Genomic DNA, 45,373 nt, shown 5'->3' with positions numbered 1-45,373 from the left:
GTGGTAAATCCGCCAGAAAGGAAACGAAAGCGTACTGTATTCCCAATTCTTCAACCACCAATACCTGCAACAATGTACCTTAATGGAAAGACAGGGAAAATACTGCACCGTAGTAGACGGATCTCCAGTAAATAATGTCTGCATAGGCCATAGTTATTAAAGTAACCATCTGCAAACATAGTAAAAATCAAACAGACTCTTACAAAAAGAAGAGATAATATGAATGATTGGTTTTTCGCCAATCAACGGATAAACTCTGCCGATTTTCCTGCATATACAAATAATATTTTGATACGTAAGCTATTAGCAATGAGGCGAAATTCGCTCTGGAATGAGATTCGGGAATTTAGCTTTGGCTAAGCCGACATATTTTTTCAGAAGATATGTTATCCCCATAGGAGTGAATTTCTCATGTCTGGAATTGAAAAAAGAGGATGGGACTGCTTATCTTTGATGGCAAGTCCATTTTCTTCCACATAGCACTTTATAAGATTTATGATACTGTTCTCCAATGGAACTTGCCGTATTTTATCACCCTTGCCATGTAGAATTATACAATACGGCTTGTCCATTCTGATGGAGTCGGGTGTAAGGTCTATAAGTTCCTGTACACGAGCACCGGAATTGTAAAGCAGTGACAGCATGGTCAAGTCTCTTCTTCCCCGAATGGTTGATACATCTATTTCAGAGAGTATCGCTTTGATTCCTTCTATAGTAAGATAGTTTGGCGGTTTAGAATCACATCTTTTCTTTTTAATTGAGCAAATGGATTTCCATTGGTCAATATGAGTAGGATCGACATAAATCATGTATGTAAAGAATGAACGGAGTACAAATAATCTGATGTTCCTTGTGGATATACTATTATGACGTTCATTTTCCAGCCAAGTTAAAAAGTTGCAAATCAAATCCCGGTTAAAGATGTCAAACTGGATGGCGTCAGCCGTAATGCCGATTTTTTGTTGAAGGAAATCGAGCATTTGGGAGAACGTATCCGCATAACTTTTAATAGTGTGCTTACTTGCGCCTCGTTCCTTGACAAGATATTTCTGGAAGTATCTTTCAACGGATTTGCCAAAATCAGGATAGTCATTCATCTTCAAATTCTGCCGCTTTAATTAAAATATCAGTAATAGGTTCACTTGCCATATGGCTATACGATATATATTGAGGGTACATTTCCGCTGTAAAGCGGAGATACTGTTCCGTTGAAAAGAGGCTCTTATGTCCCATAAACTCGGAAATCACAGGGATGCAGTTATACAAGTCATAACCTTCGCCAATTAGTTTCATCATAACGTAGAGGTGTGTCAAAACTCTGGCACAACCTTTTTTTATGCACAAAGCCCAGACTTTCACAAGCCCGGGCTTTGTTATTACCCAAAGTTTTTGTATCTTTAGGCATAAAGTTTTTCGTTATGGCAAAGTTACATTTTCGTCCTTACATTCCCAACCAAACAGTTCTTTTTCCCGGAAGAATTGATGAAAACATAGCAGCGAACGATCCGGTTCGCATAGTTAATACTGTTGTTGATAATCTCAATCTTGACAATTTCAAGAAGCTTTATAAAGCAACCGGTCGTTGTCCTTATCATCCTAAAATGATGCTTAAGGTGATTATCTACGCCTACATGAACAATATTTATTCGTGCCGCAAAATAGAGAAGCTTCTCCTACGTGATCATTATATCTGGCTTTCCGGTAATGAACATCCGGATTTTATTACCATCAACCGTTTTCGAAACCGTGTAAAAGAGGAAATAAATACCGTATTCACGCAGTTGGTTCTTGTCCTTGTCGACAAAGGTTTCATCAGCCTTGACGTAGAGTATATCGACGGTACCAAGATTGAGTCCAAAGCCAACAAATATACTTTTGTCTGGCGCAAAACAGTCGAAAAGAACCGTACAAAGCTGATGGATAAGATCCGCATTCTCCTGAAGCAGGTGGATGAAGTCATAGCCCAAGAGAACTCCATGAAAGATACACCTGTAGAGTTCACTCCCGCCATGCTCTCAGATATAGTGAATGAACTTAAAGAGGTGCTGGAACACCAGCCTGTAACAAAGGACAAGGAACAAAAGAAGGTCATCCGGGAAAAGAAGAAACAGGTCCGGGAACTTGAGGAGTACCGTGACAAGTTGATAGAATACGACAACCATCTTGATACTCTTGGAGAACGCAACTCCTACTCCAAGACCGATCCTGATGCCACCTTCATGCGCATGAAAGAAGACGCCATGAGAAACGGACAGACCAAACCCGGATATAATCTGCAAATAGGTACCGAGAACCAATTCCTCATAGACTTCCGACTGTTTCCCAACCCAACCGATACGCTGACCCTCATACCTTTCTTCCACTCCTTTGAGCAACGCTATAACCGCTTACCAACTGTCGGTGTGGCAGACTCCGGTTACGGCTCGGAAGAAAATTATCGGTTCATGCAAGATAATGGGATAGAAGCCTTTGTCAAGTACAACTACTTCCATAAAGAACAGCGTCCCCGTTATACCCCCAATCCATTCCATGCGGAGAGTCTCCATTACAATGCGGGGGAGGATTATTACGTTTGTCCTATGGGGCAGCACATGAACCGTATAGGAACTAGACGTGACAAAACAGCAAGCGGATACATCACCGAAAGTGCCCGGTATAAAGCACAAAGATGTGAAGGGTGTCCTTTGTGTGGCAGTTGCTTTAAAGCTCGGGGGAACCGTATGATAGAAGTCAACCACCGGTTAAACCAATACAAACGGCAGGCACGGGAAAGGTTACTCTCGGAAGAAGGCATCAGGCATAGGGGAAGGCGATGTATAGAACCGGAAGCAGTTTTTGGACAAATGAAACACAACATGGCATACAAAAGGTTCCGGCATGTGGGAGAAGACAAGGTTACAATGGACTTTGCCTTCTTTGCTATAGCTTTTAATATCAAAAAGATGTGTGCAAAACTACTAAAAGCAAGAAAGAGAAGGAGTGCACACACTATATTTATCTTTATCAGACCACGTGTGACTCAAAATACGACGAATATTAAGCCTTATTACCTAATTACTGAAAAAATAGTCGCATAGACAAAAAAGAGGAACGACTATTTTATATTAAAAAAAGAAGGGGATGTGCCTTAGTTTTGACAGCCCCATCTTTTTATAATTTTATACCTCTGCTTTTTCTTGGTTCTTCAACCGTCTGTCGTAAACCTCTTCTTAATTTTTCCCATTGTTCTCTGAACCATTCGCTTATTGGTTGTCTGTTTATGGTTAGAACAAGTTTATTGCTGTCAGTTGGATTTTTTTCAACTCTGAAAATATCGTTTTTGACGTCAAACTTCCGTCTGTGTTCTTCGGAATAGATTTTTCCGCTGCATCTGATAGCTTCTTTTTTGTACAAAAGAGAGTCTATCATCCCCTTGGTAAAACCTATGACATGACACAATTTTTCCATTCTCAACATTTCTTTAAACAATGGAAACCAGTTGAATGCTTTTTCAAGAATGGTGTTCAATCGTGATATTTCCTTGTCTTTGGCTTCAAGCTCTTGATTATGTATTCCTTGTATGTTACGAATTTGATTACCGTGCTGTTCCTGCATTTGTTGCATCTGAATTTTTAAGTTATCAATGCTTTTGTCACGCTTGGAAATTTCATGCCGTAAACCTTCGTTGGCTTGTTCCAAATCTTTTAATTTACCACTTCCGAAAAGAGAACCTACACCGCTGGTTATGGCAGTGGCTACATCGGTAGCTGCACTTTTGAGTTTGTCCGTGCGTATCTCTGCTTTTACCTGCTTGAGTTCTTGCTCGGCAAGGCTTACCTGTTGCTCCTTGTGTCGCTTGATTTCCTCTATACGTTGCAGCTCGGCTTTCTGCTTCTCTATGATGAAATCGTTTCGCTCCAAATGCTCCTTACCCGTGACAGCTTTTGCCTGTCCACGTTCCATCAGGAGAATATCGGAAGCAAGGGTCTGCATGGTTGCCATATCCTCGTCATTGAGCTTTCGGCTCTTTCCGGTTTCATGGTTCATCCAGTCGAAAACGACATGGGCATGATAGTTTGGTTTGAACCATCTGTTCCCGACTTGGAAGCTCTCTTTGTCTTCCGTTTTCGGCTGACCGTTCAGCCAATGCCCTTCGTCTTTGTGCAGGAAAATTTGTAGTGGAGTGATGCCCCAGCGTCTTTGACACTCTTCACCGAATTTGCGTACATCAGCAAGTGTGGTATCCGGTCTGATGAGCAATACTCCTTCACGGATGGGTGAACATCCCGCCACCTTGATAATCTTTCCATTCTTTCCCTTGCGTTCCCTTTCCTTTTCCTGCATGGCACGTCCGGTCTTTTCCTTGACCATTTGCTTGATATTGTTATAATGAGTTTGCAGTTCGGGAGTGCCGAAGTCGGGGTTTATCCACTGTTCGTTATCGGTGGAAAGTTCGGGAACGACATAGATTCTGGACTCCCCGATATTACGCATATACTCGGCAGTCCTTCGGTTGTGCGCCTCGCTCGATGCGATTCTGCAAGGCTTGATATGTATGCTTGATTTTGTTGCCATAGCTTCTTTTCTTTGTTTGCAATTGATTATTCTGCTTGCTTTCGCAGAGGGGTTCTTAGGGGTAACCCATAAGCGGAGATTGCAAAGAGAGGGTCACTCTTTGTTCGGGGTTCTCAGGGGTGAAACGCCCTGAGTGGGTCATTAGGGCAAAGCCCTAATCCCCTCGGGAGAGCCCACAACTACGAAAGCGGAGCGTGTAGTTATAGTGGGCTATAACCGAAAGCCGTTTTTCTTTTTCGGTGACTGGCTGCTCACTTCTTTGACGGATTGGAGCTTCCCTTTTTTCTCAGCCTGTTTCTGTAAGTATTCGTTCAAGTCCTTGCATCCGCTGTAAGTCTGTGAAGCGTCACGGATGTATCGGTCTCTGCCGTATTCCTTGCGGATTTGTTGGAGGGCTTCCATGCCTGCATGGTCGTTATCAAAAAAACAGTGGATGCGTTCGTAGCTGCCCAACGGATAGAGAGCTTTATTCACATTCGATACGGAATTTAATACGATATAGTCCTGTCCGTCCAACTCCGGATAATTTGGGCAGCTCTCCTGTCTCAATGTCAGAAAGGAGAGGTAGTCCATAAATCCCTCGAACACATAACAGGTATTCCTCGCTTTCCCAGACTGTCTGATGTGGGAGATTTCCTTTGGAGCGATGCAGCCCTTGAAATAGCGGTTGCGAACCTCAAACCCACCCGAAGCATTGGGAAAGGCGATGGCAAAGTACCGCTTGCCGTTGTGGGTGAAACGGGCTTCACTACATTCTCTTTTCGCCAGTTCTGTATTTATTCCTCTACCTTGTAAGTAGGCAAGCAGGGCAGGAGATGACAGCGGAACAATCTCCAACTGTTGGAAGCTCGGCTCAGAAGAGCTTTGCTTGCCAAAAGAAAAAGATACCGGGCGCACGTGCGGTGTCTGCTCTGCTATCCGTTTCAAGATGTAAGGCACATGGTCGGTAGCGTACAGATGTGCAGCCAGTGCAATGATGTTTCCGCCCTTTCCCAAACCGAAGTCATACCATTGTTCACGTTCGGTATTCACTTTGAACGATGCTTCACTCTCTTCCCGAAACGGAGATTTGTACCAAAGGTTGATACCTTGTTGTTTTACTGGTGAATAACCCAAGCTGTGCAGGTAGTCGGCTATTCGTATGCTTTTAGCTTCTTCTATTGTCATTTTCTTGCGGATTTGTTGGTGAATGAAAAAATGATGATTTGATGAATTTGGAATTTAACACACTGTTAAACAGCGTTATATCGGCTCATCTTTTTCTCATCAGATTGCTTGCCAAAAGAGAAATGATGTTTTCTTTTTTCATCAGCAATCGTTGTTGATGAGTGTTTGATGAATACATATCTATCTGTAAGGCAATATATTACTTCCCTTATTCATCATTTCATCAAAATAATTAGATAGCGGTCAGTTGTTCTTTCGTTACCGTATAAAACCGACCAGTTTTCCTTTTCGGCTCATAGTGGCACTCACGATGGGGTGCGAACTCATAAGCGGTGTAGGATAGCGAATTGTGTGCGGAAGTAAGTTTCCATACTTCCTGCACAACTTTCCTCACTTGATACTTTTCAACCTTGACCTGTGAATAGAGTAGCAAGGTTACAAGGTCGTTCAGGCAGAATGATACGCTTTCCACGTTCATGTTCGACATGATGTCAAGCAACAACTCGGTCATTTCTATTTCCAGTCGGTTGCGGTTGCTTCGGATTATTTTCTGCAAGGCTGCGGTATGTGTCAGTCTTGGGTTGAACCACATACGGCTTTCCTGTGTTGTGGATAGTTCCCTTTGGGTCAGGAAATAAAGAAATGCGGGTATTTCCGCTTTTAGCTTTTGCAGAAAGTTGGTATCATCACTCTGCAACGGCATTATCTTCCGCACCCAGTAGCGTGTTTCTCCTACGTCTATGAGTATGGGCAGATATTCGTTGTTGGAACATAGCACGAACTTGGCGAAGAAAGCAATCTCCGTTCGGTCTTTGCCTTTGGCTTCCACCTTGTAGGTGAAAGTGGTGCTCAGGTTTTTCAACCGTTCGCTGTCTTCCCTGCGGTTGAGCAAAACTTCGTCCACAACGATTAGCAGCTTTCCTGCCCAGTCGGAATTGAATTGGCTGCGGAAATCTTCGTTGGTGTTGAAAGTCACGTTGTTCTCAAACACGGCTTTCAGGAAGTTCAAGAACGTGCTTTTGCCTGTGTTGCGTTCTTCTGAAACAAGTAGGACAATAGGCAGCTTCTGTGTCGGCTGTAGATACAGCAGTTGCATATAGTCCATACCCAGCTCGTATTGTTCCCCGAAGATGTGCCGCATCAAGGATTGGATGTGGGAGAAGTCCCCCTGCTGCGGTTTATGCTCTATAGGCTCGTAAAGGTTCAGAAATCCCTCAATCTCCTTTTGATAGTTCAAATGGTTGGGAACAGTGCAAAAGCCGTCATACTTGGGGACGGTGGCAAGATAATTCTTTCCATAGTCCTGCCGTAATGTGCTGTTGTTCCATACGACACGTTTCTTTTCATAACCGCCATTAGCGCATGGCTGATTGACCACCTTGTACAAAGTTGTTCCTACGCGCATATATTCTTCCTCCTTCATAGGCTTAGATTAAAGGGTTGTGTTCACCTAAAATTCTCTGAATGTCGGATTGTCGGTATCTGACCTTGTTTCCAACCTTTACAGGCTTCAGATAGTTTTTCTTAGACCAGTGCCAGAGTGTGGTATCACAAACACCGCACATCTTTTTCACTTCCTCTTTGGTTAGATACTTCTCCTTTCTTGCTTCCGCAATGGCGGTAGAAAGTTCATGCTTCGCACGGCTGATTAACTGGTTGGAGAATAATAGCAAATCTTCTCCTGTTACTTCCAACTTGATGTTGCCGTTCCCGTTTTGGATAATTGCCAATAAATCTGTCATAGGCTTCTTGAAACTGCCGGTTGTAAGACTTCCCGTTTCGGCAGTATTATAAACGAAAAGCCACTACCCCGATTAGGATAGTGGCGCAAATATATAATGAAAAACAATCGTAAAACAATGATATTCAATTCGTTAAATTCGTAAAAACGAAAAGCGAATTAAACGAGTTTCAATTGGATAGATAGGCTTTCAATTCCTCGATGGCTTCATGGTCTTCACCAATGTCTTTTACCAGTTTCTTGCTGTTTCCAAGTGGTGAAATGAGATTTTTGTATGCTTTCTGGATGCCTCTTTCGTGGACGATTTCTTGTTCCTTGAACTGCTCGTGCAGTGCGTTTCTGAAAGTCTTGATGGGACACTTCCGCATGAAGCGGTATTCCACCAGTGCGATAAACAGCCGTGCTATATCTGTTTCCGTAGCATGGGTTTTCAATCGTGTGCCAATTCTTTCAATCAGTATGTCATGCCTTTCTATCAGAAGTTCTGGCAACGTGCGTGTGTCGGCTTTGCGTCCTGCGGTCTTTGGCTGTTCTTCCTGCAACATATCTGTTTCTTCCTCGTCCATGTCTTCATCTTCTTCTATTGCCCATTCCACAAGAGAGTTTTCCTCAATGGCTTTCTGTTGCTTCCTGAATACTTGCCAGTCCTCTTTGGTTCTCATGCCATTGGCGATGCTTTTTCTGATAATGAATTTGACCATGCCGGAAACAAGCCATTTGTATAAGGTGGGAATATCCTTTCTTTTGGTCAGTTCCTCACCCTGTTCCACCATGCACTCATAGCTTCGTCCGTAATAGAGCCATGCAAGCATGGCAGGAACAATGCTTCTCTTGTTCGGGGTATGAAACTCATTCACTATTTTCTCGGCAAGGTCTGATTGTAAAAGAACATTTTCCAGTTCCTCGAAATCAGGGTTTCTATCATCGCCTATTCTCTTGCGTGCTGCTTCTTTATATTTCGGAACAAGCCTTACAGCCGTATTGAAAATATTGAAGAACCCTTTGAACTTCTTGTCGTTCATTTCTTCTACGAAATCGGCATATTCATCCGGATGGCTGTCGAGCCATTCCTTTATCAGTCTTTTGAAATTGTCATATTCCTGTTGTCCCATACAAGTATCAGTCTAATAGTTTTACAAGGTCTTTCTTCATTTCTTCGTCAATATCCCTGTATCGTCTGAAAGCCTTGCTTCCCTCCTTGTGTCCCGACAGTGCGGAAACAAGGTTCGGGTCTTTCACTTTTTTATAGATATTGCCGATAAAAGTACGTCTTGCCAAGTGGCTGCTTGCCACTTCATAAATCGGTCGTTTGATTTCGTTGTGCGTCAATGGATCTAAGATTGTTACGATGCGGTCAACTCCAGCCAACTTGAATATCTTTTTTATGGCGTCATTGTACTTTTGTTCGGATATGAACGGCAATAGTTTCCCCTCATATTCTTTGTAGCGTTCAAGGATTTCTTTCGCTTTGTCGTTAAGTGGAACACGTACCGTAACCGGATTCCCCTCTTTGGTTTTCTTGGGAATATACTCTATGGCTTCATTGACCACATTTAGTTTGGTCATTCGGTACAAGTCGCTCACTCTGCATCCTATCAGTGTCTGAAATATGAATATATCTCTCTGTATTGCCAGTTGTGGGGTAGCTGAAAGGTCGGCATTGAAAATTCTATCTCTCTCTTCAAGTGTTATATAATAAGGTGTACCGTATGTACATTCTTCTATTGGGAATTTGTCGAAAGGTCTGTTTGTGGTACGCTTGTTATCGAAGCACCACAGGAAGAATGTACGTATTCTTGAAAAACAGTCTATCAGCGTGTTCTTGCTTCTGGGCTGTGGTGTCCTCTTTTCGGGAATGGCTTCATAAATGCTCGGGTAAAGTTCATAATACTGGTATTCGTTCTGAAAGAAATCCCACATATCCCGAAGCGTGTCAGGTGTTACCAAATCCACGTCAAAGATAAAGCCCTTTTGTCCTCTCTTTGTAGCCCTTACATATAGTTCATAACGCAGTAAGGCTCTTTTGACAACCCGGAAATTTTTCTTTCGTACCTCCGACAAAGGGTGCTTGTTTAGAAATTCATCGAATAGTTCTCCAATGGTAGGCTTGATAACCACTTCCTCCGGCAAAAAATATTTTTCAGGATGGTAAAATTTATCAAGTGTTGTTTTTAGCCATTCTTTGTCTATTGCTTCCTTTTCTTGTTGATATACCTTCTCGATATAGGTTTTCAACTGGCGTATCTCTTCATTTATATGGGTACGCATTTCTTCATTGCAGACAGCTTTCGTTTTTACACATTCGTCTTTATCATCCCATAGATTGGGATTGATGGCTAACTGAGTAGGAGCAACGGAGTCTAACTGCCTTCCGTTTCTAAAACGGACATAGATTGTAGCCATGGATTCTGTATCATATCGTTTGGCTGCTTTTTTAATGATAAAGGTTACTTTCATAGACTTTCAGGTTGAATTTTACTCTGCTGCAAATATAGATATTTTCCCCACATTTTCCCCACATCTGCTAAATATTTTGCAATTCGATTAACTTGGATTGAAATTTAATAGGATTGTAACATATTGAAATACAGTGTAATTGCGGTGTTTTTCCGCATTTTTCTTTTTACTCACATTTTCCCCACTTTAATTATTTCAAATGCGGGTCTGGGTACCACGAAAAGCTAAGAATTGAGCAATCAATTACTTAGCTTTTTTGTTATAGGGTATTTCTTTCTAATGTGCACTACCAGAAGGTTTTCGATATTTTCTATAGACTGTGTTATTTGCAGCAAAAATACTAAAAAGGTGCAATTCACTTTTACGATGAATTGCACCTTTTCTTATCTCTCAGTATCATTTATCCCTTGCCTACCTTTATCCAGGTTGCTTTCTTCCATAGCCATTCTAATGGACCCTGGCGATGTGAACGAAGCCACCAGTTACAAAAAAAGTATTGTAAAAAGAATACGCTTACACCAATAAGGATACACGCTGTAATGCCTGTATGCAGATAAAGTCCTAATCCCCAGTTGTAAAACAAGAATCCTCCGATTAAAGATTGTGACAGGTAGTTGGTCAAGCTCATGCGTCCATAAGGTGCAAATTTATGAAGAACATTCTTAAGGGTTGTCAGGTAATAAACCAGTATGATACCTGCAAACATGATTCCTGTAAATGCAATATTTGACAGTGACTTGCATAGAAGGACAGAAGGTACAAGTAGTGCTTCGCGACTTATAAAGTCGGGGAGTATATTTATCAAACCATAAATGGGGAAAAAGGCGGTAACGGCTATGATGAATACTTTAATCCAGATTTTTATATTCTTTTCTGAATAGAGAAACGCGTTGCTACGCCCAATTATCATACCTACCATAAACAGACCGGCGGTTTGAGTAACTCTTCCGTGTAATAGCATCCAACCCATGTTGGCAACATTACCCGTCCATATGGCAGTTTTGCACATTTCGAGGAAAGAACCTTCTTTCTGAGCTGTATTGACTAACTCCCAGTATGGAGCATCAAGATCAGCATTAATAACATAGTCGGGGTTGATAAGTGCATAAATTATTTGTCCCAATTCAATAGGTTGAAGTAGAAGAATGACTGCTATGATCGTGACTGTTCGGGTAGAGAGTCGGCAGACTGCGATCAGTACATAACCAAGCAAGGCGTAGAGTACCAATATTTCACCCGGAAATAAAGCCGAATTAATACAAGCTATAAAAAGAAGTAATACTAACCGCCAGGCAAACCGCCCACGAAAATCTTTCCCTTTAAGTTTTTGTGAATTGTCTTGAATAAAAAAACTAAATCCAAAAAGCAATGCAAAGATGCAGTATGCCTTACCGGAAAAGGTGAAAAATACACTATCCCAAATTACCCTATCCGTAAATATCAGAAAGTTACAGGTCTCTTCCGGAAAGCTATTGAGGCTAAACCGTTCGATAAAATGGATAAGTGTAATTCCCATTACAGCGAACCCACGTAGCACATCAGCTATTTCTATACGATTATTATGGGGTAATGTGTTAGATAAATGCATACTTTTTAGAATTTAAAATGTTAACGTACTTTTTCAGATGCAAATTTAACGCAGCCCTTTTATAGTTTTGGAAAAATACTGTTCAATAAAGAACAAAATATGACTTTTATGTGCTTTGTATGATTGATGATGCTGTTTGTCTTTTATAGTTAGCTTGTTGATAACTTCCTGAATATTAATGTAAATAATGAAATAAAATGCTATGTTGGTCTTATTAAATAGAAACAACTTGTACTGAATACATTTCTAATGAAAGGTATACATGCTATTGTTTTGTTTAATTTGTGAGGGGTTAGTCCAAATTTAATTTTGTAGTGTGGGTTAATAAAGTATAACTGTTCATTGACGATTTGATAATCAGTCTGTTTTACTACTCTTCGAAACATTTCTATTGTACATCGGGTGTATTTGATAGTTAATAACTCTTTGACTGTACTTTCTTGTTCGCTGAATAATTCCAATATCCATTTATACAAAATACGAGGTAGTAAATGTATAAATGGCATATGAGAGATAATCTTACTTCTTGCAATCTGCTGATGTCCGCCGAATGGCATTTGCCAGGCAGGAAAAGCAATGAAGATCATTCCGTTAGGCGATAGATATTTTTTTAAGTTGCGCAGAAATTGCTCCTTGTTGTCGATATGTTCTATTACATCATGTATGAGAATAAGCGGGAAATGTTTCTGTAAATCTTTTAATAAGAAGATATCAGAAGCGATGAAAGTTCCTTTTTGCCTTTTAGTGATGAAGAAGTTTTGTGCCTGTTCAATTCGGGATGCGGCAATATCAATTCCAATGACATCACAACCTAGCTCGGCAAAGGGAAGCAGATTCCCTCCTTCGCCACACCCTACTTCCAATACTTTGTTTGGCAGATTTCCAGTATATTCTTTAATATAAGGAATATAATAATTTCTCGTAGTCTGAGCTTGTTCCTCAAAATAACGTTCACGGTTTGTATGTCGTTTCTGCATCTGATTTGTCTATTGTTTCTAACTGTTCTATAGTTATGATAAACTATCAGCCGGAAGACTGCATGGCAGAATGTTTTTTTACCAAGAGAAACGAATGCCTACAGGAACAGAGAACGTAACCGGATGTTCTTTTCGGATTGTGCGCAATGAACTTCCATCGGGAATATAGTAATTAATGGTTGGCTCTATATAGATGCTGGTGTGAGGTGTAAAGTGGTATTGTACACCTGTACTCGCATTGATTGACCATTGCAAAGGTACATCTAATGACTGGTAACCCAAATTAATGGGGACACTATCTGTGACATGAGAAGTATGCAGAGTTCCTTTTATCGGGATTTCCATTTGTAAACCGGCTGTTGAGTAAAATGAGAATTGTTTATAATTCCCAAAACGGTAGGAAATACGGAGAGGAATACCTATGTAATGGAGCTTCTGGGTTTCCTGAATCCGATATTCCTTTCCTGTGGTGAACTCTGATTTTAAATAAATATATTGTAATCCGGTTTCTATACTCCAGTGGTTATTCAACTTTTTGTTCAATGCTAGTCCGATAGTGATGGGGCTATTATGGTGTTGATGTTCTATAATTCTTCCACTGTTGTTCTTGGCAATTGTCATTAGCGTAAGCGAGTCTCCTAAGGTTCCTTCCTGATTGCGGGTGTTTAAATAGTCATAATATTCTTCCCAAGTATTGACTTGCTGGGGGAGACCGCTTTCCAAACCGTCAGAGTGTGGTGTTGTCATCAACTTGTATAGGTTTTGTGCCAGTTGTGGTCCGACTGACCCTGCCAACATCATTTTCCATTTCCCTATTTTCTTTTTGGGGAGTGAAGTGGATTCTTGGCTTGAATATGAGAATATAATAATTTTCTCTGCATGCTCCCATGTAAAAGATGGTTTGGCAACAGGCTGTTTCTCTACTGAGTCTTTTATTTCAGAAGTGGTAGATAATCCTGTTGCACTTGTGTCTAATGCTAACCGGGGGAGGTTTGCTAAAGTAGTATTAAAAGGGGGTTCTTCTTTGTAGTGAGAGATATGTCCGGAAGAGGTAATGCTCTCATTTTCTTCTTTCTTATCTAATTTCACTTTCCGAATGACATTGTTAGACCAATGATTATCTTTAGTCTCTTTTCTTTTCCAGTATAGATAGTCGTGTATCGTTGGGAAAAAAAATAAAATCACTAGTATAAGAATCAGCCTGTAATCAGAAATCATCTTTTTAAGTAAGACTTTTGCCCTGAATAATTGAGAAGAGGAGGAGTGGGGAGCTATATTCAACAGTTTACCTATTTCCTTGTGAGATAATCCCTCCAATACAGCTAACTTGAAGATTTTGCTGTATCCTTCTGGCAATTTCTCTACCATTTCTGTTATTTTATCATAAGGAATAGAATCAGATGATAGCGAATTGTCAATAGGCTCCTCGTTTTCAGGGATATCAGATAAGGGAATTGCAGAGTTTGTACTCTTTTGGTTGAGATACCTTAATGAAATATTCTTCATAATTATTCCCATCCAGCTTTCCAGTTTTTCGGGAGTACGTAATGTCTTAATCGAAGTGAAAATGACAATGAATCCGTCGTGTAGGAGATCTTGTGCGATTTGTTTATCAGGTATATAATGAAGGCATATTCCCATCATCTTTTTCGAATAGGTTTTATAAAGTAGACTTAATGCCTGCTCATTCCCTTTTTTACATAAATCTACAAGTTCTTTTATATCCATGTGCGTGTATTATTTTAATATGATGAATAGAAAACGAAAAGACTGCATGCTTTTTCGGTTTTTAACATCTTGTTTTTTGCGGATATGAAGAAACTTTTTGTTGATAAATTGAACTTGAATCCATAAAACTTTGACGAACTTTCAATTATTATGCAATCTTTGTGCTCTATACATTTTTTATTTCCCGACAAACTGCTAACTTTATCATCATTATTATAATGACATGTGAATAGTCGGTTGTACCATTATTTAAATCTCGTTTATGGGTAAATACAAATTTATAGAAGAAAGAGTGGAAACAATGTCCTCGTCGGAGCTTAAGATATTCTTGAATATACTGAAGAGCAGATCTAAGGAATTGATGTCAACTCTGGAGTCAGTAAGGGAAATAAAAGATTTGGAGGCTGTTTGTAAATCAACTCAGAAACTAAACAATCGTGTTTCTGAGTTTGACGGAGGATCTTTTCTTATATTAGTGGTTGGACCCGTGAAATCGGGAAAATCTACTTTAGTAAATCTCATAGCACATGCTCACGTCAGCCCCACTCATTTCTTGGAGTGTACGGTGCGTCCGTCCATTATTTCAAAAGGACAGGAGGAATCCATTACCCGTATTTTTTCTGTTGCTGATAAAGCCAGAAAGGTAGAACAGTTTGATTCGGTCATTGATAGCCTGCGCGGATTTGAAAAACTGGAAAACATTTCCGAGATAAGCATTGAAAAGAAAGAATTGAATGATGCTAATCTGGAGGAGTGTGTTTCGTTAGCTTTGGAAGAAAGCGTGATAAATACAGATCATACGCTGGTGACATCCATAACAACTTCCGGTGGGGAGCTTTTGAAAGATAATATATTTCTGGTGGATATGCCCGGGCTGGATGGCGGGTATGCGAATTTGGATAATCCTATTTATGAAACGATCTCTCAAAGGGCAGATTTCGTGATATTTGTGCAAAGTTCAAATTCTGCTATATCGAAGGTTTCCAATCGTTTTCTGAAGTTGCTGCAGGAGAATAATCCGAAAGTTCCGGTTTGTCTTCTACATAATGTGTTTGAAGCGGCTTACTGGCATTCGGAAGAGGAGAAGCAGGCTGTAATTAAGGCACAGGTAGAATTTGCCGAGAATGAAATGGGCAGACGTAACTTCCAGTTGAAGGAGAATATATATAGTTTGAACTTGGGAAAAGTGGCGGATGCTGCCAGCTATGAGGGAATGGAGGATCTTCAGGAAGAAGCTGCGAAATTTCAGAGATTTGAGAAGGATTTGTATGGCAAGGTGATCTCCAATAGTACTGATATACGTCTGAGAAGCGTAATCGGAAGAACGCTGAATCAGTTGGAAAAACTGGATAATTTAGTCGGAGAATCAATTGGCCAACAGGAAGCAATCGATATAGAATATCAGGCTGCGGCAACTTCGTTTGACGAGTTACTCCGTCAGGCGAGTGAACTTAGTTACGATGGGAGCGATTTTAGAAAAATGGTGCAAGTCTATATGGATGATGATTTGAAAGAGTTTACTGAAATCGTTAGGGAGTATTATGATTCCGGATGCAATTCCGCATTTGCCGGTGGAGCGAAGGGGAAAGATGCGACACGCAGCCTTGTTACAAAGTTTATGACTGATTCGTCAGCGGCGATAAAAAGTAAATTCCTTGATTCTCATGAACATAGTCTGGCCCGGCAGTATTTGCGGAAACTCTCTAACTTGAAAGATGATGCGGCTTTTATAGAGAAGATGAATACTTTTCTGAAGCAGAAAGGTTGTGCACCTTTTGACTCAGTGCCGCAAGTGACGGATTTTCCGGTGGTCGATTTTGATTTGCAGGGAGCTTTTGATGTGAAGAATATTAGTAATCCGACTGTTCCGCATATCGGAATACCCAATCCGTTCGGGACTTATTCGACAATGGAAATTCAGAGTTTTCTGAGAAAAGCGATGGAATGTATCACCGGAATCGATCATACGCATACCGGGAAAACGATTAAAGGATATCTTCAGCTGACTGTCGGGAAGAGTATATATAAGGCGGCTAATGACCTTTACGATCAGTATGTGCCTGTACGCAAACAAAGTATCATTGATTTTTTGGAACAACAAAAAACAATGTATCTGAATGCGCTGGTGTCTGATAAAGAAGAATTTGACAGGAAGGATGCGTTGCTTCGGTCAATAAATGCACAAGTTCAGAGTTTTAAGGATTCAATAAGATAAGAATAAGCCAATGAAACGAAATTTATTAATTATCACACTCCTGTTTTTGGGCTCTTTTGTGATTTTATTGTTGGGTAACATCATTATTATTGGTGAGAAAATAGCCTCCTTATCGCAGGTTGCGTGGGCAGAGTATGCTTTTTACACCTTGATTCTGGTTGTATTTTATGCCGTCGTTATACGTCCGGTCGTTCGGGTGCATCGTGCTCCGCAGATTCCGGCTTTATCTATTGATGGGGAGTGGAATATTGCACAACTTGTTGCGTTTGGACATAAACTGGCGGATAACTGCAATTATATACCTAAAGATAAGTCCTGTCCCGAGTTGAGAAAACTGCATCAGCAAAGATTGCGTGAAGATTTGGAACGCTATGCAACGAGTAAGGAAGAACTGGTGCAAATCATAAGCAAAGAGTTGAAATTGCGTATTGAAGGGGGAGAACTGAAAGAAACTTCAGGTCCGCGTATAGAGGATATGTATTCGGTTCGTATCATCGGTATCAATCGTCGTATTATAGAATGGGCAAAATCTGTCTTTATGATTACGGCTATTTCGCAGAATGGAAAGCTGGACACGGTATCCGTGCTTTATATGAATTATAAAATGATAGAGGATGTGATTGTAGCTTCCGGTTTCCGGCCTACGAGGCAACAGTTGTTCCGGCAGTATGTCAATATTCTGGTTACTTCATTAATGACATTTGTTGTATCCGAAGTATTTAAAGATATGGGCTCGGTTGCTCCCTTCGGCTCATTAGCGGATCAATCTTCGGATGCAGCGTCCGATATCGATATTTCCGATGCTTCTGTTGACGCTGCCGATGTTGATTTGGATGACATTGGTGATACCGTTTCGGGAGATACCGGCTTTTTGAGTATTCTGTCTAATGTGAAAATTCCGGGTGTAGTCATCGGTTCGATATGCGATGGTATCGTGAATTCGTTGATGACCTTGCGTATCGGTTATGTGACACGTAACTATCTGATTGATGGAATGAATTCATTAAATGGAATCAAAGCCAAAAGAAAAGCAAAGCGTGTAGCCGTGAAAGAGGCGTTGAAGTCTTTGCCCAAAGTTGTTGTGGTAGGTACTTCTTTCGTGGGAAAGGGGGCTATGAACATTATTCTGAATATTATTGGCGGGAAGAAAGTGAAGGAAACTGATAAAACTTGATTTTCTCTTTCAACCTGTCACCGCCTCCTGAAACTCTTTATTCATCAGTAATGTATGCTGGTGATAGGTCGCAGACCATCTGTCACTGATCTATCACCTGTCACCGTCGGCACACACATATATTTATTCTCTTTTTGCTTTAATCCGTACCACCCGATACACATTACCTCGTTTGGTATGCACAGAAGGCACCCGATTCTTTTGTAATATTCTTCCGAACTGAATAATATTGCAATCGGATACGCGAATCTTGCTATCATGTTGCACCTGCTCCAGAATTTCGATGGCAAGGAATTGTTCGCATTCTTCTCCTTCTGTAGCTGCCCGGAAATACTCATGGAATAATTGTTCTGCAATTGGCATCACCTGGAACTCCTGGTTACTTTCATTCATCACCTTCTCATCTTCCGGATCAAACCAATACCGTTCCCCCTTGTATAGATCATGCATCGCCTGTGCATAGAGCTGTTCGTAATCAATTGGGGAACAATCGATCGGTCCGGTCACATCGACAACGATATAACGGCGGCTACCGGAAGTGTCCGTCAGCAGGTCTTTGTGATTGCTCGTCCCAATGAAGGAGGCGTAACGACGCATCTCTTGCGTAGCCGTACCGTGTGGACGGCGGACATTGACAATCGGTTTCTGAAGAATATGTTTCAAAAAAGCCTGTTGATTCACTCTGTTCTGGTCAAATTCGTCCATATTGATCAGTGCGAACCGATTGAGGGATATCTCGGCATCCCGTTTGTTACTGAAATCAATGCGGTCCGTGTAATATGCCTGCAATTCGGGGGGAAGTAAACTCCGACAAAAAGTAGACTTCCGGTAAGCTTGCGGACCTATGAGAAGCGGTACGGTGCAATTCGCATATTTCCGGTCTGTCTGCCGCCAATGTGCCACCATATTCAGAAACCAGCGATAGAACAAGTCCGCCCAATGTCGGTTGTTGCAGGGAACCCGGGCTGCTAGTTCGCGAATCCGGTCGTGCCCGTCCCAACGTACATCCAGTCCGAAGAGAAAATCTTCGATCGGATTGAAAATCGGAATCCGGTCGGAGTCCAGATAACGGACCACATCCCTGTCCCAAAGACTGAGTCCTTCCAGCCTTGCGTTCATGGCGATACTGTTTCGAACACGGCTGCTCAGGGGGCGGAAGTAGAAACAAAACGTATTCCGTTCCCGATATTCCGTTACTGTCGTCATTGTATTGTAACGGAATTCGTATCTGCGTTGCATAAATTCTTCCGTTCGCAGCTCCAGTTCCTGTTCTGCCGATAGGGGAGATTTTTTGCCGAAGCCTTTGGCAATGGTGTATACACTCTGTACTGTCTGGCGGATCAGAAACTCTTTTTTCTGCCTATATAAATGAGCGATTGCCCAACGGGCGGTTTCTTCTTCCGGTATGCCTGCCTGGAAGCAATTTTCGGCTAACTGAACCAATAAAGGCTTCAAGTCTTCATCGGATCGGGGATATATCCCCGGCTGAAGTTCGCTTAAAGATTGGCATGCCTTGTTTAAAGCCACTTCGAAGAGCGCAGACAATGTTTCAAGACTGTCATATCCCGGGATCAATCGCTTGAATGGCGATGTTTCCGCCTGTACGGCTTCTTGGTAGGTCGTTTCCGAGGGCATTTCCATTGGCTGGCGCATATACATAATGGTGGAGTCGGGATTGTAATAAAGTTCCGGGTCGTATGTTTGCCGGCAAAATTGCTCTAATGCCGGATTTTTCAATTCAATGGAATAGGAGAGTATCGGCTGGTATAAGCTGACAGCTTTTCTATAGGCATGCGCTTGAAAGATTTCCGCTTCTTCCCGGTTTTTGGGAAGTGATTTGTCCGGTCGTGTGAACCGTACCCATATTTTTACGGAATGTCCGCTGGAACCCATGAAAGCAAGATAAGTCTGCGAAAGCTCTTCCGCTTCCTGCTTCACCCGGTTCACTTCCATCAAGTTTGCCAGATGATTGACTTCTATTTGTATGATTCCGTTGTATGCGGTCATCTGTATGCCGTTGGCCGTTTTGCGAAAAGCTGCAGCCGGGATGACTTTTGCCAATTTCTTGGCGTCGTCCAGCTTGGCGTCCGGTGATGCGTAACGTATGCTTGTCCGTAGATTGCTGATCGGTTGGGCTTTCGTCTCATGCTTCATCGCTTCTATTTGTAGGTTTATGTCCAACGTTCGCATGGTTGGTGTCCCTCCGTTGTCCCGCATCAAAGTAAGTTTCATAATGAATGTGTCTGTAAAATGATCTAATTATTGAATTTGTTATTGTTAATGTCTTTCTTCCGGAAGGCATGTAAAGGTACGCTTTATTATTCGGCTTTACAAATGTTTGTGTTGTACATTTCTTAAAGTTTTTTGTATACCGGTTGGTTCGTTGTCTATTATAGATTTGTGTGTAGTCTATTAATAGAAAAGTTCCTTTCCTCTAATAGTAAAGTTGTTTTTGTTCGCTTACAAACTATAAACGCAAGTTTCAATTATATAAATGAAACCTTTGTTTTTATAAATGAAGCTTGTGTTTATAAAAACAGAGCTTACGTTTGTAGTTTGCAATAGGCAGAAAGGAAGTTATCTATTAGAGTAAAGTAAGTTTAGTTCTAATAGAGTGGAACTTATCTACCAATACTCTAGGTGATAAGTATTAATGTTTTGGATGATACAAGTGGTGATAGGTGATAGATGTGGTGATAGGTTCGGATAACCTGTCATCTTGTCTGCAAGTGCGATGAATAACTGTATGTGGAGTGACGGGTGATAGGTGATAGAGAAAAATGAGAAAATAATCTATCTATTGAAGTTAGTGGTTATAGCCCGAAACTTACTCTGGTGCTTTTTTTGACGTGTATTTCCTGTGTCGGATGACTCTCCATCATTCCGGACTCTATTTGTTGAATTGCCCTTTTGGCTTTATAAGCGAACTTTCCTTTGGGATATTGTCGCAGATATTTCTCATAATCGGTTATGGTCTGACAATTGAGGAACATGCGTTCTTCATCTTTTCTTTTGGCTTTTTTTGTGTCAGGAGCGGGGTAAACTATTTCTACTTTAGGCTTTGGACGTGACCAAGAAGGATGCTTTACTACTATTTCTTCCTTTTTAGGTTGTTCCGGTTCTATAGTATCTACACTTACTGGTGCGATTACTCTATTCTTTTTTATTTCTTTTTTAATGCTGTCTTCTACCAGCATACAAATTTTCTGTTTTACAAACTCTGCATGAGATGAGGCAGGATAACGATTCAGGAAATGTCGGAAATCCTCTGTTGTCCGGCAGGCGTTATATCTGCGCTCTTCCTCAATACTTCCGAAGAATGCGGAAACTCCTTTGATCAGCATGAATAGGAATAATATGCCAATAATAATCCATCCTGCCATGCGTTTGTTTATAGTGGAGAGACGAATTCTTTTTTGTAAACGTGATGGCGCTGGTGGGAGTGGAGGTGTTGAAGCATGTACCGCTGATGGTGAGTGCGGATGATTTACTTCTTGCCTTAGCATAGAGTTAGCATAGTTATAAGCTTGCTGAGCAGTGGGACGATCCCATGTGTTAAGCGAGAGGCATGCATGAAGAAACTGGTCCAGTTGGGGAGAATAGCCGTTATCTAAGGCTGGGATACGTGCACCATTCAGTTGGATACAACCACCCATACCTTCCCATAAAATGTGACCGGTCAGCAATTCGTAAATACTCATGCCTAAAGACCATATGTCGCTGGTACCTGCAATAAATGGTTTCTCAGAAAAGTGTTCCGGTCCCATATAAGCAAGTGTTCCGGAACTTTTTACTTTGTTAGTGCTTTTACGGAATGTATGCTCTAATTTGCGGCTAATGCCGAAGTCGGAAATGATAAATTTACCATCATCACCGATTAGAATATTATCGGGCTTTATATCTTGATGGATGATTGGCGGGTTTTGACTGTGCAAGAACATGAGTCCACATGATACGTCGCGTATGAAATGCCAGATTTGCTTTTCGGACATTTTGCCGATCAAGGTAGCGGAGGAACCATTAGAACAGTAAGGCATTATCAGAAACGGACATCTTTCAAATACATCAAAATGATTAAGATGTAATAAGTTGGGATGATGTAATTTATAGGCAAGTTTGAACTCTTCCCGAAAGTCTTTTATGCCGTTATCATCCAACAGGCCATAAAACTTTATGGCAACTTCTACATCTGCCAATGTGTTTCGGGCTAACCAGACTTCTCCGAAGCTTCCTGTGCCTAATTTTTTCTCCAGCTGATAGTGTTCAGCAAATATGTCACCACTGTTGAACTGCATGTATTTTGTTTGTCAATCTGGTTGAGGAGAGATTGTTGAGGTATCTGTTTCTGTAACAATGACTGTATCCGTCGGAAAAATCTTAGCTTTCCACTTTGCGGATAGCTGTGGGTTTTTATAAAGATAACCTCCCAGTAACAGGGCTAAGACAAAAAGTAATAGAACTATTTTCCGGAATTTATGGTTATTCGGTTTGCTGAATACAGTGTTGTTCAGATTAGCTTTGGGCTCGTCCGTCTCTTTCTGGATAATATGACAAAGTACTATCGTTACATTGTCATATCCGCCGACAGCAAGAGCGGCTTCTATCAGTTGGTCTTTACAGACCACCAAATCATTTTGATTTTCCTCGATGATTTGCATAATCTCTTCGTCGTGGCACAAACCGCATAGACCATCGCTGCAAAGCAGAAAAATGTCATCGTCCTTTAGATTGTAAGAGCGGAAATCGGGATTGGAACGATTGGTCGGATCACCTAAACAACGAGTTATGACATTGTTGTAAGGGTGGTCAAAAGCATTCTCCGGATCCAGTTTTCCTTGATCGACCAAGTCTTGTACGTAGGAGTGGTCCTTGGATAGACGGCAGAATCCCGAATTGGCATTGAAAACATAGCAGCGACTATCACCGCACCAACAAATATAGGCTTTTTCATTTAATATCCAGGCAATGACAATAGTAGTACCCATGCCTTGGGTACTACTATCTTCTTTACTTGCATTGACAATATTTAAATCAGCGGCTTTGACTGTCTTGGTCAAGAATTCTTCAATAGCTTCTTCTGTGACCATCTCATCTTCGAGTGTTACGATGTTTTCCAGCTTTTCTGGCGTAAATGCGTTTTGTACCGTCTCAATGGCAATGGCGGATGCAACCTCTCCGGCGTTAGTACCACCCATTCCGTCGGCTACTACCAGTAAAGTGCCATACTTACCTAAAGGAATGGTTTCGGAAGATTGAGGAATGATCCATTCCGATTGGCTTAAATCCCGGTTTACTACAAAGTTGTCTTCGTTGTTTTTCCTGACTAAACCAACATCAGTGCCTGCCGCTAATTTAATTTTTATCTCAGACATAATTCTTATTTTATATTTCCTATTGGAACTAAACGGTCTTTGCCCTCTATACTACCTACCATGAAGCCGATTACCTGATATGTTCCATTTTCCAGAAGGAATGCTGGAGAACCATAATATCCAGGTTCCGCCACGCGGTTTTGTAATACGATAGTTCGGTATTTTGTATCAGAAATATTAGTGTGGTCGTTGAAGTGTGCCGGAGTTAGATTATGAATGTCAGCATAACCTGCATAGCCTACCATCTGTATTTCAGTTCCTCCATTCATGTTGTTTGCTGCTGTTGTATCAAAAGGAAGACCTTCGCCGAAAGTACCTTTACCTCTAATATATGCCCAGCTATAGGCAGCAGGAGTCACTATACTGACTTGTACATAGTTTCTACGTTTATAAGCTAGCTTTATACCATGCTCTCTTAGTTGTACCCTGATTGACTTTTCCACCTCTATTTCAGTAAATGTGGTGTCATATAATTGGTTTCTGCTAAAGTCTGCATTTGTGAATGTTAAAGGTTTTCCTGTTCCCTTGGTGCTATAAGCACGATAATGTAATATTATGTTACATCCGGCTCCTCTGTATATGGCCAGTAGTCTACGCCATGAATCTTTCCATTCGGTATTAGAGAAAATCCATGGCTCAACGTTTTGTCTGTCTGTAACAAATGTTCCGTCAGATAGCATAAAACCGGTTCCGCAAATAATATCTGATACTTGTATGCCCGGATCGAATTTTGTGCCATTATATTCGATTTCAATATGGTCAACTTTGATTGTATAGATATGATCGTAATAATCTTTCAGATCTCCCGAAGCATTATGATCTTGTTCTTCTACCACATCGGACTCTACATTATCTTGATGAGTCCTCGCCTGTTGAGTTGTCTGTGGCTTATAACTGGCTTCTTCTACTTCTTCTGTTGCATTTTCGGCAGCTATGGTACTTGAAAGATTGTCCAAATCAGATTTTACTTTATAGAAACTGGCATTTACATTGCCTAATTGATTATTTACATTAGCTAGCTGTGACTTTAATGCTTCTGTATTTCCATCGCTAGTTCGTAATTTAGCTTCTAGTTCCCGTTGTTGTGTTTCTAAAGCCGCACGTTCAGTTCCTAGTGAATCCAACTGGTTCTGATACCCTCTTAGTTGAACTTCTTGTTGTTCTGTTTTCTGAGCCAGTAAGTCATTTTTTACCCCCAAACTATAATTCCATGCAGCCAGACCGGCAACAGCCAATACGAAAACAATCCCCATAATAGTTAATGCCGTTTTGTAGGGGCGTAAGGCTTGCTTACGGAAAAGACTCATTCTTTCTGTCAAACCGATACTGGAAGTTAACGCTTGGCGCCCTTGTGGAACTATAAATCCCAAGCGTGGTCCTCCTACAGATAATTGTATCTCATCTCCGGTTTGTAAATAGTAAGAACCATTAATCGGATGTCCGTTTACTAATGTCGGATTGGAGTGTGAGAGATGAATTAGTTTCCAATTTTCACCATCACGTACAATTGCAGCGTGTTTGCGGCTCACTGTTTCGAAACTTTCATCAAAGCGTACTTGGCAGGAGGCATCTCTACCCAGCTCTACTTGATCGACAATGATTTTTTGAGATTCGCCTGCCTGATGATACTTTGATGGAGTCTTATGCTCCAGAATGAAGTAAGTTCTGCCTGAGGCACCCATCAATGCTCCCATACCGGCACCTACTGAGCCGGCTAGGGTACGTTTGTAATTTTGTGTATCCATACTACTTAATATATAGTTAATAGTTTTCAAATCTCATTTTTACGTCTCCAATAGATATGATATCGCCAACCTTTAGCCTGTAACCTTGTTGGGTGACTTGTGCAGAATTGACATAAGTGCCGTTGCTGGACTCCTGCCATACTTTTTGCTCTTTTTGCCATTGTCCGTCCCGAATAATCCAATGGTCACCGGAAGGTGTCGTTTCCAGTGTACAATGATGGCGTGATACATAAGTACTTTGCCGCTCTGTTACAGGCAGCAGATTATCAGGCTCTCTGCCGATAGTAAGTATTCTGCAACCATGTGTGGCAAATTCGCTTAGTTGATAAAGCTTTCCATATTCTTCGCCATGCATGATACGCATGCAAAAACCTTGGACAGTTTGTGGTGGGCAATATCCCCTTTCCATAGGGACCTGTTGGGTCTCCGGCAGATATTTCAAAACTTCCTTGACGGATTGAAAGCGGTTTTTAAAATCGGGATTCAGACACCCTGAAAAAAGTCGATCCCATTCTTTCCCGTTTTTTATCTGTACTAACTTCCGGCGGTTCCAGTCTCCATCTTTTCCTCGTTTTTGGTATAGAGCCAATTCATTATGACTGGTTAATTCACCAAAGGGCAGGCTACCGGTCAAAAGTTGGAAGGCCAATACTCCAAAAGAAAAAATATCTGTAGTAGGTAAAACTGTGGCTTCACCTCGCATACGGTTCACTTGTTCGGGGGGCATATAGGCATAAGTTCCGAATATTTGATTGGGCTTGCCGAAAATGTTACGTTCCGTCATACGTTTATTTCTATCGCCCGCTATACCGAAGTCTGTCAGTGCAGCTACTCCATTGCTCTTAAAAAGAACATTCTCCGGTTTTAAGTCACGGTGGACTTTTCCTCTGATGTGTAAAGAATGTAGGCCAAGAAGGATTTGTTGGCAAATCAAAGGGATTTTACTGTTTTGAGAGCCTAAATAGGGTGTCAGATCTCCTCCCGGGCAATACTCCATGACGATATAGGGATTGCCTCCAACCGTACCATAGTCTATAGAACTCACCAAGTATTCACAGTCTATCTGCCCTGTTTTGAATTCCATTTCGAAACGATCTGTCAATGGTTTCCGTATTTCGGGTGGAACCTCCCAAAGTCTTAATAGTTTCAGCGCATAGTCCTTACCTGCATTGTCCGTAACTCGGTATACTTTACCGAAAGAACCTTCGCCTAATGTTTTGGAAACCCGATAACGGTTATCGATGTATTCTCCTACATTATAATCACATCTATCGACAGATTGGTTGGTCACAATAAATCACTTTCAAATTTAAATCTTCGGTCACCTAATACGATAATATCATCAGGTATGATCTCTATTTTTCTGTTTGCCTGAATAAAGGTTGTTCTTAGTTCACTCCGGTCGAGCAGATACCAATGCCCATCTTCGAAAACTATTTCTGCTTGTTCCTTTGAGGTGATAGTCCGGTTGGATACTTCTGTATTTTCCCGGTTCAAAATGATCGATTTTCCTTCATATTCCATTTTTTCTGAAGGAATGTTCTCATTCTCTTCCGGAATGATGGTTAAAGAACAATGAGGTGTAATATCTTCCGGTTCTGTTTCTGCTATATTTTTTATCTGTCGTCGGATAGTGGGACGATGTACACGGACACCACAATGCGGGCAAAATGAGCAGGTAATATCTATCTCTTTTCCGCATTCCTGACAATTCATTTTATCTTCCGGCAAGAAAGATGTTTTTTCTTCCATTTTTTTATGTTCGTCGTCTGCGGAATTATCGGCTCTTTCCAGAGGTGTCCCACAGCAAGGGCAGCTTGTAAATTCACCTACTATCGGATAACTGCAGTTCGGGCATTCTGTAGCAGGCTGTGTGATAGCAGAATGGGTATCGGGCTCATTCAAAGTGGGGAATACAACAGTTTTTCTGCACTTTTCTCTATTAGGATTTGCATTTAGCACTGTGGGTTTGGGGATGGCTTCTCCATAACCTTCTCTTGACACAAAATCATTTTGATTGTTGGCGTAACCAGTCGAAATACTCAATAGTTGTCCACATTTTAGACAGACCGTTGTATCAGATAGATTGTCCCAACCACAATTCATACATCTCATAAGAACTTATTTTAATTGTTGAACCACTTAAAGTATAAATAAGTCGACGCCTAAGATGACGATTCATGTATAGTCATCTCTAATCATCTTAAAATATACCTCCTTTTTTCTGTGAGAGGATGGCGGAAGAAATTTCTCCTCCTTTCGTCTTTAGTATCAAAGTTCCTTCTTTGGCTTTTTTGGTTTTACCAACTTTTAGAATCAGTTTGTCACTGTCCTTTGCTATGACTTCGCACCAACTTGGAATATTTATTACTTCCCATTCTGTATTCGTCTTTATTGGTAATTCTTTAATTTCGCCTTTGGAACCGAACTCCAATTTGTCCAATGCTATATTGATGAATTCTTTTTGACCACTTTGAACGACCTTGACTGTTTCTTCCATTTTCCCGTTGCTAATGGTAACAGTGGCTTTACGTTCAGAAGTCAGTTGGTTTATTTCACAACTTACAGATAAGTTTTTTCCATGAGGAATCACTTTACACCAGTTTGAATCTGAAGTTGCCGTCCATTCTTCCGGAGCACTATCTACTTTGATGTATTCGGCTTTTGTCGTCTCGTAGCCAAATCTTACAGAATCTGGGGTAATGGCAAGTCTGGTAACTTCGATGACAGGGGCAGGAGTGGACTTGGGAGCCGGTTTGAGTTTCTCCTCGCATTCCTTAATCTTACTTTTGCAATCCTGCTCCAGTTTGCTGTCGCATTTCATTGCTGCTTTAAAGGACTTGATAGCTTCCCTGTATCTTCCTTTTTTCATGCTTGTCTCCCCTTTTTTGTAAATGGCGGCACACTGCCCCCATGTACTTATTGGCATAGCAAGAGCGAAGACTAGAATTAGTAACTTAATGCATTTCTTCATTGTTATTGTTGTCTATGTTTATATATGGTTCTATTTTCTTTGCACGATTTTCGAAAGCCTCAGCTGCTTCTATTTGCTCAAACATTCTCATGGTATCTGCCTTTCCTGTGAACATATGGTATGCAGAATCTAATATAATTTCCACTTGCTTTATTTGATTTTCTGCAAGATCCATGTATCCTTCCTTAGAAATAAAAACTGAATCTTTATAAAGATTTACCTCACGATACTTCTTGATAGCATTTATATAGAAATCTTCAAAAACGGAGTCGTTATTTTGTCTTAAAGTATCAATAGTATATCGGAAAATGTTACCTAGACTTTTGTAATTATCGCCTTCTAGAATGATTGCCGAGCATATGCTATCGTTAGCATTGGTTTTTGAAGCTATTTCTTGTTTTGGCTTTGGTGTAGGCTCTTTCCCACTTGTTGCCAGATAGATGGTAACAATGGTTGCACATATAATTATAATAGCCGCAATAATAATGAGTTTGCGATGCTCTCTTTTAAACAGCGTAGAAACTCTCTTTTTTATATCGGATGATTGCATAACAGGAAATTCTGCATCAGAATGAATGGATGAGGGCTCATGATTATCCTTTAATTCAAATGAAAGATTTTCTTGCCCTTCTGGAGTTTGAATTTCATTTATCTCATCTTTTGATGAAAGATCAGAGGTCGTTTGTTGTGAACTTTGTATATTGAGAGGCACCGAGTTACCATTGATATGCTGGAAGGCATAATCAGCGATTTGTCTGGCAGTAGGTCTGTCCCATGTGTTTAGAGCAAGACATTTATAAACGATCTCCTTAAGCTCTTGTGAATACTCCTCATTATTGATAAGTGGAATATCGGCACCGTTTTTCTGCAACAGACCTCCATGATCACCATAAGGAGGTAACCCCGTTAGCAGTTCGTACATTGTCGCCCCTAATGACCAGATGTCACTTGCCATAATAGGGGTAGGGGATGGACCGAAACGTTCGGGTCCCATGTAAGCTAATGTGCCTCCACTAAGTTCTTGCCCTTGATTTCTACGTAATGTGCTTCTAATTCGTGTACTGATCCCGAAATCGGTTATCATATACCCGTTTTCATCATTAATTAAAATATTATCCGGTTTTATATCTTGATGAATAACAGGAGGAAGCTTTGCATGAAGATAGGCTAGTCCTTCGGCAACATCATGAAGTAGATGCCAACTTTCGGTTTCTGTGATTCGATTATTGTCAGTGAGGTATTTGAATATAGACCCGTTTTTGCAGAAGGGCAGAATCAGATATGGCATTCGCTCCCAACAATCATAGTAAGTAGGATGTAATAAATTGGTATGATTAATATCAAATACTAAAGAAAATTCTTGTGTAAAGAGAGAAATCCCGGCATCGTCAAGCCCCATACCCGGCGCATATATTTTAATGGCTACTTTAACATCTGTGAGTTTATCCAGTGCTAACCAAACTTCTGAAAAACCACCTCTTCCTAATTGTTTGAGTAGTTCGTATCTATCTGCTATAACTTGTCCTGTGTCTAACATAAAGCTTATAGATTAAATGGAAAGATATCTTTTCTTACAGAGGTAGTCTCTCCATGCATAATTTATTAGTTTGTCTTAATTAGTGCTTTTTATTAAGTATGTGAGATTGTCGGTATTAGATAATCACATAACAATATATGCAAAGTAATAAATAAAAAAGTGAATAAAAAAATGGTGAAAAATAGGCGTTGAACTAAAATGCGATAATACGATCTATACTGCAAAATATAATGCTATGCTGTATATTTTTGTTTTATGTTTTGCTGACTGAAACCTAAAATGCTGTTTATATTGTGTTCTAAAACTGTATTAAGTTTGAAATATATAAGTGATTTCTACCAATATCTAGATGTGAAAGTGGTAATCTGTCCGAGAGTATCTGAAATCATATCTTATGTTATATATTAATATAATTTATTGCCCGTTTAAGCACGAATTTCATTCAATTAGTCGTTCGAAACGACCGGATAATCATATTTCTCGGTTATTGTGTTTTTTTTATTTTGTCCGGTTTCTTATCTTTGCTAATAGTAATTAATCTATATACACATTCAAAACATGAAAAAATATCGTATTTTTCTATGTCTGTTTATCATACTGTGTAGTTGTAACGAACAATATAATGAAGACTACATCTCATTTGGAAGCTACTCTTCAATTATGTTCTAAGATATTTATAATAAAATTAACTCATAACAATATTTGTATATGAAACAGCAAATACTAATATCTATTACTCTCATAAAAGATGAAATTGCTCTTTATGAATGGATATTTAGTATAGTCCCTATGCGTTTTCTTATATAAATCGAATACAATTACATTAAAACGGTATGATTGGGGACTACATACACAAACAATGAACATATGAAACGAAATTATTTGCTAACATTCATTCTTGCGCTTGTTATAGCAAGTTGCGGAGGTAGTGATGACGATGAAGCGGAAACATTATTGACTGTGTCTCCTAATACGTTTACACTTTCTTCGGACGGAGATTCACAAGTACTGAAAATCCAAAGTAATACCTCATGGCTTATAACCGGAGCTTCAGGATGGTTGTCTCTATCCAGTTCATCGGGCAAAGGAAATGCTTCTGTGGTATTAACAGCACAAGAGAGTAAAGATATAGATGAACGTAAATGTACACTTATAGTGCAAAGCGAAGGAGGCGAAATTTCTGAACCTGTATCCGTAGTGCAGCAAGGAGTTTCTGTATCTCTATCTGTTGATGTGAAAGAAATTAATCTTGCAGAAGCAGGAAAAGAACAAACATTCAATATCACATGTAATACTTCTTGGAGTATTAGTGGAGTGCCTGAATGGCTGACTGTATCTTCAACAAATGGTGTAGGAAATGCTGCTATTAAAGTATCAGCAAACAGTTTTAATAACTCACCTGCTGATCGGGATGTTACACTTAATATATCCTCGTCAGGTGGCTCTTCTCAATCAGTGAAAATTATTCAGAAAGCCGGCTTGGCAGCAGGAAGTAATGTGACAGCCCAAACGGTTGTTGTGTTGAGCGATTGTTTTGCTACAGACTTTGAGTATGGTAGTAATGTAACATATTTCTATGCTGTGGTGTTTGAAGCTTCATTCATTGAAAGATATACAGATGAAGAAATAATAGATGTTATGAAGACAGATGAAAACCGCTGTACACCTAATGATAATTATGTAATTTCGTTCTATGGTCTGGAGCCTCAAACCAAACACGTTTTGTTCCTCTTAGGATTTAATAAGGACGGTGAACGAGGGGAACTTATAAGGAAAGAAATCACGACGAAGTCTGGAACTAACCAGCCAGAGGCGTATGTAAGCAATGTTACATATACAACTAGTGAATGGTCTTGGTATACAACTATCGGTGCGTATGCCACTAAATATTATCAATGGATTTTAGAATACTCTTCAAATTACTATAACTCTTCAGACGGTTTAGTTGCTTGGTATTTCTCTAAAAATATAAAAGAAAGACCTAATGCTGACTTTGATCCAATTTTACAATCGGGGGGATGGACTCGTGCTAGAACATCTAGTATAACAAAACTTCAAACTGTTACATGGGGAGTTGGACAGAGCGGAGAATTAGGTGGTACTATTAATAACTATCATTGGGAACCTAAGGCCAATGGCGTAATGAGAATAAACGAAAGTAATAGGAATACAGCAAAAGGCATTGCTCATATCGGTATGATTGTAAATGAAAACACCTTGTTTAAAGGAGCAACTATTACTCGTATTCGTTAATTAATAAATAATGTTTTCAGGAACAAGCCTTATAAGATTAAGGCTTGTTCCTCTTTATTTTAGATCTAATAATTATGAAAACGGTTATATACTTACAAACTCTGATTGTTATTCTATCGTTTTTATTCCATTCGTGTAGTAGTGAAGAAGTTGATAAATGCGATAAAGAAATAATAACCTTTCTTCCTGCTGTTAGTGTATCCACGCGTTCGACTATGGAACGAGGATTTGAAGAAGGAGATAAAATTGGAATTTTCCTATTTGATCAGAACAAAGCTGCAAAGTGGAAATATGGTAGCGAATGTTGGGTAAGTAATATTCCCGTTGAATATAATGGAAGTGTTGGCTGGGATTCTGAGATGCAACTGTATTGGCAAAAAGTCCCCTATACACTTATGGGGATAGGATATTATCCCTATGCTAGCAGTACGTTAGATAAAGACTTCACAAACGTTTACTTTCAGCTTCCGAATGATCAAAGTAATCGGAAATTATTAAGACAAAGTGATTTCTTATGGGCTTCTACTACAGATATTATTTATGAGAAGTATAATGGAGGGATTCCTTTATTATTCAATCACTTGTTCAGTAAATTAACTGTTTCATTCATAAATACTACTTCTATCACAAACAGTGATATGAAGAATGGGGTACAAGTGACCAATGTCTATAATAGAGCTATCGTTAATCTAGTTACCGGAGAAGTGAGCTATGAGTCAAGTATATCACCACAGGTTATTCAAATGTATTATGACGAAAATAGGCAAACAGCTGAGGCTATAATCATTCCGCAAAGCGTTCCGGTCGGACAGTGGATTAATTTCAAATATAAAGGTCGTTTTTACCATTATCAATTGCAAGAGCCTCTTATATTAGAAAGTGGAAAGGAGTATAAGATAACAATAGATTTATCAACTGTCCAATAAAATGAATGATATATGAAACGCATTGCTTTATCTGGCTTACGTACCTTAGTAATGCTGCTTGTTCTGGCAGCTTGTTCTACAGAACACGAAGAAGAAAGAATATACTTTGAAATCAGTCAATCTATATCTAATGGATTTCAGTCAACTGATGGAAAACCACAAGATTCAAGTATTTCTTTTAATACAGGAGATATTATCGGAGTATTTTTAACAGAACAAGGTAGTCAGCTCTCTCCTGACAGCTATTTATATAATCAAGCTTGTATTTTTGACGGCAATCAATGGTCACTCGGTAAGCGGTTTTCATTTCCTGCTGAGAATAAAGGTCAGAAAATGAGGATGGTAGCTTATTATCCATTTATACAGCCATTAGAAAACGCTGTTCTGCCATTTGAAGTTGCAACTCTGCAAAATAATGCGAATAAACAGAAAGAAAGCGATTTGTTATTTGCCGAACAGGAATACATTATATCTGAAGCAGCGGTTGATATTCATTTTTCTCACTTAATGTCACAAGTTACATTTCAAGTGGATTATGCCAATGGGATATCAGATGTTTGTTCCAATATATATCTGAAAGCGTGCAACCAATGTTCATTAAATTTGGAAAATGGTGCGGTAAGTACTCATGGAACCGTAACGAGTATTGAAGCTATGAAATTAAAAGAGGAAACCTCTGATAACAGTTCAAGGCGATTTTCACTTTTAATTCCGCCTCAGCATCTTTCTGATGAACAAGCCATAGAATTGAAGGTTAATGAGAGTCCTTTTTTTATAAAACTAGACCAAACTTTTGATTCTAGAGTACATTATATTATGCATCTTACTGTTTTGGGAGACAGGCAGGTTACATTGAATGGCGTTAGTGTAGCTAGCTGGGAAAGCGTCAATGTGACACAAGGCAGCCTTTATTCTCCTGAAACCTATTCGACAGGAGATGTTATTGTATATCAAAAAATGAGGGAAAACCATCCGGTAACTCTGGTTGTAACAGGTGATGGATTTACTACCAATGAATTAGCGCCTAATGGCTTGTTTGAAAGTAGTGCACGTGAAGCTTTAAACTGTTTATTCTCTGTAGAGCCATATAAATCATATCGTGAATATTTCAATGTTTATATCCTTCCTACTGTTTCAGAAGAAACTGGTGCGGGAAATACGGATACGGGAAAAATGAGAAACACCTATTTTAAAACAAGTTGGGGAAACAATTACTCGGACATGCAAGTAAAAGATTATAATGAGATTTTCGATTTCGTGAGTTCTACCTGTCCGGATATCATAGAGAATAAAACGTCTATTGATAAAGTTCCTGTTTTTCTTTTAGTTAATGATTCACGCTATGGAGGTATATGTTGGATATGGAATAACGGATTAAGTTACGCTATTATTCCGCTGACAGAAGGGAATCTTCAATGGTCTGGAAATTCTAGTATTGGTATAAGTACTGGTGACTGGAAAAATGTTTTTGTACATGAAGGCGGAGGACATGGCTTTGGTAAACTATTAGATGAATATCATTATAACGATAGCCCAAACTATACAGCTGAGTCAATAGAAAGCCAGGCATGGGAGGTTCCCCTTGGTCTGAACCTTACGACAGATTTTAATAATACTAAGGGTAGCGTCTATTGGAAGCACTTGCTGAATGATTCCCGGTATCCCCGCACAGGCTTTTTCGAAGGAGGGATGGGCTATAAGAGTGGTATCTGGCACTCTGAAATTATAAGTTGTATGGATGATAACCGTCTATATTTCAATACAATATCGCGTCAGCTGATTGTAGAGAGAATTAAAACAATAGCTGGTAAGCCATTTGTAATAGAAGAGTTCTTTGCAAAGGATATAAATTATGATCCGTTGCGAGATTTTAATTCGTTTAAAACTTCGGATCAATATGGTATAAGAGAAAAAGCCAGGCAGGTGCCTCGTACACCGCATCCTCACTTGATGAAATAGTAACTGGATATAATATTATGGGAATATCCACCAGAAGAAAACACAGAAGATATGAATAAGTATAAAGTAGTTATAGTTGATGACGATGAAGTGGCTATTGGGAAGTTGAGTGATGCATTGAAAAAGAATCCACGCTTCTCTATAGAAGGAACTGCGCGAAATGATAAGCAGGGAAAGAAACTTATAGTTAAGATACAACCGGATTTGTTGTTTTTGGATGTGGAAATGTCGGATACAGCAGGTTTAGATTTGTTGCATGGTCTGCGCGACAGTATTTCATGGAATATACGGGTGGTTTTCTATACGGCTTATGAAAAGTATATGATACATGCTATTAGAGAATCGGTGTTCGATTATTTGTTGAAACCATTCAAGGAACAGGAACTGGAGTACATTCTTACACGCTTTATAACACAAGTAGAAGCGGAACAAAAAAGGTCATTGCCAATAGGAGCATCTTTGTATATGGGGCAAACATTCATAGTGTTTACACCGACTAATGATATGCGTGCCTTGCATCCGGCTGAGGTTGTGTTTTTTCGTTATTGTGCCGAACGCAAGCAATGGGAGGTGATACTTAGCACTCAATTGCCAGTGGTGTTACGGCGTGGAATGACTGCTGAACAGATAATCAAATATTCGCCTTGTTTTGTTCAGATACATCAATCATATATTATTAATATCGATTATTTGATGATTATAAAGGATAATAAATGTATGCTTTATCCGCCTTTTGATAACGTGACAGAGTTATTTGTTTCCAGGAAATATAAAAAAGAGTTGCAAGACAGATTCTGCTTGTGAAAGTAGAATGGCGGAATTGAATGCTAATTCATAAATTTTATCCAAAAGAAGGAAAAAGAATAAAATAAACAAGAACTAAAGTTACATCCTATCTATAAAAATACTATATTTATTGCAGCTAGAGAGCACTTTAAGTAATGCTTAAGACAGAAAACGAAAAGTAGTATATATACTATATATTTTCTATTATTAATTACTTAAACACATTTTTTATGGAAGCCAAAAAATCAAAAAAGGCTGCAATTGAGAATCAAAGAGGTTCTTGGTTGTTGATGGGTTTGGTTGTTGCGCTTGCTTTCATGTTCGTATCGTTCGAATGGACACAGCATGATGTAAGAGTTGCGGCAGTATCATCTGATGATGAATCCATCTTTGTAACGGAGCTCGTTCCAATTACATTCCCGGAAGAAAAACTGGAACCGCCTCCTCCACCGGAAATCAAGCAATCCGAATGGATCGAAATAGTAGATGATACCGAAGAGGTGACGGATAACGTTTCAGTAGTGCCGGACAATGTGAATGAACCTTACAAGGTTGTTTGGATACCGCCGGTTGTGGAAACAGAAGAAGTGGTGGAAGACGTTATTCACGTAAGTGTTGAAGTCATGCCCGAATTTCCCGGTGGTTCAGCTGAATTGCTGAAATATTTGAGTACTCATATCAAATATCCGACAATGTCTCAGGAGATGGGCTCACAAGGACGTGTAATTGTTCAGTTTGTCGTAGACAAAGACGGATCGATTACTAGTCCGACAGTTGTACGAGGGGTAGATGCTTATTTGGATAAAGAAGCTATCCGTGTGATAAGTGGAATGCCTAAGTGGAAGCCTGGAGTGCAGAACGGTAAGAAAGTTCGAGTAAAATATACTGTACCTGTAGTATTCAGACTGCAGTAGTTACTTGAAATAAATGATTAAAAGGGTCGGTCCACCGCGGGAGCCGGCCCTTTTTTCAATAAAATAATATATCTTTGCGTCACGAACAAAAAAATGAAAGACTGGTTTATGAATCTTCTGTATTACCTAAAAAGACCTTTTATCTGGCTCTCCCGTTTCCGCTACCGTTGTGGATATGGTGTGCACTCTCCTTTTGCTTTCAGTCTGATCACGGACGTGATTTATGAGAAGATGCCTTATTATGCATACGACCTGCTGAAGGTGGAACAGAAAAAGCGAATCACAACACAGGGGTGGGAGAAAGGAATACCAAGAATCAACCGTCTGTTGTTCCGCCTGGTGAATAAAGTGCAACCGGCCACTATCATAGAAGTAGGACAGCCTTCGGCAGCCTCCTTATATTTACAATCAGCCAAACCTTCTGCCGGGTATCTTTTTGCTTCCGACTTATCAGAGCTCTTTTTAGATGCCGGTACTCCGGTAGACTTTCTGTATCTGAATGACTATCGGAATCCGGCTTTGCTGGAAGAAGTTTTTAACATCTGTTCCCGTCGGACTACTCCGAATAGTTTGTTTGTCGTTCATGGGATCTGCCATTCAAAGGCAATGAAAAATCTTTGGAAACAGTTACAGAATGATGAGCGGGTGGGAATCACTTTTGACTTGTATGATGTAGGTTTGCTTTTTTTTGATACAACAAAGATTAAACAGCACTATATCGTCAACTTCTGATCACCTTTATACGTTAATCTTATATATAGTAATGATGAAAAATAGACGTTTATGAAAAAAAGCCTTGTATATACAAAGACCGGTGACAAAGGAACTACCAGTCTTGTCGGCGGAAGCCGCGTTCCGAAGACCCATATTCGTTTGGAAGCATACGGAACAATTGACGAACTTAATTCCCATCTGGGATGGCTGAATACGTATTTGCTGGATGAGGCAGACCGGGATTTTATCCTGAGTATACAGCATAAGCTATTCTCTATCGGTTCACATCTGGCAACTGATCAGGAAAAAACACAACTGAAAGCCGCCAGTATCCTTACTCCGGAAAATGTGGAACGCATCGAACGTGAGATTGATAAGCTGGACGAACAGCTGCCCGAACTTTGTGCCTTTATCATACCCGGAGGCAGCCGTGGAGCGGCTGTTTGTCATGTGTGCCGTACGATTTGCCGGAGAGCCGAACGTCGCATTCTGACTCTGTCCGAAACTTGTACAATTTCTCCTGAAGTGTTAGCTTTTGTCAACAGATTATCAGATTATTTGTTTGTTTTATCCCGAAAAATTAATTTTGATGAACAAAATAGTGAAATATTCTGGGATAATAGTTGGAAATGATAGATTTTATTATACTTTTGCCGAAAAATAGAAAATAAGTATTCACTTTTTAATACTCAAGATTATGTATTGGACATTGGAATTAGCATCGAAACTGGAAGATGCTCCCTGGCCGGCAACCAAGGACGAATTGATTGATTACGCTATGCGTTCGGGTGCTCCTCTTGAAGTGATAGAGAATCTGCAAGAGATGGAAGATGAAGGCGAAATCTATGAGAGTATCGAAGATATTTGGCCGGATTATCCTAGTAAAGAAGATTTCTTTTTTAACGAGGAAGAGTATTGATTTAGAAAAAGAAACCGAACATATAAAAATACCCGATAACTTTCACACAGTTATCGGGTATTTTTTATTCTCATGCAATATTAAAAGACCGGCATCTGCCAGATGAATCCTACCGAAATCCGGTTAGTACTGTAATTCTCTTGTCCCAGCACTTTGGCACGGGAGGTGAAGTCATAAGAACGTCCTACATAGGTCACGAAGAAATGCAGGTTAGTTTCCATCGGATAAAATTCGATGCCTGCCAGATATCCCCAAGAGGTGCGGTAATTTCCTTTTTCTATCCCTTCGGAGGCTTTGGTCACAGAAGCCGTTTCATACATTCCTTTCACAAAGGCATTCCATTTCGGAAGAAAACGATAGTTGCACTTGGCTACTACGGATAAATAACCTGTATCAAACGTATTGTGTCCGCCCGGGCGACCGACGATACTTGTGATAATCCCTTTACGGTCAATCTCTTCTTTTGAGTACATGAAGTCGACGAAGGCGTTCCACTTTCCGAGATTCAGTTCATTTCCTACGGCATAGTAATACATATTATGATCTTTGGCTTCGTTCATCACAGAGGCCGACCAGCGGGTTTTAAATACATTATTAAAGTTGCCAATCCAGTTTAAGGTATAGACCAGCGGCATTTTTCCGGATTTCAGATCGGGGAGATTACCCTCCGCATCCTCTGTGATTCCGTAAGTGTTGTCGAAAGAACTATTGCGGCTGTTCAATATCTGCAGATTAAGTTGCTGATCGGGAGTAATGTTATAACTTGCATTCAGACCGGTCAGGAAGTTACTCATATAATCGATCATATCACTGTATTGATAGACATCAATCGGGTTGAGGTCGAACTCGAAGCCGCCATAGTTGGCACTTTGTTTACCGGCAAACAGGTTGAACTTATCGTTGAGCTTGATACCGATGCCTGCCCAGTCGATGGAGGTCGGGAGGTTGTCTATCATATTGTTTCCGTCGTTCGAACGGTTGAGACGCTGGCGGTAACGGTAAGAAAGCCAGTTGTTGATATTTCCTTTCGCTTCGATGCGGAGCTGGTGCATATTGAAGTCACCTTCCTGAAATCCATTCTGGAAATGGGCGTCAAAACTCCCCTGCATATTCAGGTATAAGTTGAACTTATTCGTTTTCTTTTTTACGTCTGTCAGTTCCTCGAAAAGAGGAGTGTTGGGGGAGAACTTTTGGGCATACACTACCTGTATGCTACCCGCAAGGAGTAGCATAAACATTAATTTTTTCATAAGTCGGTCCGGTTTTTAGTATTCGTTAAAGTATTCCTGAATTTGTTTCCAGTCCGTGGTTTTGGTCAACGCAAGCATCAATAGTACACGTGACTTTTGCGGATTCAATTCCTGAGAGGCTACAAACTGATACTTGGCGTCGTCCACTTCCGCATCGAGGGTGGTAGGACCAGTCGGTACGCGGGAAGAACGAACGACTACAATGCCTTTTCTGCGGGCGTCTATCAATGACGGAAATATGTTTTTATGAATATTACCGTTTCCGACTCCTGCATGGATGATTCCTTTGTATCCGTTGTTGAGCAACGGAGTCATCATATCGGCTTCGATATTGGAATAGCTGTATACGATGCCGACTTTGGGCAATGAAGTCAGTTTGGTGACATCAAATACGGATTGGGTGGTATGTTTCTTCAGTGTGATCTGATTGTAGCATACTTTACCGTTCAGTACATATCCCAATGCACCGGAGTTGGGAGCCTGGAAAGTCTGTACATCGACCGTGTTCATTTTGACTACGCTTTCTGCACCCAGAATCAGACCGTTCATGGCAACCAGTACACCTTTGTCTTTTGATTCTTTAGCTGCAGCGGTAACTACGGCATTATAAAGATTCAACGGACCGTCGGCACTTAATGCTGTAGACGGGCGCATGGCACCTACCAATACAACAGGCTTGTCACTTTTGACAGTCAGATTCAGAAAGTAAGCAGTTTCTTCCATCGTATCCGTTCCATGAGTGATCACAATTCCGTCGATATCCGGTCGTTTCAATAACTCGTTGATTTTCTTGGCAAGTGTCAGCCAGACTTCGTCATTCATGTCCTGTGAACCGATTCTCACAATCTGTTCGCCGGTTACATTGGCGATATCTTTGATTTCGGGGACTGCATCCAGCAATGCACCGATAGCAACTTGTCCTGCCGTATAGCTGGTGCCCGTAGCCGAGCTTCCTGTTCCGGCAATGGTTCCTCCGGTAGCAAGGATGTGGATATTCGGTTTTGCGGCAAATGCCATTGTTGCGGATAATAGTAGTGTTACTACTACCAGGCCTAATTTCTTAATTTGTTTCATAACTGAAATGAGTTTAGGTTAATAATATATTAGAATATTTGAATAAAGAGCAGTCCTAAAGCAATAGCGACTACGGTAGATACCAGTCCGGGCATCATAAACGAATGATTCAACACATATTTACCGATTTTTGTTGTCCCGGTGCGGTCGAAATTAATGGCGGCTACGACAGTCGGGTAATTCGGGATAAAGAAATATCCGTTCACTGCGGGGAATAAGGCAATCAGCATATACGGAGAAATACCTAATGCGATGCCTAGCGGCATCAATGCCCGTACCGTGGCTGCCTGGCTATATAACAGGATAGACATGACGAACAGCGCAATACCGAACAGCCATGGCATCTGCCGTACAATTCCTTCGATGGAGAGAGTGAGCTGTGCCATATTGCCTTGAAGGAAAGTATCACCCATCCATGCAATACCGAAGATAGCGATAACAGCCTGCATCCCGGCAGGGAATACAGAACCCTGCGTTGCTTTGATTCCATCCGTCTTGGTTACTATAAGAATGATAGCGGCTGCCGATAACATTACGATCTCGATAATGGAGGACATACCGAGCGTGACGATTTCTCCATCGATCAGGAAACTGGGGCGCATACCTTCAAAAGAGCCGAAAAGGACGATAAAAGCAGTTGCCAATATAAAGATGAGTACGGAAAGCATGGCGGAACGTTTGTTCTTGACATCTTTAATCTCTATCTTCTTGTCATTGAAAAGACCTTCTTTCAAGCGTTTCTGATATTCGGGATCTTCTATCAGTTCCTTGCCGACCTTCATGGAGAACAAAGCACCGACCAATACTCCGATGATAGTGGCGGGAATCGTAATTTTAAGAATGTCGAATAATGTAATGTCGAAACCTGCCAGTAACCCGAGCAAAGCTACCGTAGCGGCAGAGATGGGACTGGCTGTGATAGCCTGTTGCGACGCAATCACAGCAATACCGAGCGGACGTTCCGGACGAATCTTTGTTTCGGTAGCTACCTCGGCAATCACGGGCAATACGGAATAAGCCACATGCCCGGTTCCGGCAATAAAGGTGAACAGGTAAGTCACCAATGGGCTGAGCAGTGTGACGTGCGAAGGATTTTTGCGTAGCAAATGTTCTGCCAGTTTTACCATATAGTCCAGCCCGCCGGCTGCTTGCATACAGGAGGCAGCGGAAATGACGGCGGCAATCATCAACATAACGTCGATAGGTGGTGCGGTGGGTTGTAAACCAAAAACGAACGTGAGTATTCCCAATCCTACTCCTCCCATGACACCGAGTCCGATGCCTCCCAAACGTGCGCCAATAATAATGGCTGTCAGAACAAATGCTAATTGTAATATCATTGGTTGTTGTTTTATAAGTTCCTAACAAAGATAAAGGATTTATCTTCGTTTTTTCTCTGTTTCTAAGATAAACAACAAAAAAGTTATTGAATAGTTTTTGCATATTTATTAAAACAATAACATCTCTGGCTGGTTATTATATCAACTAACGAATGTGTTATTGTTATAAAACAACCGATATGGAACAGAAATTATCAAAAAAAACTCGTACAGAGAGCGACTTGATAGGTAGTCGTGAAGTGCCGGAAAGTGCATTGTATGGAGTACAGACACTCCGTGGTATTGAAAACTTTCGCATCAGCAAGTTTCATTTGAATGAGTACCCCCTGTTTATTCAGGCATTGGCCATCACTAAAATGGGAGCTGCCGTTGCCAACCGTGAACTGGAGTTACTGACCGAGGAACAGACGGATGCCATACTGAAGGCTTGTAAAGAAATACTGGAAGGAAAACATCATGACCAGTTCCCTGTAGATATGATTCAGGGAGGAGCTGGAACCACCACCAACATGAATGCCAATGAAGTGATTGCCAACCGTGCACTGGAACTGATGGGACACGCACGCGGAGAGTATCAATACTGCTCGCCCAACGATCACGTCAACCGTTCGCAATCTACCAATGACGCGTATCCTACAGCCATTCACATTGGTCTGTATTATACCCATCTTAAATTGGTGAAACACTTTGCAACACTGATCGAGGCTTTCCGAAAGAAAGGAGCGGAGTTTGCACACATCATCAAGATGGGACGTACCCAACTGGAAGATGCCGTACCGATGACACTCGGACAAACCTTTAATGGATTCGCAAGTATTCTGGAACATGAACTGAAGAATCTTGATTTTGCCGCACAGGATTTTCTGACGGTCAACATGGGGGCGACAGCCATTGGAACCGGAATTACCGCTGAACCGGAATATGCAGAAAAGTGTATTGCTGCCCTGCGCAAGATCACCGGACTGGATATCAAACTGGCAGATGACCTGATAGGCGCTACTTCTGATACTTCCTGTATGGTAGGGTATTCTTCGGCCATGCGGCGTGTAGCTGTCAAGATGAATAAGATATGTAATGATCTGAGGCTATTGGCTTCCGGTCCTCGTTGCGGACTGGGAGAAATCAATCTGCCTGCCATGCAGCCGGGCTCTTCCATTATGCCGGGAAAGGTGAATCCTGTCATTCCGGAAGTCATGAATCAGGTCTCTTATAAAGTGATAGGAAACGACCTTTGTGTGGCTATGAGTGGAGAGGCTGCACAGATGGAACTGAATGCGATGGAACCTGTCATGGCACAATGCTGTTTTGAATCTGCGGATTTGTTGATGAACGGTTTTGATACATTGCGTACCTTATGTATTGATGGTATTACAGCCAATGAAGAAAAATGCCGTCGGGATGTACACAACAGTATCGGAGTAGTGACCGCACTGAATCCCGTAATTGGCTATAAACATTCTACAAAGATAGCAAAGGAAGCTCTGGAAACGGGCAAAGGAGTGTATGAACTGGTGCTGGAACATAACATTCTTTCCAAAGAAGACCTGGATACGATCTTGAAACCGGAGAATATGATTAAACCGGTGAAGCTGGATATTCATCCGAATCATTGATTCATAAGAATAAAATGAGAGGTCAGCCTGAATCAACGGGCTGACCTCTGTGTTTTGTATCATTAGTGTAGCTATAGATCAACAGTTTGATGGAAACTCTGTCCGAAACGGTTGGTCGCTGTGATTGTAATCTTCTTTACCTTGTCCGATGATGGGCGTACACGGAAAAGATGCAGCGTATGATAGCCTGTTCCTTTTCCTTTCTTCATGGTGATGAAATCCTGATCTTCGTCATCAAAAGCTTCCAGCACGCCTTTCTTTTCTATTCCGTCCTCATCGTATTGGATAGTCCAGGCAGGGTCATAATCCCATAAATTAACCACCAGATATTCCGGCTGCGACTGGAACTCTCCCGGTCTGTATACACGAAACTGATAGTCGAGCGGACGCCCCGTAGCTTTATATTGCCATGAGATATCATCCCCTTGTACATTCACCAACAGGTATCCGTTAGGAGCTCCGCAACGATTCACATCGCCTGCCCACCAGGCACCGCAGGCTGCGCCAATGTTATGCTCATAAATATCGGGAGTGACCATGCGGTTTTCGTAGAAATGCGTATGTCCGGAGAATATATGTACCTTATATCCTTTTAATATCTCAAAAAGTTGGGCGGCATTACGGGCATTGCCTGCACCCTTGTGAGAACGGTTGGCAACAGGAGCATGTACGTTCAGCAATACCAGCGAACCGGGTTGTACATAGCTAAGGTCTTTTTTCAGCCACTCAAGTTGTGCGGGGGTGAAGTTCTCTTCGTATTTCTTCTGCCCATGATAGTCGATGTCTTTCATGGAAATGATATGTGCTTTCCCTGCATTGAAAGAGTAGTCTGTTGGTCCGAAGTGATCGCCGAAGGCATATTCGCCCCATTCATCCGGATTTTGCGAGTTGCTTAGTGCGGCGTATTTCAGATCGAAGTCGTGATTTCCGATGGTGTGATACATCGTCAGTCCCAGTCCGGAGATCGCATCTTTGTAGGGTGCAAACAGTTGCATCGCATCTCCTACGATATCGCCTAACACCATACCGTATACCTCTTTTCCGTTGAGCGTGCGTAAAGTCGCTTCCAGATCGGACACTGTTTCTGCGCGGAAGCGTTCCAGTTGTTTCTGGTTTTTCACTTGCGGGTCCGAGATGGCAATGAACGTGAAGTCGTTGTCCGCAGCTGTTCTTTTCTCTAGTTGGAAGTCGTGCCGATTCGTCTTCTTTGATTGGTCCAGCGAAGCGTAATATCCGGTAGGAAGCGCATTCCGGACTATCGGTTTATAATCTGCCGGTACGGACAAATATACAAACTTCGACTGGGTGAAATCCGAAGGGAGATAATAGCAGCCCTTTTCATCTGTTTGGGTGAAGTGGACTCCGTCATTTACCACTACCCCGGCGATGGGATTCTTTTCCGTATCGGTCACAATTCCTTTCACTGTCATTCCTTTTTTGGAAGGAATGTTGGCTGCATAGCTGCAAGCTATCGAGATGGATAGCATCAGCAGGCAGGAAGATAAACATCTAACTTGTTTCATCTGTTCTTTTTAATGGGTTATTTAATTCAATTAGATATGCAAAGAGAAGGGATTGAGGTGAAATGCGAATGACAAAGAGATTACATCTCTATATCTTCTCGTTTTTGTCGAAAATTTAGTAATTTAGACTCGTCGGGAATTATTGCTAATTCATCCGGTAAAATGGTTATTGATAGTCTGCCTGAAAGGGGCGACCTTTGCAGTGTCAATGAAAGACGTTAATAAGATGATTTCTAACTAACTAAAGATATATGGATATGAATGCATTTGATGTTATTATTATCGGTTTCGGCAAAGGCGGGAAGACCCTTGCGGCAGAGTTCGCGAAACGTGGACAAAAAGTGGCTGTTGTAGAACGTTCTGATAAAATGTACGGAGGTACGTGTATCAATATCGGCTGTATCCCGACTAAGACACTGGTACATCAGGCGAAGATAGCTTCCGGCATGAAAGGACTTACATTCCTCGAAAAGAGCGAATTTTACCGGAATGCTGTTTCTGTGAAAGACTCGGTTACGGGTGCGCTGCGAAATAAAAACTATCATAATTTGGCTGATAACCCTCATGTGACCGTTTACACCGGATTCGGCTCTTTTGTATCTTCGGATACGGTATCTGTCCGCACTGCGGCGGAAGAGTTACTGTTGACAGCTAAGCAAATCATTATTAATACAGGAGCGGAAACGGTCATTCCATCCATTGACGGCATAGCGGACAATCCTTTTGTTTATACCAGCACTTCCATTATGGAACTCACGGATCTTCCGCGTCATCTTGTGATTGTCGGTGGTGGTTATATCGGACTGGAATTTGCATCCATGTATGCTTCCTTCGGCTCTCAGGTGACAGTACTTGAAAGCTATCCGGAATTGA

The 45,373-nt window shown here is 40.8% G+C and carries 36 protein-coding genes (1 of these 36 running past the window's edge); 13 read left to right on the top strand and 23 right to left on the bottom strand.

The window, feature by feature from the left end:
* Nucleotides 1-386: 386 nt before the first annotated feature.
* Both NBH01_RS16650 and NBH01_RS16645 read right to left on the bottom strand, forming a co-directional pair.
* A complete protein-coding gene (locus tag NBH01_RS16650; RefSeq protein WP_050809235.1) occupies nt 387-1,097 on the bottom strand; it encodes a tyrosine-type recombinase/integrase in 711 nt (236 codons plus the stop codon).
* Entirely contained in the window at nt 1,090-1,296 is a 207-nt protein-coding gene (locus tag NBH01_RS16645) for a hypothetical protein (protein WP_041161435.1), read from the bottom strand. Before NBH01_RS16645 ends, NBH01_RS16650 begins: the two co-directional genes overlap by 8 nt.
* A gap of 122 nt (nt 1,297-1,418) precedes the next feature.
* On the opposite strand from NBH01_RS16645, the gene NBH01_RS16640 reads away from it, so the two are divergent.
* On the top strand, nt 1,419-3,077 hold the full coding sequence (locus NBH01_RS16640; protein WP_250700197.1) for an IS1182-like element ISBthe2 family transposase: 1,659 nt from the start codon (nt 1,419-1,421) through the stop codon (nt 3,075-3,077).
* A gap of 73 nt (nt 3,078-3,150) precedes the next feature.
* Here NBH01_RS16640 and NBH01_RS16635 read toward each other — a convergent pair whose 3' ends face one another.
* From NBH01_RS16635 to NBH01_RS16595, 9 genes are all read right to left on the bottom strand, one after another.
* Nucleotides 3,151-4,554, bottom strand: a complete 1,404-nt coding sequence (locus NBH01_RS16635) for a hypothetical protein (RefSeq protein ID WP_014299553.1) — start codon at nt 4,552-4,554, stop codon at nt 3,151-3,153.
* A 210-nt stretch (nt 4,555-4,764) separates the two neighbouring features.
* Nucleotides 4,765-5,721 carry a DUF8464 domain-containing protein gene (locus tag NBH01_RS16630; RefSeq protein ID WP_014299552.1) on the bottom strand — a complete coding sequence of 319 codons (957 nt, stop codon included), beginning with the start codon at nt 5,719-5,721 and terminating at the stop codon, nt 4,765-4,767.
* A 232-nt stretch (nt 5,722-5,953) separates the two neighbouring features.
* A complete protein-coding gene (locus NBH01_RS16625; protein WP_014299551.1) occupies nt 5,954-7,144 on the bottom strand; it encodes a primase-helicase family protein in 1,191 nt (396 codons plus the stop codon).
* A 4-nt stretch (nt 7,145-7,148) separates the two neighbouring features.
* The gene (locus NBH01_RS16620; RefSeq protein WP_007763424.1) at nt 7,149-7,463 is read right to left on the bottom strand and encodes a helix-turn-helix transcriptional regulator; all 315 of its coding nucleotides are present in this window, start codon (nt 7,461-7,463) and stop codon (nt 7,149-7,151) included.
* 169 nt (nt 7,464-7,632) lie between these two features.
* Nucleotides 7,633-8,574: a DUF6043 family protein gene (locus NBH01_RS16615; protein ID WP_009037360.1), complete on the bottom strand. Its 942-nt coding sequence runs from the start codon at nt 8,572-8,574 to the stop codon at nt 7,633-7,635.
* Between the two features lie 7 nt (nt 8,575-8,581).
* Complete coding sequence (locus NBH01_RS16610; RefSeq protein WP_009037359.1) at nt 8,582-9,919, bottom strand: site-specific integrase; 1,338 nt, start codon at nt 9,917-9,919, stop codon at nt 8,582-8,584.
* Between the two features lie 400 nt (nt 9,920-10,319).
* On the bottom strand, nt 10,320-11,507 hold the full coding sequence (locus tag NBH01_RS16605; protein WP_055301114.1) for a DUF418 domain-containing protein: 1,188 nt from the start codon (nt 11,505-11,507) through the stop codon (nt 10,320-10,322).
* 200 nt (nt 11,508-11,707) lie between these two features.
* Entirely contained in the window at nt 11,708-12,484 is a 777-nt protein-coding gene (locus tag NBH01_RS16600) for a class I SAM-dependent methyltransferase (RefSeq protein WP_008761993.1), read from the bottom strand.
* A 78-nt stretch (nt 12,485-12,562) separates the two neighbouring features.
* Nucleotides 12,563-14,212, bottom strand: coding sequence for a sigma-70 family RNA polymerase sigma factor (locus NBH01_RS16595; protein ID WP_225679176.1), 1,650 nt, complete (start codon nt 14,210-14,212; stop codon nt 12,563-12,565).
* A 262-nt stretch (nt 14,213-14,474) separates the two neighbouring features.
* On the opposite strand from NBH01_RS16595, the gene NBH01_RS16590 reads away from it, so the two are divergent.
* Nucleotides 14,475-16,427: a dynamin family protein gene (locus NBH01_RS16590; RefSeq protein WP_225679178.1), complete on the top strand. Its 1,953-nt coding sequence runs from the start codon at nt 14,475-14,477 to the stop codon at nt 16,425-16,427.
* A gap of 10 nt (nt 16,428-16,437) precedes the next feature.
* Entirely contained in the window at nt 16,438-17,601 is a 1,164-nt protein-coding gene (locus NBH01_RS16585) for a hypothetical protein (protein ID WP_225679180.1), read from the top strand.
* A 123-nt stretch (nt 17,602-17,724) separates the two neighbouring features.
* Here NBH01_RS16585 and NBH01_RS16580 read toward each other — a convergent pair whose 3' ends face one another.
* From NBH01_RS16580 to NBH01_RS16545, 8 genes are all read right to left on the bottom strand, one after another.
* Nucleotides 17,725-19,833, bottom strand: coding sequence for a BT4734/BF3469 family protein (locus NBH01_RS16580; RefSeq protein WP_072066481.1), 2,109 nt, complete (start codon nt 19,831-19,833; stop codon nt 17,725-17,727).
* Between the two features lie 581 nt (nt 19,834-20,414).
* Entirely contained in the window at nt 20,415-21,896 is a 1,482-nt protein-coding gene (locus NBH01_RS16575) for a serine/threonine-protein kinase (protein WP_250700196.1), read from the bottom strand.
* A gap of 12 nt (nt 21,897-21,908) precedes the next feature.
* On the bottom strand, nt 21,909-22,973 hold the full coding sequence (locus tag NBH01_RS16570; RefSeq protein WP_195381035.1) for a PP2C family protein-serine/threonine phosphatase: 1,065 nt from the start codon (nt 22,971-22,973) through the stop codon (nt 21,909-21,911).
* A 5-nt stretch (nt 22,974-22,978) separates the two neighbouring features.
* Nucleotides 22,979-24,718 carry an FHA domain-containing protein gene (locus NBH01_RS16565; RefSeq protein WP_016268856.1) on the bottom strand — a complete coding sequence of 580 codons (1,740 nt, stop codon included), beginning with the start codon at nt 24,716-24,718 and terminating at the stop codon, nt 22,979-22,981.
* 16 nt (nt 24,719-24,734) lie between these two features.
* Nucleotides 24,735-26,009, bottom strand: coding sequence for an FHA domain-containing serine/threonine-protein kinase (locus NBH01_RS26695; RefSeq protein ID WP_151209955.1), 1,275 nt, complete (start codon nt 26,007-26,009; stop codon nt 24,735-24,737).
* Nucleotides 26,006-26,833, bottom strand: coding sequence for a double zinc ribbon and FHA domain-containing protein (locus tag NBH01_RS16555; RefSeq protein ID WP_055301100.1), 828 nt, complete (start codon nt 26,831-26,833; stop codon nt 26,006-26,008). Before NBH01_RS16555 ends, NBH01_RS26695 begins: the two co-directional genes overlap by 4 nt.
* Nucleotides 26,834-26,921: 88 nt before the next feature.
* Nucleotides 26,922-27,590: a BACON domain-containing protein gene (locus NBH01_RS16550; RefSeq protein ID WP_225679182.1), complete on the bottom strand. Its 669-nt coding sequence runs from the start codon at nt 27,588-27,590 to the stop codon at nt 26,922-26,924.
* A gap of 85 nt (nt 27,591-27,675) precedes the next feature.
* Nucleotides 27,676-29,229, bottom strand: coding sequence for a serine/threonine protein kinase (locus NBH01_RS16545; protein WP_016268852.1), 1,554 nt, complete (start codon nt 29,227-29,229; stop codon nt 27,676-27,678).
* An 867-nt stretch (nt 29,230-30,096) separates the two neighbouring features.
* Between NBH01_RS16545 and NBH01_RS16540 the strand changes: the two genes are divergently transcribed.
* From NBH01_RS16540 to NBH01_RS16505, 8 genes are all read left to right on the top strand, one after another.
* Nucleotides 30,097-31,482, top strand: coding sequence for a BACON domain-containing protein (locus tag NBH01_RS16540; protein WP_016268850.1), 1,386 nt, complete (start codon nt 30,097-30,099; stop codon nt 31,480-31,482).
* Between the two features lie 74 nt (nt 31,483-31,556).
* Nucleotides 31,557-32,408 carry a fimbrillin family protein gene (locus NBH01_RS16535; RefSeq protein ID WP_055301119.1) on the top strand — a complete coding sequence of 284 codons (852 nt, stop codon included), beginning with the start codon at nt 31,557-31,559 and terminating at the stop codon, nt 32,406-32,408.
* Between the two features lie 12 nt (nt 32,409-32,420).
* Complete coding sequence (locus tag NBH01_RS16530) at nt 32,421-34,367, top strand: fimbrillin family protein (RefSeq protein WP_225679184.1); 1,947 nt, start codon at nt 32,421-32,423, stop codon at nt 34,365-34,367.
* A gap of 51 nt (nt 34,368-34,418) precedes the next feature.
* Entirely contained in the window at nt 34,419-35,171 is a 753-nt protein-coding gene (locus tag NBH01_RS16525) for a LytR/AlgR family response regulator transcription factor (RefSeq protein ID WP_055301093.1), read from the top strand.
* Between the two features lie 212 nt (nt 35,172-35,383).
* A complete protein-coding gene (locus NBH01_RS16520; protein WP_113748100.1) occupies nt 35,384-36,067 on the top strand; it encodes an energy transducer TonB in 684 nt (227 codons plus the stop codon).
* Between the two features lie 108 nt (nt 36,068-36,175).
* Nucleotides 36,176-36,799 carry a hypothetical protein gene (locus NBH01_RS16515; RefSeq protein ID WP_225679215.1) on the top strand — a complete coding sequence of 208 codons (624 nt, stop codon included), beginning with the start codon at nt 36,176-36,178 and terminating at the stop codon, nt 36,797-36,799.
* Between the two features lie 51 nt (nt 36,800-36,850).
* Nucleotides 36,851-37,414: a cob(I)yrinic acid a,c-diamide adenosyltransferase gene (locus NBH01_RS16510; RefSeq protein ID WP_225679186.1), complete on the top strand. Its 564-nt coding sequence runs from the start codon at nt 36,851-36,853 to the stop codon at nt 37,412-37,414.
* Between the two features lie 64 nt (nt 37,415-37,478).
* Nucleotides 37,479-37,700 (top strand): DUF2795 domain-containing protein, encoded by a 222-nt coding sequence (locus NBH01_RS16505; RefSeq protein ID WP_002558131.1) that lies wholly within the window; start codon nt 37,479-37,481, stop codon nt 37,698-37,700.
* Nucleotides 37,701-37,780: 80 nt separating this feature from the next.
* Here the strand turns inward: NBH01_RS16505 and NBH01_RS16500 are convergent, their stop codons facing one another.
* Genes NBH01_RS16500 through NBH01_RS16490 form a run of 3 tightly spaced genes read right to left on the bottom strand, consistent with a single transcriptional unit; the run spans nt 37,781 to nt 41,364 of the window.
* Nucleotides 37,781-38,950, bottom strand: coding sequence for a porin (locus NBH01_RS16500; RefSeq protein WP_250700195.1), 1,170 nt, complete (start codon nt 38,948-38,950; stop codon nt 37,781-37,783).
* Between the two features lie 15 nt (nt 38,951-38,965).
* Nucleotides 38,966-40,024, bottom strand: coding sequence for an L-asparaginase 2 (gene ansB, locus NBH01_RS16495; protein WP_008762008.1), 1,059 nt, complete (start codon nt 40,022-40,024; stop codon nt 38,966-38,968).
* A gap of 29 nt (nt 40,025-40,053) precedes the next feature.
* On the bottom strand, nt 40,054-41,364 hold the full coding sequence (locus NBH01_RS16490) for an anaerobic C4-dicarboxylate transporter family protein (protein ID WP_016268844.1): 1,311 nt from the start codon (nt 41,362-41,364) through the stop codon (nt 40,054-40,056).
* A gap of 179 nt (nt 41,365-41,543) precedes the next feature.
* Between NBH01_RS16490 and NBH01_RS16485 the strand changes: the two genes are divergently transcribed.
* Nucleotides 41,544-42,977, top strand: coding sequence for an aspartate ammonia-lyase (locus NBH01_RS16485; RefSeq protein ID WP_196069642.1), 1,434 nt, complete (start codon nt 41,544-41,546; stop codon nt 42,975-42,977).
* Between the two features lie 71 nt (nt 42,978-43,048).
* On the opposite strand, the gene NBH01_RS16480 is transcribed toward NBH01_RS16485, so the two are convergent.
* A complete protein-coding gene (locus NBH01_RS16480) occupies nt 43,049-44,500 on the bottom strand; it encodes a calcineurin-like phosphoesterase C-terminal domain-containing protein (RefSeq protein WP_225679190.1) in 1,452 nt (483 codons plus the stop codon).
* A gap of 257 nt (nt 44,501-44,757) precedes the next feature.
* Here NBH01_RS16480 and NBH01_RS16475 point away from each other — a divergent pair, with 257 nt between their 5' ends.
* A protein-coding gene (locus tag NBH01_RS16475; protein WP_225679192.1) for an FAD-dependent oxidoreductase crosses the window boundary here: on the top strand, nt 44,758-45,373 show its 5' end (the start). The gene runs 755 nt beyond the window's last position; 616 of the gene's 1,371 nt are visible here — the first part of the coding sequence; the start codon lies at nt 44,758-44,760; the stop codon falls past the right edge of the window.

Source organism: Bacteroides sp. B1-V-101 (assembly GCF_023656585.1).
Lineage (GTDB): Bacteria > Bacteroidota > Bacteroidia > Bacteroidales > Bacteroidaceae > Bacteroides > Bacteroides thetaiotaomicron.
Note: the sequence above shows the minus strand (reverse complement) of the source record. Positions and strands in the feature narration are given on the sequence as shown.

Coding starts and splice junctions, on each gene's coding strand:
- NBH01_RS16650 (WP_050809235.1), bottom strand. CDS start 1,097: ATGAATGACTATCCTGATTTTGGCAAATCCGTTGAAAGATACTTCCAG.
- NBH01_RS16645 (WP_041161435.1), bottom strand. CDS start 1,296: ATGATGAAACTAATTGGCGAAGGTTATGACTTGTATAACTGCATCCCT.
- NBH01_RS16640 (WP_250700197.1), top strand. CDS start 1,419: ATGGCAAAGTTACATTTTCGTCCTTACATTCCCAACCAAACAGTTCTT.
- NBH01_RS16635 (WP_014299553.1), bottom strand. CDS start 4,554: ATGGCAACAAAATCAAGCATACATATCAAGCCTTGCAGAATCGCATCG.
- NBH01_RS16630 (WP_014299552.1), bottom strand. CDS start 5,721: ATGACAATAGAAGAAGCTAAAAGCATACGAATAGCCGACTACCTGCAC.
- NBH01_RS16625 (WP_014299551.1), bottom strand. CDS start 7,144: ATGAAGGAGGAAGAATATATGCGCGTAGGAACAACTTTGTACAAGGTG.
- NBH01_RS16620 (WP_007763424.1), bottom strand. CDS start 7,463: ATGACAGATTTATTGGCAATTATCCAAAACGGGAACGGCAACATCAAG.
- NBH01_RS16615 (WP_009037360.1), bottom strand. CDS start 8,574: ATGGGACAACAGGAATATGACAATTTCAAAAGACTGATAAAGGAATGG.
- NBH01_RS16610 (WP_009037359.1), bottom strand. CDS start 9,919: ATGAAAGTAACCTTTATCATTAAAAAAGCAGCCAAACGATATGATACA.
- NBH01_RS16605 (WP_055301114.1), bottom strand. CDS start 11,507: ATGCATTTATCTAACACATTACCCCATAATAATCGTATAGAAATAGCT.
- NBH01_RS16600 (WP_008761993.1), bottom strand. CDS start 12,484: ATGCAGAAACGACATACAAACCGTGAACGTTATTTTGAGGAACAAGCT.
- NBH01_RS16595 (WP_225679176.1), bottom strand. CDS start 14,212: ATGGATATAAAAGAACTTGTAGATTTATGTAAAAAAGGGAATGAGCAG.
- NBH01_RS16590 (WP_225679178.1), top strand. CDS start 14,475: ATGGGTAAATACAAATTTATAGAAGAAAGAGTGGAAACAATGTCCTCG.
- NBH01_RS16585 (WP_225679180.1), top strand. CDS start 16,438: ATGAAACGAAATTTATTAATTATCACACTCCTGTTTTTGGGCTCTTTT.
- NBH01_RS16580 (WP_072066481.1), bottom strand. CDS start 19,833: ATGAAACTTACTTTGATGCGGGACAACGGAGGGACACCAACCATGCGA.
- NBH01_RS16575 (WP_250700196.1), bottom strand. CDS start 21,896: ATGCAGTTCAACAGTGGTGACATATTTGCTGAACACTATCAGCTGGAG.
- NBH01_RS16570 (WP_195381035.1), bottom strand. CDS start 22,973: ATGTCTGAGATAAAAATTAAATTAGCGGCAGGCACTGATGTTGGTTTA.
- NBH01_RS16565 (WP_016268856.1), bottom strand. CDS start 24,718: ATGGATACACAAAATTACAAACGTACCCTAGCCGGCTCAGTAGGTGCC.
- NBH01_RS16555 (WP_055301100.1), bottom strand. CDS start 26,833: ATGAGATGTATGAATTGTGGTTGGGACAATCTATCTGATACAACGGTC.
- NBH01_RS16550 (WP_225679182.1), bottom strand. CDS start 27,590: ATGAAAAAAGGAAGATACAGGGAAGCTATCAAGTCCTTTAAAGCAGCA.
- NBH01_RS16545 (WP_016268852.1), bottom strand. CDS start 29,229: ATGTTAGACACAGGACAAGTTATAGCAGATAGATACGAACTACTCAAA.
- NBH01_RS16540 (WP_016268850.1), top strand. CDS start 30,097: ATGAAACGAAATTATTTGCTAACATTCATTCTTGCGCTTGTTATAGCA.
- NBH01_RS16535 (WP_055301119.1), top strand. CDS start 31,557: ATGAAAACGGTTATATACTTACAAACTCTGATTGTTATTCTATCGTTT.
- NBH01_RS16530 (WP_225679184.1), top strand. CDS start 32,421: ATGAAACGCATTGCTTTATCTGGCTTACGTACCTTAGTAATGCTGCTT.
- NBH01_RS16525 (WP_055301093.1), top strand. CDS start 34,419: ATGAATAAGTATAAAGTAGTTATAGTTGATGACGATGAAGTGGCTATT.
- NBH01_RS16520 (WP_113748100.1), top strand. CDS start 35,384: ATGGAAGCCAAAAAATCAAAAAAGGCTGCAATTGAGAATCAAAGAGGT.
- NBH01_RS16515 (WP_225679215.1), top strand. CDS start 36,176: ATGAATCTTCTGTATTACCTAAAAAGACCTTTTATCTGGCTCTCCCGT.
- NBH01_RS16510 (WP_225679186.1), top strand. CDS start 36,851: ATGAAAAAAAGCCTTGTATATACAAAGACCGGTGACAAAGGAACTACC.
- NBH01_RS16505 (WP_002558131.1), top strand. CDS start 37,479: ATGTATTGGACATTGGAATTAGCATCGAAACTGGAAGATGCTCCCTGG.
- NBH01_RS16500 (WP_250700195.1), bottom strand. CDS start 38,950: ATGAAAAAATTAATGTTTATGCTACTCCTTGCGGGTAGCATACAGGTA.
- ansB (WP_008762008.1), bottom strand. CDS start 40,024: ATGAAACAAATTAAGAAATTAGGCCTGGTAGTAGTAACACTACTATTA.
- NBH01_RS16490 (WP_016268844.1), bottom strand. CDS start 41,364: ATGATATTACAATTAGCATTTGTTCTGACAGCCATTATTATTGGCGCA.
- NBH01_RS16485 (WP_196069642.1), top strand. CDS start 41,544: ATGGAACAGAAATTATCAAAAAAAACTCGTACAGAGAGCGACTTGATA.
- NBH01_RS16480 (WP_225679190.1), bottom strand. CDS start 44,500: ATGAAACAAGTTAGATGTTTATCTTCCTGCCTGCTGATGCTATCCATC.